This window comes from Shinella sp. WSC3-e, from assembly GCF_945994535.1.
Lineage (GTDB): Bacteria > Pseudomonadota > Alphaproteobacteria > Rhizobiales > Rhizobiaceae > Shinella > Shinella yambaruensis.
In genome coordinates this window covers 1,903,565-1,960,389 of the sequence record NZ_OZ000530.1, presented here as the reverse complement: position 1 = coordinate 1,960,389, position 56,825 = coordinate 1,903,565, and the positions used below count along the sequence as shown (strand labels likewise).

Sequence of the window (56,825 nt, the reverse complement as noted above, 5' to 3'; positions counted from 1 at the left end):
GCTTGAACTTGATCGAGGTGCCGTGCCGTGCCGCGGCCTCTTCCATTACGGGCTGAAGCCGTGCCTGCATCCGGCGGCCGGCCTCGGACTGGTCGAGATGCACCAGCGGATAATGCAGGCTGCCGAAGCCGATGATCACCGCCGGCCCTTCGATGCCGGCCTCGGTCGCTGCGGCGGAGACGATCTCGCGGCTGACCTTCAGGGGGTCGGTGCTGCCGGCAAGCGCGCGGTCGAGGGCCTCGAGCCGGGCGCGCGCTGCATGGCCGCCGCGCGCGGCGGCCCGCTCCAGCAGTTCGGCATAGTCGAGCACGAGCCCTGCCGTCTTCCCGGTGTCGCGCCCGCGATAGCGGGTGGCGTGGTCGTCCTGCGCTCGAAGCGCGGTCTCCAGCGCATTAGAAACGATGGTCTGGAATTCGCCGACGATGTCGCTGGCGCTGCGCCGGTGCGTCAGCCAGTTGAAGGAGAGCCAGACGCGGTCCGGCGTGGTCACGTCGTAGCCATCGCGGATGTCGCGCGCCTCAAGGCAGACGGGCGGCGGAGAATGCTCGCCGAAGGCCGCGTCGCTCAGTTCCGGCACCGTATCCATGGCCCGGACGATCTCGGCGCTGATGCGGTGGGCGCTCGTGCCGTTGAACGGATAGCCGGCATGGGTCGGCCGGCCGATGACGAAGGCGAAGGGCGCGAACTTGCCGATGGAGCCGAGATAGACCGCGCGGCCTTCCGCGCCGTCGCGCTCGCAGCTCGACGCATCGAGGTTGATGCCGCCGACAATGTCGAGGTCGAAGCGCCGGGCGATGTCCGGCAGAGCATTGCGCAGGCTGCGCATGCCGCGCGAACGGTTCTCCTCGTCGGGCGTCGCCACGAAGAGGATATTGCCCTCTTTGGCCTCCAGCCTGGCAAAACGCTCCAGCGCCGCGATGCCGGCGGCAAGGCCGCTCTTCATGTCGAGCAGGCCGCGCCCGGCAATGAAATCGCCGCTTTCGAAATCCTTCAGCGCCTTGGCTTCCGCGGCATTCAGCGGCCGGCTTCTCAGCTCCTTCAGAAGCGCCTCGGTCAGCGGTTCCGGATCGCAGGCGAGCGGCGCGAGCGTGCCGTAATTGGCGATCGAGACGGTGTCGAAATGGCCCGCCAGCACCACCGTGCGCCGCCCGCTGCCGCGCACCAGCGCCGCGACGCTCCGCGTCAGCGGTTCGCCATGGCTGTCCACGGTGAAGAGCTGGTCGGGATGGCGGGTGAAATAGGGCGTTTCGGCAAGATGCGCCCGCAGCTTGTGCGAAAAATGCGCCTCGTCCGGCGAGCCCGTCACGCTCGGCCAGCGGGTCATCAGGAGCGAGAGGTCGCGGGTTCGCGCGGTTGCGATGGCATGTGCGGTGTCGTTCGTCATGGGGCCTGCCGAAAGCGGTTGCATTGAGGGAAGCGCAAGGCTAGCCAAGGACGACGGCAGGCGAAACGGCAATTTTCTGGAAAAATTGCGGGTGCTATTGCCGTTTCGCCAGTAAAGACTGACAATCCGGCAGGTGTGATGGATACGATCGACCGCAAGCTCCTCGCCCTCCTGCGCAAGGACGGCCGCGCCTCGCTCTCGGCTCTCGCGGAGGAGCTGAAGGTCTCGCGCGGCACGGTGCAGAACCGGATCGAGCGCCTGACGCGCGACGGGGTCATCGCCGGCTTTTCCGTGCGCGTGACGCAGGCCGACGATCCGCACGCCGTGCGCGCCATCATGATGATCGAGATCACCGGCCAGAAGACGCTGGCCGCCATCAAGGCGCTGCGCGGCCTTCCGGAAGTGCGCGCCCTGCACACGACGAACGGCGCCTGGGACCTCGTGGCGGAAATCCACGCGGACAATCTCGTGGAATTCGAGCGCGTGCTGCGCGGCATCCGCGCCATGGACGGCGTCTCGAAATCGGAAACCAGCCTGCTGCTGACGACCTTGTAACGGGTCGCAGGCCCTACGGCATCACGATGTCGATTTCCTCGCCGGTCGAGGAATAGGTGATGCGCCCGCCCTTCCAGCCGTCGGCGGCCTCCAGCCGGATTTCGAGCGTCACCTTGCCGTCCGGCGAGGGCACCATGAAGCTGCCGTCCGGCGCCATCAGCTGGCCGACGGAGAAGGTGTAGCGCGTCACCGCCATCTCCGTGCCGACCTGCAGGCGGGTGAAGGTCCGCGCCGTCAGCTCGCCGAGCTTTTCGGCGGAGAAGAAGGCGAGGTCCTCCAGGCGGAAGAGCCGTTCGGGCCGGAATTCCGCATCCCAGGGCATCATCATGCTCGATGCGGTGATGCCGCGGTCGTTGGCGTTGTAGTCGCGCATGGTGCCGGGCGTGTCGGGCACTTCGGCAAGCAGGCTCATCGAATCCTTGCTGACGGTGATCTCGGCGAAGCGGGCGTTCTTGCCGAACTGCTCGCCGATCGTGCCGAGCGTCTGCCAGGTCATGGCGGGGTCGAGCCAGTTGCGCTTCGGCTTGCGGGCATCGGGCAGGTTGGCGGCGCGTACCGTGCCGTCCGTCGTCACCTCCACCGTGCCGCTGGCGGTAAACAGCGTCATTTCTCCCGGCTGGCCGAGATCGGTGAAATGTACCACCCAGCGTAGTTCCGGCTTGCCGGGCCCGTCGGTCGAGAGCTTCAGCATCATGTAGCTCATCGTCGACTTGTCGTTCTGCCAGGCCGCCTTCGCCTTGTCGCGGATCATCGTGAGCCTGGAGAGGTCGACATCGCCGATCGAAAAGCCGGGCAGGGCCGACGTTCCCGGGAACATCGGCGAGGTGATGGGCGAGCGCGTGACGCCGGAAATGTCCCAGGAATAGCCGACCGTGGTTTCCGGCAGGCTGGGATGGTCGGCCTTCACCTGCACGGATTTCGGGTAGATCGTCAGGTCGCGGACGACAGGCTTGTTGCCGATGACGGAGGCGAGGCTTTCCAGCGCGGCCTCCTTCGGCCAGTCCTCGTCCTTGAAGAAATCCATCTGGCGGGCGCGGTTGGTGTTGGAAAGGTCGCCGCCGATGATCGTGCCTCCGGCATCCGCGTAGACGGTGGCGCTTTCGCGCGGCGAGGCGACGTAGACCGCCCAGCGGATATCGCCGTAGGAGGGCGTCGGCAGGAGGTTCACGCGCCGGGAGATCTCGATCGACTGCACCGCGCCGCCGCTCTCGAGCTTCGCATAGCTTATGGCGCGGGTGGCGACCTGGTCGGCCTTGGCAAGGGGAATCGCGTCGAGCGGGAAGAGGCCGCTGGCAAGATCGGCCACCATCGCCGGTGCGGACCGCGCCGAAGGGCCGCCGACGGTCTCGGCTTCGAAGAAGAGAAGGCGGGTCGCCTGCCGCACGCGCCATTCGTCCACGTTGCCCGTTCCGGCCCCCTCTATGACGAGGTTCACCTCCTTTTCGGTGATTCGGATCGTGTGCACCTGCGGCGTCCTGCCAAGCGCTTCGGTGACGCGTCCTGCCGCGCGGGCGGCCTCGCCGGGACCGGTGATGTAGCTTTCCGCGGCGCGGGCGGGCAGGCAGGTGAGAAGCAGCAGCGCGAGCCATGCGGCCAGGAACGCCCGTGCTGTGCTGGATACAGTCCCCATGAGCGATCCTCCGCCCGCAACCGGATGCGCATCATCCGCACTGGGTAACGGCGCGGCAGGCCGGTTTATTCCGGGAAGGACAGGCGCCGGTGCGAAAAGCGGCTTTCCATTGCCGGTCAGCCGGTTACACTTGCCCGGCATTGCCCGAAGGACCCTTGAAAGCCCCCATGTCGCTACGCATCGCCACCTTCAATATCGAAAACCTCATGACCCGTTTCGATTTCACGGGCTTTCGCAACCAGCTTCGCCAGGACCGCGTGCTGCGCCTCTTCGACATCCGCAACGAGGCGGAATACCAGAGGCTGGAGGAGGCGCGCACCATCGCGCACACCGACGATGCCCGCCAGCATTCGGCGCTGGCCATCGCCGATGCGGATGCCGACATCCTCTGCCTGCAGGAAACCGACAACATGGCGGCCCTCCAGGCGTTCGAATACGGCTATCTCTTCCGCATGGTCGGCAACGGCTACCGGCAGAAATACCTGATCGAGGGCAATGACAGCCGCGGCATCGACGTTTCCGTGCTGATGCGCGAGGAGACGCGCGACGGCCAGCGCATCGAGTGCGTCGATATCCGCAGCCATGCCGCGGTCACCTATCGCGATTTCGACCTCCATACGCCGGATCTCGGGCAGGGGCTCAACCCGGACGACAAGATCTTCAAGCGCGATTGCCTGGAGATGGACCTGCGCATCGGCGGCCGGCCGCTGACGCTCTACGTCGTGCATTTCAAGTCGATGGGGCCGGGCAGGGAGGGCATGGACGGGCGCCAGTCGACCATGCCGGTGCGCATGGCCGAGGCGAAGGCGGTGCGCCGGATCATCGAGGACCGCTTCGGCGCCGGCCATACGGCGGGCAAGGCCTTCGCCATCTGCGGCGACATGAACGACTATCAGGAGAAACTGGCGATCGAGGGCGACAAGCGCAACGGCTACCGCTTCATCCCGCGCAAGGAGGCGGTGAGCGCGCTCGATGCTTTCAGCGCGGACGGTTTCGCCGTGAACCCGATGCTGCGCCGGCCGGTGGACGACCGCTGGACGCTCTATCACAGCCGGGGGCCGGAGGAGCGCCATCTCTGCCAGCTCGACTATATCTGGCTCTCGCCCTCGCTTGCCGAGCGCAACGCGCAGCGCGTTCCCGAAATCATCCGCGCCGGCCAGCCCTTCCGTACGCCCTTCCCGCCTGGGCAGGAGGTGGAGCGGTATCCCCGCGTCGGCTGGGACCGGCCGAAGGCCTCCGACCATTGCCCGGTGGTGATGACGCTCGACCTGTGACCCGTTCTCCGGCCTGCCGGCCGCGGAAACGCCCATTGGCGCACGGTGTGGTTTTCCCTTGCCCGCAGGAAGCGCCTCGGGCAATTCTAGCAGGATGCTTTCGGGCAAAAAACGAACAGGGAGAATGCCTTGCCCCGTCGCTACGCCATCTATGACGTCTTCACCGACACGCGGCTCGCCGGCAATCCGCTGGCCGTCGTCTTCGATGCCGATGATCTCGACGACGGCACCATGCAGCGCATTGCCGGCGAGTTCAATCTTTCCGAGACCGTCTTCGTGAGGACGCCGGAGAACCCGGCGCACAGCGCGCGCCTGCGCATCTTCACGCCCGGCCGGGAGCTGCCTTTCGCCGGCCATCCGACGGTCGGCGCGGCGATCGCCATCGCCGAGGCGGGCGAGGGCGGCGAGGCGGGCCCGCGCGATCTCGTCAGCGTTCTGGAGGAAAATGTCGGTCCGGTGCGCTGCGCGGTCAGGCTCGGCGCGCGCAAGGCCGCCTTCGCGGAATTCGACGTGCCGCGCAAGACGGCGCGCCTGGAGGCCGCGTTCGACCGGCAGGCGCTCGCCGATGCCTTCAGCCTGAAGCCCGGCCAGATCGGCTTCGAGAATCACGTTCCCTCGTTGTGGAGCGCCGGCGTCGCCTTCGTGATGATCCCGGTGCACGACCTCGCGGCGGCCGCTGCGGTGGAATTCGACCCCACGCTCTGGGAGCGCTGCGCGCCCTTCGCCGAGGGACGGCTCGCCTCGGCCTATCTCTATTGCCGCGGCGGGGTCAATCACGTCGCCCGCTTCCACAGCCGCATGTTCGCGCCCGACATGGGCATTGCCGAGGACCCGGCGACGGGGGCCGCGGTCGCGGCCATGTCCGGCGCCATCCACTTCTTCGACAAGCTGGTGGACGGCCACCATCCGTTGCTGATCGAGCAGGGCGTCGAAATGGGGCGCCCGTCGCTCATCCACCTCCATCTCGATATCGCGGGCGGGACGATCGCCGGTGCGCGCATCGGCGGCGAGGCGGTCCGCATCGCGTCGGGAACATTGGATTTGTGACGGTTTTTTGCGCTGCGGAAGAAATTTATCCGCGGACGCATCTTTTTTCCGGATGGCTATGGACAAGCTCCACGAAGGCCTTTATACGCCCCGTCAGACCGCTGGAGCGGTCAAGTGGGTGATTAGCTCAGTTGGTAGAGCAGCTGACTCTTAATCAGCGGGTCCACGGTTCGAGCCCGTGATCACCCACCATTATTCCTCCAAGAATAATGGTTTACGCTGATTTCTTCTTGTAAAATCTAGTAGCGGTTTCTACAAATCCCGGCGCTTTTTTACGCCCGAGGCGATTTTTGTTCCCTGCGCGCAACGCGTCAATGATGTTGCTGCCGGCAGGTCGTGCCCATCGCTTCGCACCGGTATTTTTGAATGCCCCAGTGTGACCTCCGGCGGAGTTCGCCTTCAGGTCCGCGGTCAACCGTTTCCTGCGCGTCGTTCTCTTTTCCGCGTTGTTTCGAGTCGTGTGGTTTTCTGCAATTCCACTCTGTCGCGATTGGACGTTAGAATGCATGCAGGAGGTTTACATGAGCAACAAGAATCCAGCCATCACCCTGCGTGACGTCGCGGCGGCGGCGGGCGTGGACGTCTCGACCATCTCCCGTGTGCTGCAGAACAAGGGGCGCGTTTCGGAGGAGACCCGCTCGCGCATCCTCAAGACGGCCGAGCGCCTCGGCTATCACGGCAATCCGGTCGCGCGCGCCCTGAAGACCGCAAAGTCCTCGACCGTGCTCATGGTGGTGCCGCAGATCGAAAACCCGATCTTCGCCTCCGCCATCATCGGGGCGGAGATCGAGGCGCGCAGCAGGGGGTTCGCGCTGCTTGTTTCCTATGACAAGGGGGATGGGCGCGAGATCATATCCGACATCTCCCGCTCCAGCATCATCGAGGGCGTCATCATCGCCAGCTTCGATGACGACAACCGGCTGCGCCAGGTTCTGAGCAGCACGGACCTGCCGCATGTCGTCCTCAACCGGCACCTGTCCGGCGATGCGAACTGCGTTGCCATCGATACCCGGCGCGCCGCGCGAATCGGCGTGGAGCACCTGATCGCGATGGGACATCGCCGGATCGGCCACCTTGCCGGCCGGCTCGGGCGTTTCAACGGCGACATGCGCCGGCGCGGCTGGGAAGAGGCGATGGCCGCGGCGGGGCTCGATCACGGCGACGATCTCATCGTGCAGGCGGGCTACAGTCCCGATGAGGTGCCGGCGGCGGTGGACAAGCTGCTCGCCGTCGGTGTGACGGCGATCCATGCCGCGACGCTGCTGACGGCGGCTGCGGCAATCGCCCGGCTGCACGAACGAAACGTCCGCGTGCCGGAGGAGGTGTCGGTCGTTACCATGCACGACGATCTGCTCGCGCGTGTGGTCTATCCGCAGGTGACGACCGTCGCGCTGCCATCCCAGGAGATGGGGCGTGTCGCCGCGCGCCGGCTGATCGACCTCATCCAGGGCGTTGCGCCGGATGGCGGAAAGCCCGCCGGCTGTCTTCTGCTTCCTCCCGACGAGCTCATCGTCCGGTCCTCTGTCGCCGCTCTTTGAAAAATCCGGCAGCGGGCTTGACATCCCCTGCGAAATAGACTGTTTATGGATTGAGCAAACGTTTGTCCAAGGTGAGATCGAGGGTTTCGCAGGACATAGAGGAGGAAAAGCCGTTGAAAGAACGTGATCTCGTCTCCGAGCTTTCGGAGCTGATCGGCGCGGAAAACGTCCTGGTGGACGAGGCCGCGCGTGCCGGTTACGCCCATGACCGTCTGCCCTATGCGAACTTCCGCGCGCGGGAAGGCGCGCTGGTCGGCACGCTGCCCGGTCTGGTGTTGCGCCCGGCCAGCACCGAGGACGTCTCGGCGATCGTCCGCAAGGCCGGCGAGGTCGACAAGCCGCTCATCCCCTATGGCAGCGGCTCCGGCGTCCTCGGCGGGATCATCCCGCTCGGCGAGGAGCTGATGCTCGACATGCAGCGCATGAACCGCATCCTCAACATCGACCGCGAGAACAATCTCGTGACGGTCGAGGCCGGCATGAACGGCGAGGCCTTCGAGGACGCGCTGAATGCCGAAGGCTACACCTCCGGCCACCTGCCGCAGTCCCTCACCATATCGACGGTCGGCGGCTGGGCCGCCTGCCGCGGCGGCGGCCAGGAATCGAGCCGCTTCGGCAAGATCGAGAACATCGTCGTCGGCCTGAAGGCCGTCATGCCGGACGGGCGCGTGCTGGAAGTCCGCCCGCTGCCCAAGCGCGCCTCCGGCCCCTCCGTGCTCGATGTCATCGTGGGAAGCGAGGGCACGCTCGCCGTCATCACGGAGCTGACCATGCGCATCTGGACGCTGCCCGCGGCCGAGGAGGCGATCGTGCTGGCCCTGCCGGACCGGGCCGCCGCGCTGGGGCTCGCCAAGCGCATCATGCAGGCCGGCCTGCATCCGCGGATCGTCCGTCTCTACGACGAAAAGGAAACCGCGCTGCGCACCGAGGGCATCGAAGCCTACCGGACGCGCCCGGTCATGGCCAACATCGTCGTCTGCGGCGAGCCGGCCATCGTGGCCGCCGAGGCGGCGCTGGTGCGTGGCTTCGCGCAGGAGGTCGGTGCGGTCGAGACCGAAACGCGTCCCTTCGACGAGTGGCGCGCGAAGCGCTACCACTCGATCACCAAGCAATGGCTCGACCGCGGCTACTACAACGACACGATCGAGGTGACGGTGAACTGGAGCAATGCGGCCGCGCTCTACGACACGATCGCCGCGCGCATCGCGGCGGAAGTGTCGCCGGACGCGCATTTCAGCGCCCACTGGTCGCATGTCTATCCGGAAGGCGTCTGCCAGTACATGACCCTGCGCCTGCCGCCCATGGACCAGGCCGTGGCCCTGACGCTGCACCAGAAGATGTGGGAGATCGCGACCGGCGAGACCCTGGCCCACGGCGGTTCCATCGCGCATCATCATGGCAGCGGCCTCTTCCGCGGGCCGTGGATGGATGGCGAGCATGGCGTCGGGATGGATCTCCTGCGCCGCATCAAGGCGTCCGTCGATCCGCAGAACCTGTTCAATCCCGGCAAGCTCGGCTTCCCGCCCCGTGCCGGCGCCGTCGATCCCTACCGCGACAGGGGTGCCAATGTCTGACATCCTCTTGCTCGGGATCGATCTCGGCGCAGGATCGCTCAAGTCGACGGTCATTTCCGCCGGCGGGAAGGTCCTTGCCACCGCCTCCGTTCCCGTCGAAACGCTGGCGCCGAAGCCCGGCTTCAGCGAGCAGGACCCGGAAGGCTGGTGGTCCGCCCTGGTGCAGTCGCTCCGCAAAATCTGGCAGGCCGGCATCGATCCCGGCCGCGTCGCCGCCGTTTCCGTGACGGCGGGCGCCCATACGCATGTCCTGGAGGACGAGGCGGGCCGGACCCTGCGCCCGGCCATCATGTGGAACGACCAGCGTTCCGGCCCGCAGGTCGCGCGGGAAAGGGCTGCCCGCGGCCCGCGCATCCTCGAACTTTCCGGCAACCGGGTCAGCCCGACGTGGACCCTGCCGCAGCTCGTCTGGCTGCGCGAGGAGGAGCCGGAGGTGCATGCCCGCATCCGCCGCCTGCGGCCCGCCAAGGACTGGTTGCGCCGCCGTCTCGACGGCAGCGATGCGACGGACCTCACGGATGCCTGGGGCCTGATGCTGGCCGACGCGCAGCGCGACGGCTGGTCGGCGGAGCTGTGCGCGATCGCCGGGCTGGAGCCCGGCGTGCTGCCGCAGATCGTCGGATCGACGGCGACGACCGGAACCGTGACGGCGGCGGCCGCCGCCGAGACGGGGCTGCGGGCGGGAACGCCCGTCGTCTGCGGCACGTCCGATACCAATGCGGAAACCTATGCGGCCGGCATGACGCGGCCGGGCATCGGCGCGCTGAAGCTGGCGACGGCGGGCACGGTCTCCACGCTCACCGCCGCGCCGGTCTTCTCCGACGACGTCATCCATTACCCGCACCTCGTTCCCGGCCATCACTACGCCATCCTCGGCACCAATTCCTGCGCCTCCGCCCACCGGTGGCTGCGCGACGCGCTGTTTGCGGAAATCGGCTTCGACGGCATGGACCGGAAGGCGCAGGAGGCTCCGGCGGGGTCGGAGGGCCTGCTCTTCCACCCCTATCTCAACGGCGAGCGGAGCCCCTATTGGGATCCGGACCTGCGGGCCTCCTTCGTGGGGCTCGGCTTCCAGCACGGGGCGCCGCACATCTGCCGCGCGCTCTACGAAGGCATCGCCTACACGCTGCGCGATTGCCTGACGGTGCTGAAATCCCGGGGCATGGGCTTCGACACCGCGCGCCTCGTCGGCGGCGGCACGCGCAGCGCCCTGTGGCGCCAGATCATCGCCGACGTCACGGGCCTCACGATCGAGGTGCCGGCGGAGGGCGATGCGTCCTACGGTGCGGCCCTCATCGCCGGCATCGGCATCGGCGTTTTCGCCGACACGGCGGATGCGGCCCGCGCCATCAAGGTGGCCGAGACCCTGGTCCCGGCCGCGGGCGTCGCCGGGGTCTACGATGCGGGCTTTGCCCGCTTCCGGGCGGCCAAGGAGGCGCTGACCCCGGTCAACCACGAGACGGTCCGGGCAATCAGGGAGGCGAAGTGATGGCGGAAGTCAGTCTGCGCAAGCTGCGCAAGACCTATGGCCCGGTGGTTGCGGTGGAAGGCGTCGATCTGGAAATCGCCAAGGGCGAGCTGATCGTGCTGCTCGGTCCCTCGGGCTGCGGCAAGTCGACCACGCTGCGCATGGTCGCGGGCCTGGAGACGATCAGCGACGGCAAGCTGCATATCGGCGGGCGCGACGTCACGGCGCTGGAGCCGAAGGACCGCGACATCGCGATGGTGTTCCAGAACTACGCGCTCTACCCGCACAAGACGATCCGGGGGAACATGTCCTTCGGCCTTAAGATGCGGGGCACCGACGCGGCCGAGATCACCAAGCGGGTCGACGCGGCGGCCGAGATGCTGGACATCACGCATCTGCTGGAGCGCAAGCCCGGCCAGCTCTCGGGCGGCCAGATGCAGCGCGTGGCGCTCGGCCGCGCGCTGGTGCGCGATCCGGCCGTCTTCCTGCTGGACGAGCCGCTGTCCAATCTCGACGCCAAGCTGCGCTCGCGCATGCGCGAGGAGATCGCCCTGCTGCAAAGACGCATCGGCAAGGCGATGCTCTATGTCACGCATGACCAGACCGAGGCGATGACGCTCGCCGACCGCATCGTCATCATGCGGGACGGGCGGGTGCAGCAGATCGGCTCGCCCCTGGAGGTCTACGACCGCCCGGCCAACGCCTTCGTCGCCGGTTTCATCGGCTCGCCCGAGATGAACCTCATCGATGCGGACCTCGCCGACGGGCGGCTGGTGCTCGGCGAGGGCGTTTCGCTTCCTGCCCCGTCGGGCTTGGCGCGCCGGGAGGGGCGCGTGACGGTCGGCATGCGGCCGGAGGCGATCGTGCCGGCGGGGGAGGGCCTGCCCTTCGCCGTCCGCGGCATCGAGCAGCTCGGCTCGCAGACCCTGTTCATCGGCGAGCTTGCGGGTCGCCGCCTGCGCGTCATGACCGGCCGGCGCGACGACGTGGCGCCCGGCAGCGACATGAGGATCGCCGTACCGGAGGCGGCGATCCATCTCTTCGACCGCGAAAGCGGCGAAAGGCTTTCCACCGGCCGATAACGGCCAACGCATTGGGAGCGTCCGCACAAAGGGCGGATCATGGGAGGAGAAGACATGGCATACGAGAAAACGAAGGGTGGCGTCTGGACGAGGCGGCAGGCTCTCAAGGGCGCGGGCGCGCTCGGCATGGGCCTTGCGCTGTCGGGGCTGGCCGCGCCCGCCCTGCGCGCGCAGGAAAAACGCCCCATCCGCTTCCTGAACTGCGAGACGGGCAAGGACACGCTCGCCTTCTTCGCCAAGATGGCCAAGGAGTATCAAGAGAAGGCCGGCGTCGAGGTCATCGTCGATTCCGTGCCGCTCGACGAGGCCTTCACCAAGATCACCAACGGCATCCGTTCCGGCACGCCCTATGACGTCGCCAATGTCGGCTTCATCGGCCAGGTCCTTCTCCTCGCCGAAGAAGGGCAGATCGTGCCGCTGAACGAGCTCACCGACGAGTTCAAATGGGGCAACAACATCCTCTTCCCCATCGACGGCAAGGTCTACTGGTATCCCTTCGACTACAACCTCGCGCTGATCTACTACCGCAAGGACCTCTACGAGACGAAGGGCCTCTCGGTGCCGAAGACCTGGGACGCCTTCGCCGGCAATTGCGAGGCGCTGGTGGAGGGCCGCCAGAAGGGATGCCTGTTCCCCATCGGCTCCAACGGCGCGGCCAACTGGATGTCCTTCGCCTTCCTCTGGGCCGAGGGCGTCAAGCTCTTCGACGACGAATGGAACGTCATCATCGACAATGACGAGATGAAGCCGAAGGCCGCCGCCTATCTCGACTTCATGGCAAGGCTCTACGCCACCATGCCGCCCGGCGCGCTCCAGGCCGGCTATTCGGATGTATTGTCGAACCTCGTCGCCGGCACGGTCGCGCACGGCGCCTATGCGGGCCGGGTCTACGAGGCCGCGGCGCGCGACAATCCCGACATGGGCGGGCGCCTCGGCATCATGCCCTACATGGACAGCGCCGGAAAGCAGACGGCGGTCAGCCACGGCTACGACGGCTGGGTCGTGCTGAAGACCGACAACACGGGCAATGCCATGGAGTTCATGCGCTGGCTGACGACCGACCGCATGGTCGACTTCCTGCACACGGCGCCCGTGCACTTCCAGCCGGCCCGGCTCGACATCTACGACGACCAGCGCTGGCGCGACAATGCGCTGATCAAGCAGTTCGGCGCGGAGATCGACCAGATGCGCAGCCTCGTCACCGACGGATCGGTCGTCCTGACCTCGATCGACACGCAGGGCCCGCGGCCGGACGTCCGGCCGGGCAAGGTGTTCGAATCCTTCGTCATGCCGGAAATGCTGCAGAACAAGATCCTGCGCGAGATGGACTCGGCCGAGGCGGTGTCGCAGGCTGCGGCCAAGATGCGCGACGTCATCAAGTGACGAGACGCCGGGGGAGGGCGCGCTCCTCCCCCGGCTTGTTCCCACAGGAGTTTTCGAATGACCCGCTGGCTGCTGCCCGGCTTTCTCGGCGTCGGGATCCTTGCGACCCTCTTGCTGATCGTCGGCCCCGCGTTGTACGCGGTATCCCTCAGCTTCTACGACATGCCGTCGCTGACGGCCGATCCGGTCTGGGTCGGTCTGGCGAAATACGCCGAGGTCCTGGCGAGCGCCGCGTTCTGGAACGCGCTGTGGAACGGCATCGTCTATGCCGGGCTCGCGATCGTGCTGCAGGTGGTGCTCGGCATCGGCTTCGCGCTGCTTTTGAACCAGAACTTCATCGGCCGGTCGCTGCTGCGCGGGCTCGCCTTCCTGCCCTATCTCCTGCCGACGGTCGTCGCCGTGCTGGTGTTCAAGTGGATGGTGGACGGTTCGCTCGGCATCGTGACGATCCTGATGGACGACTGGGGCCTGCCGCCGATCTACTGGTTCGAAACGGAAACGGCCTCGATGGTCTCCGTCATCCTGATCTCGGTCTGGCTGTGGACGCCCTTCGTCACCACGACGTTCCTCGCCGGCCTGCAGACGGTGCCGAGCCAGCTCTACGAAGCGGCGCGCGTTGATGGCGCCGGGCCGATCCGGCAGTTCTTCCACGTCACGCTGCCGTCGCTGCGGCCGATCCTGACGGTCATCATCCTGCTGCGCGGCGTGTGGATGTTCAACAAGTTCGACGTCGTCTGGCTGGCGACGGGCGGCGGCCCGCTGGGGGCGACGGAGCATCTGCCGGTCCTGTCCTACCGGGAGGCCTTCGCGCTCTACGACATCGGAAGCGGTGCGGCCATCGCGACGCTCTCCTTCTTCGTCCTCATGGTCGCCGTGGCGATCTACTTCCGCGTATTCCCGATGGAGCAAGGCAAATGAGCGGGCAAATCCGACCCCGGCGGATCGCCGGCCGCATGGGGCTCTACTTCGCGGCAATCGTGCTCGCCGTCTACAGCGCCTTCCCGATCTACTGGATGATCGTCTCCTCCCTGCGCCCCACACAGGAAATGCTGATGACCCCCTCGCTGGTGCCGCAGCGCTGGACGCTGGAATACTATACCAGCCTGCTGGCGCAGACCGACTACCCGCGGCAGTTCCTCAACAGCCTGATCGTCGCGGTGACCACGGTGGCGCTGACGATGGTCCTGTCGGTGATGATCGCCTATGGCGTCACGCGCCAGCGCATCCGCGGCAAGCAGATGATCATCGCCGGCATGCTCTATGCCTACATGTTCCCGCCGCTGCTGCTCGCCATCCCGCTCTATGCGATGTTCTCGGTCGTCGGGCTCAACGACACGCTGCTCTCGCTCGTCATCTCGCACCTGACGATCACCATGCCGCTCGGCGTCTGGTTCCTCTGGGGCTTCTTCAAGACCATGCCCTTCGAGCTGGAGGAGGCGGCGATGGTCGACGGCTGCACCCGGCTCGGCGCGTTCCTGCGGGTGGTGCTGCCGCTCTCGGTTCCTGGCCTTGTGACGGTCGCGATCTTCGCCTTCCTGCTGTCGTGGACGGACTATACCTTCGCGCTCGTCATGATCGGCTCGGACGCCAACAAGACCGTGCCGCTCGGCCTTGCCTCGATGATCGGCGCCTTCGACCTGCGCTGGGGCGACGTGATGGCGGGTTCGACGCTGATCGCCCTGCCGCTCTTCGCCGCCTTCCTGGCGCTGTCGCGCTACTTCGTCCAGGGCCTGACGGCCGGCGCCGTGAAAGGGTGATGCCATGACCATGCGTATCCTGGGGGCGCCGCTGCGCTATGTGCAGGGGCCGGGCGCCATCGACCGGCTGGCGGAAGAGGTTGCGATCGTCGGGGGCGGGCCGGTGGCCGTGGTCATCGATCCGGTTGCCCGCAACCTTCTCGGCGAACGCATCCTCCGCCAGCTGCCCGCTGCCCGCCTCATGGCGTTCGGCGGCGAATGCACCGCGGCGGAAATCGCCGCGCGCGCCGCGGAGACGGGCGATGCCCGGCTTCTCATCGGCGTCGGCGGCGGCAAGGCGATCGACACCGCGAAGGGGGCCGCGATCGAGCGCGGCCTGCCGGTCGCCATCGTGCCGACGATCGCCTCCAACGACAGCCCCACCAGCCATATCGCCGTCGTCTACACGCCGGACCACGCCGTCGAGGGCGTGCGCCGCATGAAGACCAATCCCGTGCTGGTGCTGGTCGACACTGCCGTCATCGCCGGGGCGCCGCGCCGGTTCCTGACCGCCGGCATCGGCGATGCGATGTCGAAGCCCTACGAGCTTGCGGGCGCGCTGGCCGGCGGCGGGCTCAACTTCTTCTCGGGCCGGCCGACGGAACTGACGCAAGCGATCGTCTCCCGCGCGCAGGAGATCCTTCTCGCCGACAGCGAGGCCGCCATGGCGGCAACGGCGCCCGACGAGGCTTTCGAGCGCGTCGTCGAGGCGGCAGTGCTCCTGAGTGGCCTCGCCTTTGAAAGCGGCGGCCTTTCCATTGCCCACGCCATGGTGCGCGGACTGTCGGTCATGCCGGCGCTGGGCGGTCTGCTGCATGGCGAAATGGTCGCGCTCGGCACGCTGACGCAGCTCGCCGCCGGGCAGGGCAGCGCGGAGGAGATCCGCGCGCTTGCCGGTTTCTTTCGCCGCATCGGCCTGCCCACCGGCTTCAAGGCATTCGGCATCACGGCAGAGGCCGATTTCCGGCGCATGGCCGAGATCGCGCTCGCCGCGCCCTATGCGCCGAACTACTACCGCAAGCTCGATGCCGGCGATCTCGTGCGCGCGATGCGGGCCCTCGACGAAAGGAACTGACGATGGGAGAGGCAAGGAACGTGGTGGTCACCGGCGGGGGGACAGGTATTGGACTGGCGACGACCCAGGTGCTCGTCGAGCGCGGCTGGCAGGTGACGGCTGCGGGCCTGGAACGGGAGGACGGCTTTCCCGATGCCGCCCGCTTCGTCGAATGCGACGTCACCGATGCGGCCTCGCTTGCCCGCGTCTTCGAGGGGTTGGAAACACTCGGCGGGCTCGTGACCTGCGCGGGAACCATCCAGTACGGCAGGGAATGGGAGGAAGCGGTTTTCGAGAAGGTCATGGCGGTGAACGTCACCGGCGTCCTTTCCTCCTGCACGGCGGCCCGCGACGCGCTCCAGCGCGGCGGCGGCGCGGTCGTCAACATCGCCTCGATGTGGAGCTGGTTCGGCAACCCGGTCGCACCCGCCTACGGCACCAGCAAGGGGGCCGTCGTGGCGCTGACGCGTTCGCTGGCCGTCGCCTGGGGTGCAAGTGGCATCCGCGTCAACGCGGTGGCGCCCGGCTGGGTGGAGACGCGTATTTCGGAAGGAGCGCGGGCCGATGCGGCGCGGCGCGCCCGGATCGACGCACGCATCCCCATCGGCCGCTGGGCCGCCACGGTGGAGATCGCCCGGGTCGTGGCGTTCCTCCTGTCGGAAGACGCCTCCTATATCCACGGCGCCATTGTGCCCGTCGACGGCGGCTATCTGGCGGCCTGATCCCATGCAGCCGTTCCAGTTCGACACCGTTGCGAGCCTTGCCGTCGAATGGGGCGGCGCGGCCCATATCGGCGAGAGGCTGGGTGCCTGGTTTACCGCGCGCAACCTCCTGCTCGTCACGGATGGCGGCCTCAGGGCCTCGGGCGTTCTGGACCCCGCGCTTGCCTCGCTTCAGGCGAGCGGCTTTACCGTCACCGTGTTCGACGCCGTCGTCGCCGACCCGCCCGAAAGCGTGCTTCTCGATTGCGTCGCGCGCGCCAGGGCCGCGCAGGTCGACATCGTGCTCGGCTTCGGCGGCGGCTCGTCCATGGACGTGGCCAAGCTCGCCGCCGTTCTCATCCGGTCCGGGCAAGGCCTTGCCAGCCTCTACGGCATCGGCAAGGTCGAGGGCGGGCGCCTGCCGCTCGTGCAGGTCCCGACCACGGCCGGCACGGGATCGGAGGTGACCAACATCACGATCCTGACAACGGGCGAGACGACGAAGATGGGCGTGGTCGCCGACCAGCTCTATGCCGACCGCGTGCTGCTCGACGGGGCGCTCACCTGCGGCCTGCCGCCGCTCCACACCGCCGCGACCGGCATCGACGCCATGGTGCATGCGATCGAAGCCTATACGTCGCGGCACAGGAAGAACCCCATATCCGATCTTCTCGCCTGCGAGGCGTTGCGGCTTCTCTCCACCCACCTGGTTGCCGCATGCCGCAACGGTAACGACCGCACGGCGCGCGAAGCGATGCTGCTCGGCGCGACGCTGGCCGGGCAGGCCTTCGCGAATGCGCCGGTGGCCGCGGTGCACGCCCTGGCCTATCCGCTCGGCGGCCGCTGCCACATCCCGCACGGCCTCGCCAATGCGCTCATGCTGGGGCCGGTGCTCGACTTCAACCTGAAGGCCGCGGCGCCACTCTACGCCCGGCTGGCCGCGCCGGCCGGGGCGGATCTTGCGGGCGCCGGGAGCGAGGAAGGCCTTGCCCGCCGTTTCCTTGCCCGGATGCTGGAACTGATGGATGCCTCCGGCGCGCCGCGCCGGCTGCGCGATGCCGGTGTGGCGGAAGACATGCTCCCGACGCTCGCGGCGGACGCCATGTTGCAGACCCGGCTCCTCGCAAACAATCCCGTGCCGCTGGAAGAGGCGGACGCGCTGGCCCTCTACCGCGCAGCCTACTAGCAAGCCCGGCGACTTTTCGCGCGGCTCATTGCTGCATCGCAAACTGTGCGACAATTCGGCAGGCGGAGAGCCTTTTCATCGCGCTGCCTGGTTGGTAAGCCTTGGCGCGAGAGGTTTCGATGAACACGCATCTGCAACAGTGCCGGATTGGAATGGTGGCCTTCGCCGTCGCCGTCCTGATGGCGTTGCAGGCGCTCCTCGGCCCCCTTGCCGTTGCAGCCGCCGCCGGCGCTTCGCCGGTCGATGCCTTCGGCAATCCGCTCTGCATCACCCATGCCGAGGAGCAGGAGCCGGCCTCCGCGCCGGGCAAGGAGCGTTCCCTCGCTCCCGATTGCTGCACGCTTGCCTGCGGCATGGCCGCGGCCTTCGTTCCGACCCACCGCTCTGTTCCCATCCTGTTCAATCCGCTTGCCCAGCCATCGCAGCGGATTCTCGATGGGTATGGCGACATCGTCCCCTCGGCGCACGACGCTCTCCCCGGACATCCGCGCGGCCCTCCCGCCATCGCCTGACCGCCGGGCCGGCACCCGCTGGCGACCGTGACGATGCGCCTGCCCGAGCCATATCGGCCAACGGGGCAGGGGGCGCCGCGAGGCTCCCGTTCTCCACGCACGCATGATGCGCACTGCCGTGCCTCCCGGCCTCCGTCCGTCCTGTCGTCGGCGCCCCGCCGGGCGCTTCGCGATCGCACCTTCCAATTTTTCTTCCATCAAACCTTGCCGGCAGGGATGACCGGCTTCATGGAGACTGACTATGCTGAAAAGAATGCTTGCAACCGTTGCCGTCCTTGCCATCGGTTCCGGAGCCGCCCTTGCCCATGTCTCGCTGCAATCGAAGGAGGCGCCGGTCGGTTCGACCTATCGCGCGATCCTCCAGGTGCCGCATGGCTGCGAAGGCAGGCCGACGAATGTGCTCCGCGTGCAGATCCCGGAGGGCGTGATCGCGGTCAAGCCGCAGCCGAAGGCCGGCTGGACGCTTGAAAAGATCAAGGGCGCCTATGCGAAATCCTACGACTACCACGGCACGCCGACCAGCGAAGGCGTGAAGGAAATCATATGGAGCGGCGGCAGCCTCGGCGATGACGAATATGACGAGTTCGTGCTGCGGGTCTATCTGACGAAGGACCTGAAGGCGGGCGAAACGCTGTATTTCCCCGTGGTGCAGGAGTGCCCGGACGGCATGGCCGAGCGCTGGATCGAGATTCCCGCCGAAGGCCAGTCGGCCGATGATCTCGAGCTTCCCGCGCCCGGCGTGAAGCTGGTCGAGGCCGCAAGCGGCCATTAAAGGCTGGTCCAGAAAGGGCATGACGCGGTCTTGCATGCAAGATTGCGGCGAAACAGGAGGCCGGGGTGTCTTTGCGATTTGAAGAACGGCGCAAACGCTCTGGCCCCGTGAAGGCCGGCGCCATCGGGGTGCCGGCCGCATCTGTCGTTCGGAGAGCGTTCGTGCGGGACCATCCTGGCCGAGCCTGTATCCAGGTATTCCTGGCCGGCATCCTCTGGTGCTGCCTCGCCGCGGCGGCGATGGCGCATGCCTCCCTGACGGGGTCGGTGCCGGCGGATGGCGCGGTCGTCGACACGCCGCCGCAAAGCCTCTCGCTGTCCTTCAGCGAGCCGGTTTCGCCGCTCGTGCTGCGGCTCGTCCTGCCGGATGGGCAGGCAAGGACGCTCGGGACTTTCGCGCTCCGCGACCGCGTGCTTGAGATCGTCCCGCCGGACGGCCTCGGCGCTGGCACCCATGTCCTTGTCTGGCGTGTCGTGTCCGAGGACGGGCATCCGGTTGCCGGATCCACGGTCTTTTCGATCGGCGCGCCGAGCAGCGCGCCGCCCGTCGCCGAAACGGCGGCCGACTGGCCGGTCAGGATCGCGCTGTGGCTTGCGCGGGTCGCGCTCTATGTCGGCCTCTTCTTCGGCATCGGCGGCCTCTTCGCTGTCCGCTGGCTGATCCCGGGCGGCGCGGATGGCCTGCGCGTCATAAGGGGGGCAACGCTGCTCGGCCTGGCGGCGGCCGTCCTCTCGCTGGGGTTTCAGGGACTGGATGCGCTCGGCGTCCCGCTGTCCGGCCTGATGGATCGAGCGGTATGGCAAGCCGGTCTCGCCACGCGTTTCGGCCTCACCGTCATCGTGCTTCTGGCGGCCTTCTGCCTGGCGGTGGTTGCCTGCTTGCGCGCGGCATTCGCCGGTCGTGCGGCGTCCCTTGCGTCTCTCCTCGCCGCAGGCGGGGCCCTGGCGTTGAGCGGCCATGCAAGTTCGGCCGCGCCGCAATGGCTGACGCAACCCGCCGTCTTCGTGCATGCGATCACGATCGCCGTCTGGATCGGCGCCCTCCTGCCGCTGGCCTATGCCGTGCGGCGGGGCGGCGATGCCGGCCGGCAGGCGCTTGACCGGTTTTCGCGCCTGATCCCGGCCTGCGTTGCCGCGCTGGCCCTTGCCGGCCTGCTGCTTGCCGTCGTTCAGGTCCAGGCATTCGGCGCGCTCTTTTCGACGGCCTACGGCGCCGTGCTTCTGGTGAAGATGGCGCTGCTTGCGGTCCTGTTTTCGCTCGTGGCTCTCAACCGCTGGGTTTTCACCCGGCCCGCCGCGCGCGGGGATCGCGGCGCGACGCGGCGGCTTGTCCGGTCGATCATCGTGGAGACCATGATCGTCCTTGCGGTTCTTGCCGTCGCCGCGGCCTGGCGGTTCACGCCGCCGCCGCGCGCACTGGCGCTCGCGGCGGCGCGGCCGGCCTCCATCCATATCCATTCGGACAAGGCGATGGCCGAGATCGCCCTCACGCCGGGTCGCGCCGGCCCGGTCCGGCTGTCCGCCGTCATCCTGTCGCCCGACTTCACGCCCCTCAGCCCGAAGGAGGTCACGTTCGTCCTCTCGAACCCGGAAGCGGGCATCGAGCCGATGCGCAGGCGGGCCGCGTTGCAGGGCGACGGAACCTGGCAGGCCGCGGACGTCATCCTTCCCCTGGCCGGGCGGTGGCGCGTGAGGATCGACATTCTCGTCAGCGATTTCGAGCTCGTGCGATTGCAGGAAACGGTTGAAATCGCGCCATAGATCGCGCTGGCGCTGCTTGAGCGCGCCTTGCGTAGCGCCGTCCTGCAATAACATGTGTGGAATACTCAAGTTTTGACTCTTGTTTGCGCCAGCGCAAAGAGCGGCGTTTCCCGGATGTGCAATTCCCATGGCAGGGCAATTGGCGAGCGGGGATATCATGGCGCGCATCGGTGGACTTGGTTTCGTGACGGCGGTTCTTCTGGCCGGGACGGCGACGGGGGCTTTGGCACAGTCGGCGACACCCGGCTCGACCACGGTTCTGGACGCCGTCGTGGTCGATGGCACAAGGTGGAGCGACACGGTCCAGAGGGCGCGCGAGCGCCTGGCGGCCATTCCCGGCGGGGTGGCGGCCATCGGCGGGGAGGAGCCGGCGGCACGGGCCGTGCCGACACTTTCCGAAGCGCTCGCCCTCGTTCCGGGCGTCGTCGTGCAGCGCTTCTTCGGCGGCAACGATCAGCCGCGGGTGCAGATCCGCGGCTCAGGCCTGCAGCAGAACCCGGTCGAGCGCGGCATCCTCGTCCTGCGGGACGGCCTGCCGATCAACCGCGCGGACGGCTCCTACATCGTCGGCCTCGCAAATCCCGGCCAGGCGAGCCTGATCGAGGTCTATCGCGGTTATACCGCCAACCGGCTCGGCGCGAGCGTGCTCGGCGGGGCGATCAACTTCGCCTCGCCGGTGGAGGCCGGAACGAGCGTTTCGGCGGGAGGCGGAAGTTTCGGCGCGGCAGAGGTTTCCGCCCGCACGGGCTTCGACAGCGACCGCTTCGCCGGCAGCTTCTCCATCGACAGCAGCCGCCGCGACGGCTTCCGCCGGCACAACGGCTCCCGCCGGACGAGCGTCGGCGGCACGATCGAGGCGGAGATTTCCGACAGCGTCACGACGCGCGCCTTCATCGGCTATACCGACCTCGGCTTCGACGTTTCCGGTCCCCTGACGCTGAGCGCGCTGAACGCCGACCCGACGCAGATCTCGCTCGGCCCGCCGACCAGCCTCGGCCCAAATGTCGAGCGCGACAGGCCGCGCCGCGAGGCCACCCAGTTCCTCATCGGCTCGCGCACCTCCATCGTGCTGGACGACCACCTGTTCGATATCGGGCTCGGCTACACCCATACCGAGGACATGTTCCGCTTCCCCGTGTCGAGCGGCGTGCGCCGCACGGAGGGCGGCGACGTGACCGGCCTCCTGCGCTATGCCTACCAGCCGGATGCGGATGCTGTCCTACCGCTCTTCGAAACGACGGCGCAGTATTCCATCGGCTCGGCCGAGCGGACCTACAACATCAATCGCGCCGGCGCCGACGGGCCGGCCTTCTCCCGGAACGATCTCGACGCCAAGACCCTGTCGCTCACGGCCGGCCTCAATGTGCCGGTCGGCGATGCGGTGACGCTGTCGCCCTCGCTGTCCTACACCTATGCGACGCGCGGAAACGACGATCTCTGGGGCACGGCGACCCGCCCGTGGCTGGGCTTCACGCCCGGCGGGCCGGTCCTGTCGAGAATTCCGGCGGTCGATACGAGCTATGACCGCAGCTATAGCGGCTGGTCGCCGGCGCTGGCCGCAAGCTGGCGGCCCGACGAAAGCAACCTGCTGTTCGCCGCGATCAGCCGCAGTTTCGAGCCGCCGACCCATGACGACCTGCTCGGCACCATGGGCGGCACGCCCAACAGCTCGGCGACCGGCTTCTCCACGCCGAACCTCGACGCCCAGACCGCGACCACCGTCGAGATCGGCTGGCGGGGCAGCTACGAGACGTGGAACGTCGATGCTGTCGCCTACTATTCCTGGGTGGACGACGAGCTTCTCAGCCTGCGCGACAGCAGCGGTTCGCTGCTGGCCGCCGTCAATGCCGACCGGACGATCCATGCGGGACTGGAGCTCGGCGTCTCCGGCGAGATCGTGCAGGCGCTCACGGGCCGGCTTGCCTATACGTTCCAGGACTTCCGCTTCGACGACGATCCGGTGCGCGGCGACAATCGCCTCGCCGGCGCGCCCCGCCATGTCGTCCACCTCGCGCTGCAATATGCGGTGACGGAGGACTGGGATATCGGCGCGGCCCTGCAATGGGTCCCGGCAAAGACGCCCGTCGACAACATGAACACGCTCTACGCCGATCCCTATGCGGTCGTCGACCTCAAGACCGAATACCGCATCAGCGAGGCCTTCAGCCTTTACGGCGCCGTCACCAACCTCTTCGACAAGACCTATGCCTCCTCCACCCTGGTCCTCGACCAGGCGGGCCCCGGGCAGGCGGTCTACCTGCCGGGCGATGGCCGCGGCTTCTACGCCGGTATCAAGGCGCGTTTCTGACGAAAGGACGATGGACATGACCCTTCCCACCCGCCGTGACGTTCTTGCCGGCCTCTCCGCGCTCGCGGTCACGACGCTGGCGGCGCCCGCGATCCTCAGGGCCGCTGCGCCGCTGACGCTCTACGGTCCGCCGGCCGCGCCCTCCGCCGTCCTTGCCCATGCGGTCAAGGGCGGCTTCCTGAAGGACGTCGCGCCCTTGGCGGTCTTCCGCGCCTGGAAGACGCCGGACGAGATGCGCGCCGCCGTCGCCTCCGGCTCCATGGGCGCCGTGGTGATGCCGAGCTATGCCGCCGCCAACCTGCACAACCGGGGCCTCGGCATCGGGCTCCTCGATGTGCTGACCACCGGCCTCCTCTACGTGGTCTCGAAGGACGAGAGCCTGAAGACGGTCGCCGGGCTCAAGGGCAGGACGCTCGCCCTGCCGTTCAAGAACGACATGCCGGATTTCGTGATGGCGCGGCTTCTGGCGCAGGCGGGGCTGGGAGAGGGCGACGTGACGCTCGAATATACCGCCTCGTCGCCCGAGGCGGTGCAACTGCTCCTGACCGGCCGCGTCGATGCCGCTCTCCTCAGCGAACCAGCGGCGACCGGCGTCATCATCAAGGCGAAATCGCTCTTCATGACCGTCTACCGCGCCATCGACGTCCAGGCGGAATGGCAGGCCGTCGCGGGCACGTCGGAGATCCCGCAGGCCGGGCTCGCGCTGACGACCGAGGTGCAGCAGGCGCTCGGAAAGGAAGGCGCCCGCGCCCTGCAGGCGGCGATCGAGGCCGCGCTCGCCGATGCGCTGGCCGATCCCGAGGCCGCGGCGAATGCCGTCGCGGACGCGCTCGGCTTCCCGCCGGAGATCATCGCTGCGTCCTTCCCGACCAGCCACCTGAGCGCGATCCCCGCGAGCGCGGCGAGGAAGACCCTCGAAAGCTTCTACGGCGTGCTGGCCAAGGCCAATCCGGCGATCATCGGCGGCAAGCTGCCGGGCGACGGGTTCTATCTGGTGTGATGCGATGAGCCATGTTCTCGCCGGCCTCGGCTGGACGGGGCGCTATCTGTGGGCCGGATGGGCGGGCCTTGCCGGCATCTTCTGTTTCCTCGCCGTCTGGCAGGCCGGGCATGAGATCTACGGCTCCTTCATCCTGCCGTCGCCGGCGGAAACGGCCGCAGCCATCGGCGCGCTCGCCACGCGGCCGGATTTCTGGACGATCCTGTCGCAGAGCGCCGGCCGGGCGCTTTCGGGCTTCGCGCTCGCCGCCGTGACCGGCACGGCGGCCGGCCTCGTCGCCGGCTATTCCTTCGCCGCCATGCGGCTGATGAAGCCGGTGGTCACGGTCATGCTGGGCGTGCCGCCGATCGGCTGGATCGTGCTGGCACTGATCTGGTTCGGCTCGTCCGGCGGCACGGCCGTCATGACGGTGGTCATCGCCTCCGCGCCACTCTCCTTCGCGGGCGCGCTCGAAGGCGTCGCCAAGCGCGACCGGCAGCTCGACATCATGGCCCAGTCCTTCGGCGCCTCATGGGCCTACCGGCTGCACACGATCACCCTGCCGCACGTGCTCTCCTATCTCTTCCCTGCCTGGACGACGACGGCCGGCAGCGCCTGGAAGGTCACGGTGATGGCGGAACTCCTCTCCAATTCCGGCGGCATCGGCGGCGAGCTGGCGACGGCACGCGCGCTTTTCGACATCCCGCTCGTCACGGCCTGGCTGGCGATCACCGTCATCCTCGCGCTCGCCACCGACTATGGCGTGCTGCATGTGGTGCGCGAGGCCGCGGAGCGCTGGCGCAGCGCCGGCCTTCCCTGGGGCGTGAAGCGATGAGGCAAAGCCCCGCGCTCACCTTCTCCCGCGTCGGGCACGCCTTTCTCGGGCGCAGCCTCTTCGAGGATTTCGACCTTTGCATCGGCAAGGGCGAGGCCGTGGCGCTGCTCGGCCCGTCCGGCAGCGGCAAGACGACCCTCCTGCAGATCGCCGCCGGCATCGTCGAGCCGGTCAAGGGGCGGGTCGTGCGCGGATACCGCCGCCAGGCGGTGGTGTTCCAGGAGCCGCGCCTGCTGCCGTGGATGACGCTGACGGACAATATCGCCTACGGCCTTGCCGCAAGGGGCGAGGGGAAGGCGGCGCGCCGCAGGACGGCGGAGCGCCTCGCGCTCTCCGTCGGCCTGGAAGAGGCGGACTTCACAAAATACCCCGCGGAGCTTTCCGGCGGCATGCGGCAGCGGGCGAACGTGGCGCGGGCGCTCGCCGTCGATCCCGACATGCTGTTCCTCGACGAACCGTTCAGCGCGACGGATGTCGGCCTGCGCCGCCATCTTCAGGACCTCCTGATCGCCGCCGCCCGCAGCCGTGGCTTCTCCGTGCTGCTGGTGACGCACGATCTTGCCGAAGCGGTCCGCGTGGCCGATCGCATCGCGGTTCTCTCGGGCCGGGACGGACGCATCGCCGCGAGCCGCGCGCTTGCCGGCCGGCCGGGCGAACGCTCCGAACGGGCGATCTTCGAGCAGGTGGAGGCATGGTCGCGCGACCCCGTCTTCGGTGAGCTCTTCTCGGCGACGGAGCGGGCGCGATGAGGGAGCGGCCGATCCTTGCCGAAGCGCTGCGGCTGTTCTTTCCCCTGGCCGCCGCCCATGGCGCGCTGCTGCCGTTCCTCTGGGTGGTCTTGGGCGGCTACGAGCTGCCCTTTTCCTCCGACATCCCGTCCTCGCAGTGGCATGCGCATGAAATGATCTTCGGCACCTACGGCATGGCGCTCGCCGGCTTCCTCGGCTCGGCCGTGCCGGAATGGACCGATACAGGCCCGCCACGGGGCAGGGCGTTGCTTTGCCTTGCCGCCCTCTGGCTGCCGGCGCGCCTGGTCGGCGCGGTGGGGGCGGATGCGCTGAGCCCCGTGGCCGCCGTCTTCGACCTTGCCTTCCTGGTCGCGCTTTCCGCCCTGATCGGCCGGGCGATGCTGGAGCGCCGCACGACGAAGCATCTCGCCTTCCTGTTCTGGCTGCTTTCCTTCGCCGCGGTGGCGGCGGGCGTGCACTATGGCTGGTTCGTCGGCGATGTCGCGCTCTCCGCCCGCCTGCTGGAAACGGCGCTCTGCATCTTCATCGTGCTGTTTTCGCTGTCCGCCTCGCGCATCAATGTCGTGGTGATCAACCTTGCGCTGGATCCGACCGGCGAGACGACGCCCTACAGGCCGCATCCCGGGCGGCGCCATGCGGCCGCGGCGATGACGGTGCTCTACATGGCCTCGGCCCTGATCTTTCCGGAAAGCGGCGTTTCGGCCTGGCTGGCGCTGGCGGCGGGCGCCGCGTTCCTCGACCGGCTGGCGGAATGGTTCATCGGCCGCCCCGCCTTCAGGACCGAGGTGGTCATGCTCGCCCTCGGCAATGCCTTTGCCGGCGCCGGTTTCCTGGCGCTCGGCGCAACGCGGCTCGGCCTCGACCTTCCCCCTGCCGCCGGCCTGCACATGCTGTCGGTCGGGGCACTCGGCTGCGCGGTGATGGCCGTGCTGGTCATCGCCGGCCTGCGGCATACCGGCCGCGATCTCCTGCACCTGCCATGGCAGGCCCACGGGGCGGCCTTGCTGATGGTCGCCGCCGCGTTCGTCCGCGTCCTTCCCGAATTCGCCTTCGCCGCCGGCCTTGCGCCCCTGCACCATGCCATCAGCGCGCTGCTGTGGGCGGCCAGCTTCGGCGTCTGGCTTCACGGTTTCTTGCCGATGCTGGCCGCGCCGGGCGTCGGCCAGGACGGCGCCTGCAACGGTGCGTGACGGGTTTTGGCCGGAATGGCGATCCGTTGCGCCCATGGCCGCGGAGCGCACCGACGGCCAGCTCAGCCCTGGTTCGATTCGATACGACTACTGGTGGCCATCAACCCAGCTCATGGCGCACGGGAAGCCGCCTGTCCGTCGTCAGACCTCGTGCAGCACATGGGCGGCCTTCACCGCCGCCGAGGCGCGGTTTTCCACGCCGAGCTTCACGTAGATCTGTTCGAGGTGCTTGGTCACCGTGCGGGCGCTGAGGCCGAGGATCTCGCCGATATCCCGGTTCGACTTGCCCTTGGCGATCCACAGCAGCACCTCGGATTCGCGGTGCGTCAGCGCAAAATGCTGGCGCAGCACCTCATCCTCGGAAAGCCGGTTTTCCGCGGTGAGGCGGAAGAGATATTCGTCCGCGCCGATCGCGCCGAGAAAGGCGAGCTGCAGGCTTGCCTGGCCCGCCTGGCGGATCGCGAAACTGTTTTCGCGCGCGGTGCCGCGGGTCTTCATCCAGGCGTTGATATGGGTCGAGACCGCGTCGAGGCCGTCGTCGCTGCCCGTCGCGGCGTTGACGAGGCGCGTCGCCTGCGGTGTCGACCAGCGGATCTTTCCCTCGCCGCTGACGGCCAGCAGATGCCGGCCCGCCGCATCGAGCGCCACCCGCGCGCTCTGGGCGGAGCGGGCGTTGGAGAGATGCACCCGGATGCGGGCGCGCAGTTCGTCGATGTTGATCGGCTTGGTGAGGTAATCGACGCCGCCGGCCTCCAGCGCCCGCACCACGTGCTCCGTCTCGGTGAGGCCGGTCATGAAGACGACGGGCACGGGGCTGACGGCCGGGTTGGCCTTCAGCTTCAGGCAGGTCTCGAACCCGTCCATGCCGGGCATGACGGCGTCGAGCAGGATGATGTCGGGCGTGATGCGGTCGACGATGTTGAGCGCCGCCGTGCCGGATGTGGCGATGAGCACGGAAAAGCCGGATTGCTCCAGCGCCTCCGTCAGGAAGCCGAGCGCTTCGGGGGAATCGTCGACGAGCAGGACGATGTCGCGCGGGGTGGCCGGTTCCGTCACGGGCGGCGTCCTTTCTCCGGGTCCATGGTTTTCAGGAAGGCGTCGTAGCCGGCAAGATCGAACACCTGCACGTAGGCGCGCACCGCCTCCGTGAAGGGCTGGTGTTTCGGCGTGCGGGCGATTTCGGCCAGTTTCGCCTCTATGCCCCGCACATAGCCGATCTCGCCGAGCCGGATCAACTCCTCCACGTCGTCCCGTTCCGGGATGACGATGTGGGTGCGCGCCGGTTCCTCCGCCCGTGCCTCGCCATGGTAGGTCCATTCGAGCCCCATGTGGAGCGCGAGCTTGTCGGTAAGCTGGCGCAGGTCGAAGGGCTTGGCCAGCGTGTCGTTGTGCCCGGTCTCGGCGGCGGCGGCCGAGCCGTCGCCGATATTGGCCGAGAGCATGACGACCGGGCCGGGCTGGCCGAGGGCGCGCAGCCGCTCCACCAGTTCCCAGCCGTTCATGCCCGGCATGGAGATGTCGATGAGGAAGAGGTCCGGCCTCAGCCCCTCGACGAGGGCAAGGCATTCCGCGCCGCCCTTCGCCGTCAGCACGGTGAAATCGAGCGGCCGCAGCACCTCCTCCATCAGGTTTCGGTGGTCGGCATTGTCGTCGACGACGAGGATGGTGCGCCGCCGCCCCGTATAGCCCTTGATGTGGCGCACCTTCGGCGCCGTCGGGCGGTCGACGGCCGAGAGCATCAGCCGCACGCGGAATTCCGTGCCCCTGCCGCGCTCGCTCGTCACGGCGATCTCGCCGCCGAGCGTCTGGGTGAGCAGGCGCGTGATGGTGAGGCCGAGGCCGAGGCCCGGCATGCGGCCGTGTTCGGCATCGCCGCGCTGGAAGGGCTCGAAGATGCGGGAAAGGTCCTTTTCGAGGATGCCGCGGCCGCTGTCGGCCACCGTGAAGGTGGCGACCTGGCTGCGATAGGAGACGTCGAGGCGGATCGTGCCGCTGTCGGTGAATTTCAGCGCATTGGAGATGAGGTTCACAAGGATCTGGCGCAGGCGCTTTTCATCGGTGCGCACATAGGCCGGCAGGTTTTTCGCGCGCTCATGGGTGAAGGCGACGCCCTTGGCCTGCGCCTGCGGGCGGAACATCTCGATGATCTGGTCGAGGAAATCATGGATGTTGATCTCGTTCGAATAGACCTGAAGCTTTCCCGCCTCGATCTTGGAAATGTCGAGCAGGCCGTCGATGAGGCCGGAAAGGTGGTCTGCGCTGCGCTTGATGACGCGGATCGCGCCCTGGCGCTGCGGCGGGATGCTCTCGTCGCGCTCCAGCACCTGCGCATAGCCGAGCACGGCATTGAGCGGCGTGCGCAATTCATGGCTGAGGCCGACGACGTAGCGGCTCTTGGCGCGGTTCGCCGCTTCCGCCGTCTCCTTCGCCTGCTGAAGCGCGGCGTCCGTTTTCTTGTGCGCGGCGATTTCCTTCAGGAGAAGCGTCGTCTGGCGCGAGGATTCTTCTTCCGCGACGACGCGGCTGTCATGCGCCAGCACATAGAACCAGCACACGACGCCGGCCACCACGGCGAAGACGAAGAAGACCACGGCGATCGTGCGCTCCACCACCGCCGCCGTCTCCGGCGAGCCGGTGCCGACCTGGTGGGCGATCATCGCGAGGATGACGCCCATGCCGGTGATCGACAGGGCCGTCGCGATGCCGTAGCGGCCGAGGCGGGTGGCGAGCGCCGTCGTCACCGGCTCGGGCAGGATGGTTTTGGCGACGCCCGCGACCTGCGCGTTGAAGCGCGCCTTCGGCTTGCAGAGGTCGTGGCAGCGGCTGTCGAGCGAACAGCACAGCGAGCAGATCGGCGCGGCATAGGCCGGGCACCAGGCCATGTCCTCCGGCTCGAACGGGTGTTCGCAGATCGAGCAGGTGATGGTGTCGCGTTGCGCCCAGCTCCGGCGCGGTTTTCGCGCGAGGTAGTATTTGCCGCGCGTCCCCCAGGCGATCAGCGGCGAGGCGAGGAAGGCGGCGACGGCGGCGATATAGGGGGCGAGCGAGGCGGAGATTTCGCCGAATGCACCGAAATGCGCGACGAGGGCGACGACGGCGGAAAAGCTCATCGCGCCGAGGCCGACCGGGTTGATGTCGTAGAGATGCGCCCGCTTGAACTCGATGCCGGGCGGCGAAAGCCCGAGCGGCTTGTTGACGAAGAGGTCGGCCGAGATGGTGCAGAGCCAGGCCATGGCGACGATGGAGAAGACGCCGAGCGTTTCTTCCAGCAGCCGGTAGATGCCGAGCTCCATCAAAAGCAGCGCGATCGCCACGTTGAAGACCAGCCAGACGACACGGCCGGGATGGCTGTGCGTCAGGCGCGAGAAGAAATTCGACCAGGCGAGTGAGCCCGCATAGGCGTTCATTACGTTGATCTTCAGCTGCGAGACCACCACGAAGGCGACCATCAGCAGCAGCGCTGCGCTATCCCACGGCAGCATGTAGCCGAAGGCGGTGTAATACATCTGCGCCGGATCGGCCGCGCGCGTCGAGGGCACGCCTGTCGAGAGCGCCAGCACGACGAGGAAGGAACCGGCGATCAGCTTCGGCGCGCCGACGACGACCCAGCCGGAGCCGGCGAGGAAGACGGCGATGCGGTGGTGCAGCTTCCTCTGCCCGTCTGGCGGCAGGAAGCGCAAAAAGTCGACCTGCTCGCCGATCTGCGCCATCAGCGCGAAGATGACCGCCGAGGCCGCGCCGAACTCAACGAGGGTGAAGGGCGCATAGGTGCCGGGCGGGCCGGAGGGATGATTGAGGCCCGAATAGGCGAGCCACGCGCCGACCTTTTCCCAGTCCGCGAAGGCGATGAAGACGAAGGGCAGGATGTTCAGCACGATCCAGAACGGCTGGGTGACGAGCTGGAAGCGCGAGATGAGCTGCACGCCGTGCGTGACCAGCGGGATCACCACCACGGAGGAGATGATGTAGCCGATCCAGAGCGGTATGCCGAGCGCCAGCTCCAGCGCGCCGGACATGATCGACGCCTCGATGGCGAAGAGGATGAAGGTGAAGCTCGCATAGATCAGCGAGGTCAGCGTGGAGCCGATATAGCCGAAGCTCGCGCCGCGGGTGAGAAGGTCGATGTCGACGCCGTGGCGGATGGCGTAGCGGCTGATCGGCAGGCCGACGAGGAGGATCATCAGGCTGGCGACGAGGATGGCGGCAAGCGCGTTGGTCGTGCCGTAGGACATGGTGATCGCGCCGCCGATGGCCTCCAGCGCGAGGAAGGAGATCGCCCCGATGGCCGTCTGCGAGATGCGGTCCGACGAGAAGCGCCGCGCGCTCTTGGCGGTGAAGCGCAGCGCATAGTCCTCCAGCGTCTGGTTGGCGACCCAGCGATTGTATTCGCGGCGGATCGGGATGATGCGCTGGCGTGCGGCCATGTGTTGCTGTCGTTCCCCTCGGTTGTCTGGTGGGCCGTGTTCACCCGGCCCTCCTTGGGTGCGTTGTGGCGCGCCATGTCCCCACTCTCCGTCATCCTCGGGCTTGACCCGAGGATCCACTCGGCACCCGCGGCTTTGGATCCTCGGGTCAAGCCCGAGGATGACGGAGGAGAGGGCGGTGCCCGCCCAACACACTGACCTTTCGTAGCACACATGTACCGCCCCCGAAATTCCTGCTGCGCCGCAAAAACTTCCCGCTTCTCCCTCCCATCTACGCAATATGACGTATGTGCAGCGCAGCATGCCCGGCCGATAGTCCCCTCCAGCAACGGCTAAAAAACCAATCCGCCCCGTTGCGGTCAAAAGAACAGAGGGGTTCAGACCATGTCCATCAAGGCGCGCGCCACCGGCGCACTGCTCGCAGCCATTCTCTCGACGACGGCCTTCCATGGCGCGTTCGCGGCCGACGACACGATCAAGGTCGGCATCCTGCATTCGCTTTCCGGCACCATGGCGATTTCCGAGACGACCCTCAAGGACGCCATGCTGATGCTCATCGAGGAGCAGAACAAGAAGGGCGGCCTGCTCGGCAAGAAGCTCGAAGCCGTCGTCGTCGATCCGGCGTCCGACTGGCCGCTCTTCGCCGAAAAGGCCCGCGAGCTGGTCTCGGTCAACAAGGTCTCGGCCGTCTTCGGCTGCTGGACGTCAGTGTCGCGCAAGTCCGTCCTGCCGGTCTTCGAGGAGCTGAACTCGATCCTCTTCTACCCCGTGCAATACGAGGGCGAGGAGAGCCAGCGCAACGTCTTCTACACGGGTGCGGCGCCGAACCAGCAGGCGATCCCCGCCGTCGACTACCTGATGGAGAACGAGGAAGTCGAGCGCTGGGTGCTTGCGGGTACGGACTACGTCTATCCGCGCACCACCAACAAGATCCTCGAAGCCTACCTGATCTCCAAGGGCGTGAAGCCCGAGGACATCATGATCAACTACACGCCGTTCGGCCATTCCGACTGGCAGACCATCGTCTCCGACATCAAGAAATTCGGCTCGGCCGGTAAGAAGACCGCCGTCGTCTCGACCATCAACGGCGACGCCAACGTTCCCTTCTACAAGGAGCTCGGCAATCAGGGCGTCAAGGCCGAGGACATCCCGGTCGTCGCCTTCTCGGTCGGCGAGGAAGAGCTTGCCGGTCTCGACACCGGCCCGCTGGTCGGGCATCTCGCCGCCTGGAACTACTTCCAGTCCGTCGACAACCCGGCCAACGCCGAGTTCATCAAGACGTGGAAGGCGTTCACCAAGAACGACAAGCGCGTCACCAACGACCCGATGGAAGCCCATTACATCGGCTTCAACATGTGGCTGAAGGCCGTGGAAAAGGCCGGTACCACCGATACGGACGCCGTGCTCGACGCGATGATCGGCGTCTCCGTGCCGAACCTGTCCGGCGGCTATTCCACCATGATGCCGAACCACCACATCACCAAGCCGGTGCTGATCGGCGAGATCCAGGCCGACGGCCAGTTCGAGACCGTGTGGCAGACCTCCGGCCTCGTCGTCGGCGACGAATGGTCGGATTTCCTGCCGGACTCCAAGGACCTGATCGCCGATTGGCGCAAGCCCATGGAATGCGGCAACTTCAACGTCGCCACCGGCAAGTGCGGTGGCAAGGGGTCGTGATCTGAGGGGTTGAGAGGGAAGGACGGAAAACCCTTCTCCTCAAGCTGAAAGTGCAAGTTTCCCTGGTTCTCTCCCTCAAGGGCAGGGCAATCGCTTATGGAATGTAACCGTCGCCACGATTCTCCTTCTCCCCTGGGGGGAGAAGGTGCCGGCAGGCGGATGAGGGGGAGGTCGCAGGCGCGAAAGATCAAAATGATCCACTCGTCTCACCCCCTCATCCGACCCTTCGGGCCACCTTCTCCCCCCGGGGGAGAAGGGGATGCGGCATCGTCCTGCCACATGCCATTGCCCGGCAGGCAGAGAGGGTCTTCCCGACGAACCGCCATCCCGACGCTCGGGATGGCCACATCACCCAACGCTTCGAGGCCATGAGATGCAAGCGCGGCTCATCCATCGTTTTCTGCAATGCCTCATCGTCGCTTTCTGCCTGATGGCGACCGACCTCCGGGCCGCGGACGACCTGCGTGCCATGATGAACGCGCTCGGCGGCGGCAGTTTCCAGCAGAACCAGAAGCAGGTCGAGGCACTGGCGAAGACGGGCGACCCCAAGATCGTGCCGGCGCTCGAAGCGCTTGCCGAGGGCGATCTCTACCAGCGCAAGGCCGATGGCACCGTGTTCATCGTCAAGCCGGCCGGCGCCAATTTCAAGCTGATCGACGCGCTGACCGGCGACGAGGTTGGCGAGGAGGCCAAGGCCGCGCTGGAAAAGGTCAAGGTCAACAACGGCTTGCGCCGGGTCATCCGTGGTGCGCTCGGCGGGCTGACGCTGATGAGCCCCGATACTTCCGTGCGTCTTCAAGCCGCCGGCACGATTCTGCGCACGCCGACCGCCGATGCGCTCGATGGCCTGGACACGGCGCTTGCCGCGGAAACCGATGGTGCGGTGAAGGCCGTGCTTGAAAAGGCCCGTGCCGCCGCCATCCTGGTGTCCGACCGCCCCGTGGCGGAGAAGAAGGCGGCCGTCGCCACGGTGGTTCAGACCGGCGGGCGGGATTCGCTTTCGCTGCTGTCCGCCGCGCTCGCCTCCGCCGACGAAAGCCTGCGTCCCGATATCGAGATCGGCATCCAGCAGATCGAGGACCAGCTTGCGCTGTGGGCGGCCGGCCAGAACATCTGGTACGGCCTGTCGCTCGGCTCGGTGCTCTTGCTCGCCGCCATCGGCCTTGCCATCACCTTCGGCGTGATGGGCATCATCAACATGGCGCATGGCGAGATGGTCATGCTCGGGGCCTACACGACCTTCGTCGTGCAGCAGGTCATCCGCACCTCCTTTCCCGGCCTCTTTGACTGGTCGCTGGCCATCGCCCTGCCGCTCGCCTTCCTCGTCACCGGCGCGGTCGGCCTCGTCATGGAGCGCGGCATCATCCGCTTCCTCTATGGACGGCCGCTCGAAACGCTGCTCGCCACCTGGGGCGTCTCGCTGATCCTCCAGCAGGCCGTGCGCTCGATCTTCGGCCCGACCAACCAGGAGGTCGGCAACCCGTCCTGGATGTCCGGCGCCTTCGAGCTCGGCGGCCTCACGGTCACCTGGAACCGCATGTGGATCATCCTCTTCTCGCTCGCCGTCTTCGCCTTCCTGCTCTTCCTCCTGAAGAAGACGCCGATGGGCCTGCAGATGCGCGCCGTCACCCAGAACCGCCGCATGGCCTCCTCCATGGGCATCAGGACGCCGTGGGTCGACGCGCTCACCTTCGCGCTCGGCTCGGGCATCGCGGGCATCGCCGGCGTCGCGCTCTCGCAGATCGACAACGTTTCGCCCAACCTCGGCCAGGGCTACATCATCGACAGCTTCATGGTCGTGGTCTTCGGCGGGGTCGGCAATCTCTGGGGCACGCTGGTCGGCGCCTTCTCGCTCGGCATCCTCAACAAGGTGCTGGAGCCCTATGCCGGCGCGGTGCTCGGAAAGATCCTCGTGCTCGTGCTCATCATCCTCTTCATCCAGAAGCGGCCGCGCGGGCTCTTCGCACTCAAGGGCAGGGCGGTGGAAGCATGATCACCTCGTTTCTCGCAAAAGCCCTCGGGCGCAACATCGTCGTCACGGTCGCGATCCTGCTCACGCTCGCCGCCCTCGTGCCCGCGCTGAATCTTCTGACGGCGCCCGATCACCCGCTGCACGTGCCGACCTATATCGTCTCGCTGTTCGGCAAGTACCTCACCTATGCGCTGCTGGCGCTGGCGCTCGATCTCGTCTGGGGCTTCTGCGGCATCCTCTCTCTGGGACACGCCGCCTTCTTCGCGCTCGGCGGCTATGCCATGGGCATGTACCTGATGCGCCAGATCGGCGCGCGGGGCTCCTACGGAAATCCGCTGCTGCCGGATTTCATGGTCTTCCTCAACTGGAAGGAACTGCCCTGGTTCTGGCAGGGCTTCGACATGTTCTGGTTCGCCGCGCTGATGGCGATCCTTGCGCCGGGCCTGCTCGCCTTCGTCTTCGGCTGGTTCGCCTTCCGCTCGCGCGTCAACGGCGTCTACCTCTCGATCATCACCCAGGCGATGACCTTCGCCCTGCTGCTCGCCTTCTTCCGCAACGACATGGGTTTCGGCGGCAACAACGGCCTCACCGACTTCAAGGATATTTTAGGCTTCAACATCCAGTCGCAGGGCACGCGCTCCGCGCTCTTCGCTGCCTCCGCCGTCGCGCTCGCCCTCTCGCTGGTGATCACCTCCGGCATCGTGCGCTCGAAATACGGAAAGATCCTCGTCGGCGTGCGCGATGCGGAAAGCCGCACGCGCTTCCTCGGCTACCGGGTCGAACATGTGAAACTCTTCGCCTTCGTGGTTTCGGCCATGATGGCGGGCGTTGCCGGCGCGCTCTATGTGCCGCAGGTCGGCATCATCAATCCCGGCGAGTTCGATCCGGCGAACTCCATCGAGGTCGTCATCTGGACGGCGGTCGGCGGGCGCGGCACGCTGATCGGCCCCATCGTCGGGGCGATCCTCGTCAACGGGGGAAAAAGCGTCTTCACCGCCGCCTTCCCGGAATTCTGGCTCTTCGCGCTCGGCGGCCTCTTCATCCTCGTCACGCTGTTCCTGCCGAAGGGCATCGTCGGCACCGTGCGCCAGTTCGTCGAGCGGCGCCGGGAATATCGCAAGGCGAAGGCGGCGGAAGAAGCGCGCGCCTTCGCGGCGGCAGAACCCCAGGCGGCGGAGTGACCGGCATGAACACGCTCGCAAGCAATGCAAAACCCACCAGCATCCTCTATCTCGACGGCGTCTCGGTCTCCTTCGACGGCTTCAAGGCGCTGAACTCGCTCTCCTTCGTCATCGAGCCCGGCGAGCTGCGCGCCATCATCGGCCCGAACGGCGCGGGCAAGACGACGATGATGGACATCATCACCGGCAAGACCCGGCCGGATGCCGGCGAGGTCTTCTTCAAGGGCACGGTCGATCTCACCCAGAAGGACGAGGCGGAGATCGCCCAGCTCGGCATCGGCCGCAAGTTCCAGAAGCCGACGGTCTTCGAGAGCCACACCGTGTGGGACAATCTGGAACTGGCGCTCAACCGCGACCGCGGCGTCTTCTCGACGCTGTTCTATCGCCTGACCGCGGAGGACAAGGCCCGCATCGAGGAAATCCTCTCGACCGTGCGCCTGACTAACCGCAAGGACGACCTCGCCGCCAACCTCAGCCACGGCCAGAAACAATGGCTGGAGATCGGCATGCTCTTGGCGCAGGAGCCGGAACTGCTGCTGGTCGACGAACCCGTCGCCGGCATGACGGACGCCGAGACGGCGGAGACGGCGATCCTTTTGAAGGAGATCGCCAAGACCCGCTCGGTGGTGGTGGTCGAGCACGACATGGGCTTCATCCGCGACCTCGGCGTCAAGGTGACGTGCCTTGCGGAAGGTTCGGTTCTGGCGGAGGGCTCGATCGATTTCGTCAGTGCCGACCAGAAGGTCATCGAGAACTATCTGGGGAGGTGAGGGTGTATTCGGTGTTCCTGTCGCTGGAATTCGCTGCGGCGCTACCCCCCTCTGCCCTGCCGGGCATCTCCCCCACAAGTGGGGAGATCGGCAAGTGGCAGAAGCTTTGCTCCCACGCGACGTTCGTAATGGGCGAGGCCTCGCCCCATCCAGTCTCCCCCCTTGTGGGGGAGATGCCCGGCAGGGCAGAGGGGGGTGCCAAGGCCTCCGACACCAGGGGAGCCCCCGCATGCTGACCGTCGAAAACGCCAACCTCCACTACGGCGCCGCCCAGGCGCTGCGCGGCATCTCGCTCACGGCCGAGACGGGCAGGATCACCTGCGTGCTCGGTCGCAACGGCGTCGGAAAATCGAGCCTCTTGCGCGCCATCACCGGCCAGCACCCGCTCTCCTCGGGTTCGGTGGCCTTCAACGGCGTGAAGCTCGACGGCATGGCGCCCTATGGTCGCGCCAGGGAGGGCATCGGCTATGTGCCGCAGGGGCGCGAAATCTTCCCGCTGCTCACCGTCCGGGAGAACCTCGAATCCGGCTACGCGCCGCTGAAGCGTTCGGAGCGCTTCATCCCGAACGAGATCTTCAGCCTCTTCCCGGTGCTGCACACCATGCTCGGCCGGCGCGGCGGCGATCTTTCGGGCGGCCAGCAGCAGCAGCTCGCCATCGGCCGCGCGCTGGTGACGCGTCCGAAAATCCTCGTGCTCGACGAGCCGACCGAAGGCATCCAGCCGTCGATCATCAAGGACATCGGCCGGGCGATCCGGTACCTGCGCGATTCCACCGGCATGGCCATCCTGCTCGTCGAGCAGTATCTCGACTTCTGCCGCGAGCTTGCCGATCACGTCTATATCATGGACCGGGGCTCGATCGTACACGAAGGCGCCGCCGCGACGCTCGACGAACCGGAGGCGCGTCAACATCTGACGGTCTGAAACGCCGGCAGGACGGAAGATCGGCCGGCCCGCGGCTTTCAGCCGGCCAATGAGCCTGCGCGACATGACAGCAGCGGGGCGCCCCGCGCGGCAGGGGCAGCCGTGACGGCGAACGTCGCCGTTCATGGCGTTCGCGAAAACGGATTGCCCGGTTGCGATCGACAGCCGCGCCGCCTAGCCTGCGCGCAAAGTGCAGGAGGTTTTCATGACGCGACGGTTGATTCTCTCATTTTCCCTGGTCGGCTGGCTTGCCGGCCTTGCCGTATCCGCCAATGCGGTGGAGCTGGAGAAGATCGCGGGCCGCACGATCGAGATCAAGGAGCGGGACTTCGAGAAAGTGCTCACCGTCGATGGCCGGGAGCTGCACACGAATGCGATCATCTTCCTGGACGACATCTATGCCTTCGACGGAACGGTCGTGGTGGTCGGCACGAGCTCGGTCGGAGGCAATGCCTGCGAGGGGTCTCCCTTCGTGCTGTCGTTTCCCGAGAAAGGCGCGCCGAGGATAGACGGTCCCCTGGACAGTTGCACGCCCGTGTCGCACGCGGTGGAGGGCTCGACGCTGCTGTTTTCGACGGCGAGCGTTCCCGGGCGGGATACGGAGCGATGGCAGTGGAGCGTCGATCGCGGCATGACGCCGCTTGCCCCCGTGGCCTTCCAGCCGGACGAGGCGCGCGGCTGGAGCAACCTGCGGGAGCGCACCTTCACGCACCCGTCCGACGCCTTCAACAACGCCGAAATCGCAGCAAGCTTCAAGATGGTGCTCGGCTCGGATTTCACGCAGTTCCAGCAATTGATGGCCGGCGTCGGAAGCGGCCAGTTCAAGGGGGACGATTTCGTCGGCACCGCGTGCCGTCCGCATGCATGCCTTGACGAGGCGGGTCTGATCTACCTGTCCTCGAGCGATCGCCGCGCCTATGCGGCCTGGAAGCCGCATGGCGAACGGATCGCGGTGTTTCCCGCCCCGGTGACGGAATGGCCGGAAAAGGCGAGGGCGGAGTTGAAGGAGTGGGCAAAGCAATGGCCGTGAAGGTTTCCAAAGACGGCCGGCAGGTTTCAGCGGGGAGGCGAAGATGCCGCATGTGATCCTCAAGATGATCGAGGGGCGTAGCGAGGAGCAGAAGAGGGCGCTTGCCGAAGCGCTCACCCAGGCCGTAACGGCATCGCTGGGGTGCGGCGAAGACCTCGTGTCGGTGGCGATCGAGGACGTCAAGGACGAGGAATGGATGGCGAGGGTCTTCGTGCCGGACATTCAGCAACGGTCCGATACGATCTACAGGATGCCGGGCTACGGCCCCGAGGACTAGAACCAGTCGCCAGCCGGTCCATGCCGGCCGGCCGATGGCCCTTTTCTGCGCTTACCGGCGCTGAAGCGTGATCCAGCTTGTCGTCACCATCTTGCCCGAAGAGGGGTCGCGGTCCGTCGTCGTGAGCGTCAGGCCGTCATTTCCGGCCTTCGCCACGGAGAGATTGGCGCGGCGATCGCCGTTCACCTTCTTTGCCCAGCCGATGGTGAGATTGAGCGCCTCGCCCTTGCGCCGGCCGGAAAGCGACGCCGGCCCGGAACCGGCTCCGATGTAGGATCCGCGGTAGGTTCCGCCGGAAACCTTGAGATCGACGCCGACGGCCCTCGACACGACGACCAGGCCGCGGCACCGCCCTTTCAGCGACAATGAATCGCCCGACGTGGTCGAGGCGAATGTGCAACTGACGGTGATCGGCTTTCTGTTCGTGCGCAGGCGGACCTGGCCCTGTCCGGCATAGTCGCCCGCGAGGCTGTCCAGAAACCGCTCCTCGCTGGCGCTCGTCCCCGTGGGAAACAGCATCGGGACACAGCAGGCCAGAACGGCCGGAACAATACGATTCATGACATCTCTCCCGCAAACGGAATCAGCTTTCGAAGGTAACCGCAAAGCGACCTGCGAAGTTCCGTCCGGATCGCGGTGCCGCGCGGTTCGCGGTCGGCGATGCCCTGTCGTCGCCATGCGCCTTGGTTATGGATTTTAAAGAAGAAAGCATTTCAGTTTATGGCTGAGATGGCGCAAGGATCAGGTGGAACATAATCTGGGAGGAGATGAAATGTCCGGACGGCGGCGTAAGCCTGCCATGGGCGGGAGACTGCCCGGAACGCGCGGCGACGGGATCGCCCGAGCGCGGCAGGGGTATCTGACGACATGGCGTTGACATTCTGGCGGCGGTCCAGCGTCTTCGCGAAGACCACCACGCTTCCCTTTCTCGTCCTGATCGTCGGGATCGGCGGCTATTCCTGGGCACAGGTCGTTCTCATGGCTTTCTCCCATTTGCGCATCGAGGCGGGGGAGTTCGTCTGGCAGCCGGCCGGGTTCGACAATTTTCGCGAGATCCTCGCCAACGAGCTGGCCATGTACTCGCTGGCGGTCACGGCTCTCTTCGTGGTCGCGACCGTCGTCCTGTCGGTCGTCCTCGGCCTGGTGCTGGCGCTGCTCGTCCAGCGCAGCAGGCGGCTCAACCGCATCTCGCAGGTCGTCCTATTGTGGCCGGCAATCGTGGCGCCCGTCGTGGTGAGCCTCATCTGGCTCCTGATCCTCAGCCCGAACATCGGCGTGCTCAACAAGCTGCTCGATACCGTGCGGCTGCCGACCCAGGACTGGCTCGGCACGGAGGCCGGCGCGATCGTCGCCATCATCATCGTCGACGTCTGGCACTGGACGCCGGTCGCCTTCCTCATGCTCTACACGGCGCTCTGCGCGGTCGACGAGGAGGCCATCGAGGCGGCGCGCTGCGACGGTGCCAACGAGTGGCAGGTGATCCGCTACATCAAGATCCCCATGCTGATGCCGGCGATCATCGGAACGGTCTTCATCCGGGCGATCATGGGCGTGAAGGCGTTCGACGAGATGTACCTCCTGACGGCAGGCGGCCCGAACGGCGCCACGACGCTGGTCTCGCTGCATATCCGTGACGTCTTCTTCGACCAGTTGAACTACGGCTATGGCTCCGCCTTCAGCGTTCTGCTCGTCGCGCTGATGTCGCTCGCCATCGGTGCGGGCATGCTCGTCAGGCACCTGCGCGCCATCCGGCTCTTTTCTGCAACGCGTGAGGTGGAAGCATGACCGCCGGCAGCCATGCCATCAAGACAGGGACCCTTGCCGACGCGCGGCTGCGCCGGCGCAAGGATCTCGCCGACCTCACCTGCGATGCCGTTCTGGCGCTGCTGCTGCTGCTCTTCATCGCTCCCATCGCGTGGATGATCGTGCTTTCCTTCCAGTCGGACCGGGCCATCATCTCCATGTTCTGGGAGCTGGACCTGACGCTGGACAACGTGACCGCCATCCTGGCGGACGACCAGCCCTTCCGCGCGCAGCTCGCCAACAGCCTCGTCATCGTGGCGGGAACGGTCGTCCTGTGCGGTATCGCCTCGACGCTTGCGGCCTACGGCCTTTCCAAGCTGCGGCTGCCGTGGTGGCTGACCGCCACGGTCGGCGCCTCCTGCGCCGTGGTCCCGATGCTGCCGCCGATGGCGCTCGTGCCGGGTTTCTACGTGACGCTGATCCAGACGGGGCTCCTCGGATCGCTCGCCGGCCTCATCATCCTCAACACGATCCTCAACCTGCCGTTCGCCACGCTGCTCATGAAGATCGGCTTCGACGAGATCCCGCCCGCCCTGCAGGAGGCGGCCTCCATCGACGGCGCGAGCGAGGCGCGATCCTTCTGGACGATCATGCTGCCGCTCGTCACGCCGAGCCTGATCACCAGCTCGCTCTTCACGGCCATCATGACGTGGAACGAGTTTCTCATGGGGCTGACGATGACGTCCGGCGGCACGACCTCGCCGCTCTCCGTGGGCATCGCATCGCTGGTGCAGCCCTACGAGGTCCGCTGGGGCCAGCTCTCGGCCGTCGGCAGCCTTGCCGTGGTGCCGATCATGATTGCGAGCGTGCTCGCCAGCAAGCGCATCATCGCCGGCATGACGCGCGGCTCCGTCAAGTAAATGCACCGATTGATCTCAGGGAGGAACAGATGATCAAGCAAACCGAAACCGTGCGCCTGGCCCTATCCCGGCGCCAGGTTCTCAAGGGGATCGCCGCCGCGGGCGCGGCGGGCGTGGCAGGCCTTCCGGCATGGGGGGCGGCCGCCGCCGAGGTCAGGGAGCTGATCGTGCTGACCGGCACGACGCCCTGGCTGCCGGCCTATCAGAAGGCGGCCGCGGCCTATGAGGCGGAAAAGGGCGTGAAGATCACCTTCCGGCCGTTCCCCTATGGCGGCATGCGCACCCAGATGACCAACGCGATCCAGAGCAAGAACGCCGCCTTCGACATCTTCCAGCTCGACGAGCCGTGGACCGGCCAGTTCTACGACAACGGCTGGATCAAGCCGATCGACGAGATCATCGAAGGCTATGCGCTCGATCCGAACATCCTGACCTACGACAACCTGCCGCTGTGGGACAGGCAGCAAAGGCTGGGCGTGGCCGGCGGGCAGGTGATGGGCCTGCCGATCAACGGCAATGTCGATCTCTTCGTCTACCGCAAGGACATCTACGACAAGCTGGGCCTGCAGGTGCCGCGCACCTGGGACGAGGCGATCGAGAACGGGAAGAAGGCGGTGGAGGCCGGCGAGGTCCGGTACGGCTATGTCACGCGCGGCCAGCCGACGACGGGCGGCCAGTCGGTCAGCTACGAGTTCATGCATGTGCTCTACGGCTTCGGCGCCGACTGGTTCACCGTCGACGGCGGCTCGCTCGTGCCGGCGATAAACAGCGAGGCGGCAAAGGCCGCGGCGACGACCTTCCGCCGCCTTCTGGAGCTGGGGCCGTCCCGGCCGCAGACGGTCGGGCAGGCGGATTGCATTGCGCTCATGCAGAGCGGCCAGGCCCTGCAGGGACATTTCGTGGCGGCCGGCATGCCGCAGCTCGAAGACGAGTCCCGCTCCTCCGTCGTCGGAAAATGCGGCTATGCGGTCGTGCCGGCGGGATCGCTCGACCAGCCGGTTCCGGCAAGCGGCGTGTGGTCCCTCTGCGTGCCGGCAGGCCAGGCGCCGGAGCGCCAGCGCGCGGCCGCCGAGTTCATCGTCTGGATGCTGGAAAAGAAGCAGCAGGAGGTCTTTGCCGGCGCGGGCGGCATTCCGACGCGCAAGGACATCGACGTCTCGGGCGCCGGCGCGCTCCGGCCGATCATGGAAGCGGCGCGCGATTCCGCGCCCCTGGCCCGCGGCTCGATCCGATACGTCTTTGCCGCCCAGATGCTCGAGGCCGTCGAACCGGTCATCGGCCAGATCGGCTCGGGCGAGGTGGAGGTCGCCGCGGCGCTCGACGGCCTGCAGGCAAAGCTCGCGGACATCGCCAAGGCAAGCGGTTTTGCGAAGTAGCGAGGGCTGATCCCGTCACGCAGCCCGCCGTGGTGCGGCGGGCCGCGTGAACAGGACGGCTCCGGAACGGAGATTTCGAACACCTGCGACTGCCGGCCCCCGGGGCCGGCGGAACGATCCTGTCGTGCCTGGAGCATTTCCAGCCGAAGCGAAGCCGCTTCGGCGGCGCAACCAACTGAGAGAGCATCGATGACTAAGCGTCCCAATATCGTCCTTGTCCTTGCCGATGACATGGGTTTTTCCGATCTCGGCTGCTATGGCGGAGAAATATCCACGCCGCATCTGGATGGCCTTGCGCGCAACGGCGCTCGTTTTTCGCAGTTCTACAACACCGCGCGCTGCAGCCCCTCGCGCGCCTCGCTGATGACCGGCCTTCACCCGCACCAGACGGGGATCGGCGTCCTCACGAACAATGACCTGCCGCGCGGATATCCCGGCAACCTCAACGGCCGTTGCGCGACGCTTGCGGAAATGCTGAAAGCGGCCGGTTATGCGACATGCCTGTCGGGCAAGTGGCATCTGGCAACCGACATGCACACGCCGAACGACACCTGGCCGACACGCCGCGGCTTCGACAGCTTCTTCGGCACGCTGACCGGCTGCGGCAGCTTCTACGCCCCCGGCACGCTGACGCGCGGGGAGAGCGACGCCTCGGCGGAAGCGCGGGATCCCGGCTTCTTCTACACGGACGCCATCGCCGCCCATGGTGCCGATTTCATCGCGGAGCAGGCGGCCGCCGGCAATCCCTTCTTCCTCTACGCCGCCTTCACCGCGCCGCATTGGCCGCTGCATGCGCCTGAGGAGGACATCGCCCGCTACGAGGGCCGCTTCGACGAGGGCTGGGATGCGCTGCGCGAAAAGCGCATGGAGCGCCTCGTTGCGGAAGGCATCCTGCCGGCCGACACCGCCCTCAGCGCGCGCGATCCGACGCAGCCGGCCTGGGCGGCCACGGAACACAAGGCGTGGCAGGCCAAGCGCATGCAGGCCTATGCGGCCCAGATCGAAGGCATGGATCGCGGTATCGGCCGGATCGTCGAGGCGCTCAAGGCGAGCGGCACGTTCGAGAACACGCTGTTCGTCTTCCTTTCCGACAACGGCGCCTCGCCGGAGGACCTGCCCCAGTTCGATGTCGAGACCTTCATGCAGCGGGCCGACATCCTGCCGCGGGCGACGCGCGACGGCAGGCCGATGCGCGTGGGCAACACGCCGGACATCGTTCCGGGCGCCGAAGACACCTATTCGAGCTATGGCCGCGCCTGGGCGAACCTCTCCAACACGCCGTTCCGCTTCTACAAGCGCTGGGTGCACGAAGGCGGGATCGCGACGCCGCTGATCGTGCACTGGCCGGCCGGCGGGTTTGCGGACGGGGCGATCCTCGATGCGCCGGCGCAGCTCGTCGACATCGCGCCGACGATCCTGGACGTGACCGGCGCCAGCTATCCGCCGCCGGCGCTCGGCCGCGCGGTCGCGCCGCTGGAGGGGCGGAGCCTGCTGCCGCTCCTGCGCGGCGGGTCGCTGCTCGAAGCACCGCTTTACTGGGAGCATACGGGCAATGCCGCGATCCGGGTCGGGCGCTGGAAGCTCGTGCGCGAAGAGCCGAACGGCTGGGAGCTCTACGACCTTGCGGCCGACCGCACGGAGCTCGTCGACCTTGCGGCGGACAATCCCGATATCGTCGCCGACCTTGCGGCCCGGTGGCAGGCCTGGGCTGCCCGGGTGGGCGTCATCCCGTGGGACGTGACGGTCGGCATCTATGTCGAGCGCGGGCAGCACCCGAGCCTTGCCGCCGGCTGATCTGCGGGCCGGTCCCCGGTTGGGACCGGCTCCCCTTTCATATTGTCAAGGAGAGTCACGACGATGGCCTCGGTCGAAATTCACAACGTCCAGAAGTCCTACGGCACGCTCAAGGCCCTGCACGGCGTTTCCATCCAGATCGACGACGGGGAGTTCGTCACGCTTGTCGGTCCGTCGGGCTGCGGCAAGTCGACCCTCCTGCGCATGCTTGCAGGCCTTGAGGAGATCAGCGGCGGCACGATACGGATCGCCGAGACCGTCGTGAACGAGCTGCCCCCCAAGGACCGCGACATCGCGATGGTCTTCCAGAACTACGCGCTCTATCCCCACATGACCGTGGCGGAGAACATGGGCTTCGCGCTGAAGCTCAAGAACACGGACAAGCGCGAGATCCAGGGCAAGGTGGAGCGGGCGGCGCGCATCCTGAATCTCGACAAGCTTCTGCAGCGCTATCCGCGCCAGCTTTCCGGCGGCCAGCGCCAGCGCGTCGCGATGGGGCGGGCGATCGTTCGCGACCCCAAGGTGTTCCTGTTCGACGAGCCGCTTTCCAATCTCGACGCGAAGCTGCGCGTTTCCATGCGGGCGGAAATCAAGAGTCTTCACCAGCGCCTCGGAACGACCACCGTCTACGTGACGCATGATCAGGTGGAGGCGATGACGATGGCCGACAAGATCGTCGTCATGCGCGATGGCGTCGTCGAGCAGGTCGGTGCGCCGCTGGCGCTTTACGACAGTCCCGTCAACATGTTCGTCGCCGGCTTCATCGGTTCGCCGGCAATGAATTTTCTGACGGGAGAGATCCGCGACGACGGGTTCCTCGCCGGCGACGTCCGGCTGCCGCTTGCCGCGCCGGCTCCGGAACTGGTCGGCCGGCGGGCGGTCTACGGCGTCCGGCCCGAACATATCGGCATTGGCGAAGACGGCGTTGCCGCGGAGGTCTGCGTGGTGGAGCCGACGGGGGCCGAAACCTATCTCGTCGTAAGGCTCGCGGGGCAGGAGGTCACCTGCGTCGCGCGCGACCGCCTGGATGTGCGGGTCGGGCACACGGTGCGGCTGTCGCCCGATCCGGGCCGCATCCACCTTTTCGATCCGCAAAGCGGGCGGCGTCTCTAGGGCAGGGGATTTCGCGTCCGTTCGCGGATCCGCGCCGCATGGCCGGCACGCGGGATTCCGGGCCGGCCCTGATGTCCATTTCTCCGTTTTCACCAGGCAAGGAGCGGATCATGAACCCTGGCCACGAACCTCCCCGGACCTGGCGCGAGCTGCATGCCCTCGTCATGGCGAGCGGTTCCGCCTTTCCGCGGCAACTGGCCCTGCTTGTGGACTTCGCCCTGCAGCATCCGGATATCATGGCCTTCGGGACATGTTCGTCGATCGCGCGGCGGGCCGGCGTGTCGGCGACGACCGTCTCCCGCCTCGCGGGCGTTCTCGGCTATCGCTCGTTCCGCGACCTGCGGACGCTGTTCCGGGACGATCTGGTACGCAGAGGAGGCGTGCGCTCCCTGAAGGCACAGGGAAAGGCCGTCAGGCAGCGAACGAGCCCCGGGCGTCCTGCGCAGGAATGTCAGGGCCGGTCATAGGCGAGGCGGAAGCCGATATGGCCCGTCGACGTGTCGGCGCTGTGCCCCATGCGGGCGGCGATGCGATAGCGGTAGCAGTAGCTGATGTGGCAGAGATAGGAGCCCCCCTTGAGAAGGCGCTCGGCATTCCGGCCTGCGAGCGCGTTGCGCGCCTTCGCGACCTGCGTGAGCGGCTGGACGTGAAACGCGTCGGCACACCATTCCCAGACATTGCCGCACATGTTGAAGAGGCCCGCGGGGTTCGGTTCGAACGCGTCCACCGGCGCCGTGCCGCCATAGCCGTCGGCAAGGGAATTGATGTGCGGGAAACGACCCTGCCAGATGTTGCAGTGGATGGCCCGGTCGCCGGGCTCGTCGTCCCCCCATGGATACCGCATCTCCGCCCGGCCGGCCTTTGCGGCGTGCTCCCACTCGGCTTCGGAGGGCAGCCGGCCGCCAGCCCAGCGGGCAAAGGCCTGTGCATCGTTCCAGGAGACGTGGACGACCGGGTGCCGGTCATCCGCACGGAGCGGACCGCCGGGGCCGCCCGGCAGGCGCCATGTCGCGCCGTCGACCCGATGCCACCAGGGCAGGCCGACCGGCTGGCTGGTCACGGTTCCCGGTGCGACGAAGTCCTTGAAGACGAAGCTCCAGCCGAAACGCTCCGCATCCGTGACATGGCCGGTGTCCGCCACGAAGCGGGCGAAGCGCGCATTCGTGACGGCATGCCTGTCCAGGCCATACGCCCGCACCGCCACCTGGCGCGCCGGACCCTCTCCGTCCGCGTCGATGACGGGCCTGTCGGTGCCGACGGTCGCGATGCCCGCGTCGAACCAGGCGACGTCCGCCGGCGTCGGTGCCGTCGCCGGCAGGGCCTCGCCGTTTCGCGCCGGCGCATTGCCGGCGCCTTCGCGGCGCGGCAGGCTGCAGCAGCTTCGTTTCGCTTCCGGGTTCTCCGCCATGTCGCCCCGCATCGCCTTGCCTCGTGTGGCACACACTAGTGAAGCTTTGCCATGCCGTATAATACTTAAATGCTCGAAAGCCATACGGAGGAGTTATGGACCTGCTGCGCAATATCGGCTTGCTGCGATCGTTCCTGACCGTTGCGAGGGAGGGCAATGTGACGGCCGCTGCCGAGAAGATGGGGCTTAGCCAGCCGGCCTTGACGCGGAACATCCGGCGGCTCGAGGAGGAGTGCGGGATAACGCTGTTCGACAGGCATACGCGCGGCGTCACCCTCACCATCTATGGGCAGACGCTGCTGCGTTATGCGCAGATGATCGATACGGAATGCCGCTTTGCCTCGTCCGAGCTGGAAGCGATGCGCAGCGGGCACCGGGGGCACCTCAGGATCGGCGGGGGGCCGTTCTGGGGCGGTACGCTGCTGCCCAAGGCGCTGACGCGGCTGCACCAGCGCTTCCCCGATGTCCGCACGACCCTCGATGTCGGAGTCAACACCGTCATTCACCCCAAGCTCTTCGCCGGCGAGCTCGACCTCGTGGTCTCGGCCAGCCCGCATGACCTGTCGGCGCTTCCGGACCATATCGGCTTTCGGCCGCTCATCACCATCCAGAGCGGGATCTTCGCGCGGGATGCCCATCCGATCTTCGAGCGCTCGCCCCTCGACCTCAACAATCTGTCCCGGTTCCAATGGGTCCTCTACCAGGCCGATACGGACGCCATCGAGCGCCTGAGCGCCTTCCTGAAGTCGCTGGGAATAGGCCCGCCGCGGATCGCGGTCGAATCGAGTTCCCTCATGGCGGTCGTCGAGCTGGTGCGCAGCGGCGACTTTCTCGCCTGCCTTGCCGCGCCGCTGTTCGGGAGCTTCCGCGATATCGGCATTCGCCAGGTGGAGACGACGCGCGAAATCTGGAGCTTCGATGCGGGGATCCTGTATCACAAGGCCATCGAAACCACCGCGCCCTACGAGATGCTGCGGCGGACGCTCACGGAGCTTATCGCGGCCGCCGGCCTCAAGGCGAAGGACGGCCGCTGAGCCGGCTTGCGATGTGCCCGCGGGACGCCGCCGTGCGTTCCGCGCGTTTCACATGAAGATCAGCCCCATGCCGATGACAACGAGGGCCGCGCCGGCCCAGGCGCCGCCGGCAGGCCGCTCGCCGGTCCTCAGCCAGAGCATGGGCAGGATCATCACCGGCGAGGTGGCGGAGAGCGTCGAGACGATGCCGACCTTTCCGCCGGAAAGAGCGAACAGCAGCAGCGTCATGCCGATGGCCAGCGCGAGGATGCCGGTCAGCGCGGTCATCGCCGCGACCTTCAGCGTCAGCGGCCCCCTCGGCTTCACGGAGGGGATCGGCAGCTGGAGCAGGATGCTGAGGCAGAAGGCGGCGGTGCCGACGCGCAGCAGCGAGGCGAGGAAGGGATCGATGCCGGTCGCCATGACCGGCCTGGCGAGGATGGAGCCGATGGCCTGGCCCGTCGCCGCGCCGATGCCCAGCAGCACGCCGACCGAAAGCGGCCCCTTGATCGCCTCCCATTGGTGCATCTGCGCCCGGCGCTTGCCGAAGACAATGGCCAGCAGCACGCCGAAGGCCGTCAGCAGGATGCCTGCCACCGCGAGGCTCGACAGGGTCTCGCCCAGCACCAGCCACCCGAGCAGGGCGGCAATCGGCGCGTTCAGGGCGAAGAGGATGCCGGAGCGGCGCGGGCCGAGACGGTTGAGCGTTTCGAAGAGCAGCGTGTCGCCGAGGAAGATGCCGATCAGCCCGGACAGGAGCAGCGGCCCGGCGCTCGCCATGTCCAGCTCCCGCCAGACGCCGGTGAACAGCACGTAGAGCGCCAGCAGACCGGTGACGAAGACCTGGCGTGCCCGGTTGAAGGCCGGTGCGCCGAGATGGCCCGCGGGGCCGGCCGAGATCAATCCGGTCAGGGCCCAGCAGGTCGCGGCGCCGAGCGCCGCAAGTTCATGGATTGGCATCGTTTTCCGATCGGTGCGTTACGGTCCGGGAGAAAATTTCGCGTCACGCCGTTAAAGCGGGATCGAATGGCTTTCGTCCAGAGCTGCCGGCGTCAGTCAACAGGGGACTTTCGGTTCGATGCGGGTTTCACGACCGGCACCCGATCGCGGCGCGGGCCTGGCGGGGCACTGCAAAGGCTGTCACATGGGTGTCAAGCGACGGGCGTAGGGAGCGATGACGTTCCCGGAAGGATGCTCCCATGAAAACCCTTGTCTCCGCCGCCGCTCTCCTCGCCGCCAGCTTCGTTGTCCTGCCGGCTTCTGCCGCAAATCTCGTGCTCTATACCAGCCAGCCGAACGAGGACGCGCAGGCGACCGTCGACGGCTTCATGGCCGCCCATCCCGACATCAAGGTGGACTGGGTGCGCGACGGCACGCCGAAGATCATGGCCAAGCTCCAGGCAGAGATCGCGGCCGGCAATCCGGTTGCCGACGTGCTGCTGATCGCCGACACCGTCACGCTCGAGCGCCTGAAGCAGGACGGCAAGCTGCTCGCCTATCTCTCGCCGGAAGCCGGCAACTACGATGCCAGCCTCTACGACAAGGACGGCCACTACTATTCGACCAAGCTGATCACCACCGGCATCGTCTATAATACCGCGGCGGCGATGAAGCCGGCGCGCTGGCAGGACCTCGCAAAGCCGGAGGCCAAGGGCCTTGCCACCATGCCGAGCCCGCTGACCTCGGGCGCCGCCCTCATCCACGCCCAGACGCTGGCCTCCGTCGACGGCCTCGGCTGGGACTACTACAAGGCGCTCGCCGAAAACGGCGCCACGGCGGCGGGCGGCAACGGCGCGGTGCTGAAGGCCGTCGCCTCGGGCGAGAAGGCCTATGGGATGGTCGTCGACTACATGCCGATCCGCGAAAAGGCGAAGGGCGCGCCGGTCGCGTTCGTCTTCCCGGCCGAAGGCGTTTCCGCCGTCACCGAGCCTGTCGGTATCCTTGCATCCTCAAAGAATGCCGAGGCGGCCAAGAAATTCGTCGACTACGTTCTTTCGGTCGAGGGCCAGGAAGGCTTCGTCAAGCTCGGCTACATCCCGGCCCGCAACGGCATCGCCATGCCGGACGGTTTCCCGGCGCGCGAGACGATCCGCGTGCTGCCGCTCGATGCGGCTGAGGCGCTGAAGAACACCGACGCGGACCTGAAGACGTTCTCCGGCTATTTCGGCTCGAACTGAGGCACACCGCCACCTTCATGTACGGATATGTTCGCCCGGGAAGCAGCCAGCCCATCTGGCTGTTTCCGCTTATCGCAAGCGTGGTCGTCCTTCTCAGCGTGCTGCCCCTCATGCGGCTGGCGGCGACCGGCATCGCCGCGTTTGCCGATGGCGGCGCTTTCGCGGTGCTCACCGATCGCGCGCTCTGGTCGGCGACCTATTTCACGCTCGTCACCGCCATCGTCGGCACCCTCATCTCGCTGGCGATCGGTTCGCTCTTCGCCTTCCTGCTGACCTTGACCGACATGCCGGGCCGGGGGACGCTGGGCTTTCTCTTCGTGCTGCCGATGATGATCCCGCCGCAGGTGACGGCACTCGCCTGGGTACAGATGTCCGGGCCATCGAGCCCGCTCCTGAAGGCGCTGCACATCGCGCCGCCCCTCGGCTCGCCGCAGCCGCTCTATTCGGTCGGGGGGATCGCGCTGCTCTACGGCGTGCAGCATGCGCCGCTCGTCTATCTCGCCCTCAGGGCGGGGCTGATGAACGTGCCCCGCGACGGGATGGAGGCGGCGCGCCTTTCCGGCGCCTCGGCCCTGCGCACGTTCCGGGACATCGTCCTGCCGCTCGCCCTGCCGGGCATGATCGCGGGCGCCACCATCGCCTTCGTCTCCTGCATCGGCAATTTCGGCATCCCGGCGATCCTCGGCATTCCGGCGTCGATCTACACCCTTTCGACCCTCGTCTTCACCAAGTTCGCGGCCTTCACGGATCGCACCTTCGGCGAGGTCGCGCTGCTTTCCGGCGTCATCGCGCTGATCTCGGTGGCGGGGCTTGCCGTGCAGGAGCGCGCGCTCGGCGGCCGGGACTACCGCATTCTCGGCCAGTCCGGCGCGGCGGCATGCCTTCCCGTCGGCCGGTGGCGGTTCGTCTTCCTGCCCGTGCTGGTGATCCTGCTCTTCTTCATGCTGGTCGCGCCCTTCCTCGCGCTGCTCGCGGGCGCGCTGGTGCCGGCCTATGGCGTGCCGCTGACAGTTAAGACCCTGTCCTTCCACGCCTTCGAGGAGGTGCTGCTGCGGCAGGCGATCACCCGGACCGCCTTCGCCAACTCCCTGTTCCTCGCCGCCGTCACCGCCATCGGCCTGCTCGTCCTGTCGGTGCTTGCGGGCTATATGCTGACGCGCCGGCGGGATGCGGCCGCGCGCATCGTGGCGAGCCTCATCGAGATCCCCTATGCGCTCCCCGGCATCGTCGTCGCCGTGGCGTTCATCCTCGTCTTCGCGGCCCCGCTGCCGGTCTTCAACGTGACGCTCTATGGCACGATCTGGATCATCCTCGTCGCCTATTTCGCGAGCTTCTTCGCGGTCAGCCTGAAGCCCGTCGTCAGCGCCTACCGCCAGCTCGACCCGGCGCTGGAGGAGGCGGCGCGCCTTGCCGGCGCCGGCTTCTTCACGCGCCTCAAGGATATCCTGGTACCCCTCGTCGCGCCCGCCGCGGGCGCTTCCGTCATCCTCGTGTTCCTCATCGCCTGCAACGAGCTGACAGTTTCGGCGCTGCTCTGGTCCGCGGGCACGCAGACGCTCGGCGTCGTGATCTACAATCTCGACGACAGTGGCGGCTCCGATCTTGCCTCCGCGCTTTCCGTGCTCGTGGTCCTCATGGTCGTCGTCATGATGCTGCTGCTCGAAGCGATGGCGAAGCACCTGCCGAAGGGGGCGGTGCCGTGGCGAAGCTGATCCTCAACAATGTCAGCAAGGACTTCGGCACCGGCCAGCCGGCGGTGAAGCGTGTCTCGCTCGACGTGCGGGAGGGCGGCTTCCTTGCGCTGCTCGGTCCGTCCGGCTGCGGCAAGACGACCGTGCTGCGGATGATCGCCGGCTTCGAGGCGCCGAGCGACGGCGCGATCTTCCTCGGCGAGCGGCTCCTGGCCGATCCCGCCCAGTCGCTGCCGCCCGAACGGCGCAACATGGCGATGGTGTTCCAGTCCTATGCGCTGTGGCCGCATATGAGCGTGGCCGACAATGTCGGCTATCCGCTGAAGGTGCGCGGCGTTTCGAAGGAGGTCTATCGCCGCCGGATTGTCGAGGCACTCGATACGGTGCGCCTTGCCGATCTCGCCGACCGTCGCCCCGCGGAGCTTTCCGGCGGCCAGCGCCAGCGTGTCGCGCTCGCGCGCTGCCTCGTTACCCAGCCGGATGTCGTGCTGCTCGACGAACCGCTCGCCAATCTCGACCGGCATCTGCGCCAGGAGATGGAGGAGACCTTCCGCGAGTTCCATATCCGCTCCGGCGCGACGATGGTTTATGTCACGCATGACCAGAGCGAGGCCATGGCGCTCGCCACCGACATCGCGGTCATGTCCCGGGGCGAGCTGCTGCAGGTCGCGCCGCCGCAGGAGATCTATGCGCGCCCCGAGGGGCGGCTTGTCGGTAGCCTGATCGGCCGCGGCGCCATCCTTTCGCTCGCCGTGCCCGCCGCAATGCCGCGAAAACTCGACTGGGATGCGATTTGCGTGCTGCTGGGCGCATTCGCGCCTGACGGCGGGGTTCTGGCCGACGTCCTGGTCCGGCCGGAGGATGTCAGGCTGGGCGGCGAAGGGGTCGCTGCGCGTGTGCGCTCATCGCTCTATGAGGGGGAGCGCTACAGCGTGACGCTGGACCTGGCCGACGGCCAGACCCTCCGGGCCTTCAGCCGCGAAAGGCCGATGCCGGGTGACACCATGTCCGTGACGATCACGTCCGCCTGGCGACTCTAGCGAAGAAACTCAGGGAACCAGCGTCCGGCAGAATCGTTCGTCTCTCATCTTTCAATGGAGAACAGGCTGCCATGGACAAGAAGTCTCAGGTTTCGAAGTCGAAGGAAGACAAGCGCCGGGACGAGAAGAAGCCCGGCGTGATCGTTGCCGGCCCCGAGGCGCATGCGCGCGAGCGCGCCGGAAAGGCACCGGAGGGCCGCAAGCCGAAGTCGGGAGACGCGCAGCCGAAGAGTCCGGCAAATCCGTCGTAGGGCGTTTCGGCTTTTTCGCCTTTTTTGCCGGAACTGCTCAGGCCTTGCGGCCTTGCATTCCTGCTGAAGCCTTCCCCCGCCCAGGCGGGGGAAGTGTGCGTGTGGCATCCCGGCCGACGGGATGGCCTGCCGGTCAGGCAGCCAGATCGAAACGGTCGGCGTTCATGACCTTGACCCAGGCGGCGACGAAGTCCTTGACGAACTTTTCCTTGCTGTCGTCCTGGGCATAGACCTCCGCATAGGCGCGCAGGATCGAGTTCGAGCCGAAGACGAGGTCGACGCGCGTCGCCGTGTACTTGGCGGCACCCGTCTTGCGGTCGCGGATCTCGTAGAGGTTGTTGCCCGTCGGGATCCACGAATAGGCCATGTCCGTGAGCGTGACGAAGAAGTCGGTCGTCAGCGCGCCGACGCGGTCGGTGAAGACGCCATGGGCGGTGCCGGCATGGTTCGTGCCGATCACGCGCAGGCCGCCGACGAGCGCCGTCATTTCCGGTGCCGTCAGGCCCATGAGCTGGGCGCGGTCGAGCAGCAGCTCTTCCGGGCTCACCACATAGTCCTTCTTCTGCCAGTTGCGGAAACCGTCGGCCAGCGGTTCCAGCGGGGCGAAGCCGTCCACATCGGTCTGCTCGGCCGTCGCATCGCCGCGGCCCGGTGCGAAGGGGACCATGACGTCGAAGCCCGCGGCCTTCGCCGCCTGCTCGACACCCCAGTTGCCGGCGAGCACGATGACGTCGGCAAGGCTTGCGCCCGAGGCGGCCGCGATCGGCTCCAGGGCGGCAAGCACCCGGCCGAGACGCGCCGGCTCGTTGCCTTCCCAGTCCTTCTGCGGGGCAAGGCGGATGCGCGCGCCGTTCGCGCCGCCACGGAAGTCGGAACCGCGGAAGGTGCGGGCGCTGTCCCAGGCGGTGGCGACGAGGTCCGCGGCCGACAGGCCGGAGGCGGCGATCTTCGCCTTGACGGCGGCGACGTCATAGTCCGTGCGGCCGGCCGGGATCGGATCCTGCCAGACGAGGTCTTCCGCCGGAACGTCCGGGCCGAAGTAACGCGACTTCGGGCCCATGTCGCGATGGGTCAGCTTGAACCAGGCGCGGGCGAAGGCATCGGAGAACGCGGCGAAGTCGTTCTTGAAGCGCAGCGAGATCTCGCGGTAGATCGGGTCCACCTTGAGCGCCATGTCCGCGTCGGTCATCATCGGGATGGTGCGGATCGAGGGATCCTCCACGTCGACCGGCTTGTCTTCCTCGGCAATGACGATCGGCGCCCACTGGGATGCGCCGGCCGGGCTGTGGGTCAGCGTCCATTCATGCTTGAACAGCATCTCGAAGAAGCCGTTGTCCCACTTCGTCGGCTCGGAGGTCCACGCGCCTTCGATGCCCGAGACGACCGTGTTGCGGCCGATGCCGCGGCCCTTCGTGTTCATCCAGCCAAGACCCTGGAATTCCGGGCCGGCGGCTTCCGGATCCGGGCTGAGATCGCCCGCGCTGCCATTGCCGTGCGACTTGCCGATCGTGTGGCCGCCGGCCGTCAGCGCGACGGTTTCCTCGTCGTCCATGCCCATGCGGGCGAAGGTCTCGCGCATCTGCGCGGCCGTCGCCAGCGGGTCGGACTTGCCGTTGACGCCTTCCGGATTGACGTAGATGAGGCCCATCTGCACGGCGGCGAGCGGGTTTTCCAGCGTTTCCGGCTTGGAGACGTCGCCATAGCGGCCGTCGCTCGGGGCGAGCCACTGCTTTTCGTCACCCCAGTAGACGTCCTTTTCCGGCGCCCAGATGTCTTCGCGGCCGAAGGCGAAGCCGAAGGTCTTCAGGCCCGCGACGTCATAGGCGATGGTGCCGGCGAGCGCGATCAGGTCGGCCCAGGAGATCTTGTTGCCGTATTTCTTCTTGATCGGCCAGAGCAGGCGGCGGCCCTTGTCGGTGTTGACGTTGTCCGGCCAGGAATTGAGCGGGGCAAAACGCTGGTTGCCCGTATTGGCGCCGCCGCGGCCATCCGCGGCGCGATAGGAGCCGGCGGCATGCCAGGTGACGCGTGCCATCATGCCGACATAGCTGCCCCAGTCGGCCGGCCACCAGTCCTGGCTGTCCGTCATCAGGGCGCGCAGGTCGGCCTTCAGCGCCTCCACGTCCAGTGTCTTGAGTTCTTCGCGGTAGTTGAAGCCCTTGTCCAGCGGATTGGTCTTCGTGTCGTGCTGGTGCAGGATGTCGAGGTTGAGCGCGTTGGGCCACCATTCCATGACGGAATTGTTGAGGGCGGTGGCGCCGCCGTGCATGACCGGACACTTGCCGGTCGTCGTCGTCTTCGTATCCATTTGGTCCTCCAACGGATTTTCTTGATTCGACAGGACACCGGAAGGGAACTTGCAGGCGCGCCTCTTGGGTCGGCGCCGCGGTGAAGCGTCTTCCGGGTTGCCAAGGCGTAGCAAAGGCCAGTCATAAACTCCAATTGTAAAAACTAAAGGCTCCGATATGCTCAGGTTATGAATGGCCTGACCATGAAACATCTGCGCTATTTCGAGGCGCTTGCCCGCATCGGCCATTTCGGCCGGGCGGCGGAGAGCTGCGCGATTTCCCAGCCGGCGCTCTCCGTGCAGATCCGCGAGCTGGAGGACCTGGTGGGCGTGCCGCTCGTCGAGCGGGGCGGGCGGCGCATCCGGCTGACGGGGCTTGGCGAGGAATTCGCCGAGCGGACGCGGGCGATCCTGCGCTCGGTCGACGAGCTGGAGGATCTCGGGCGGGCGGCGCACGGGCCGATCGCCGGCCGCCTCCGCCTCGGCGTCATCCCGACGGTCGCGCCCTATCTCCTGCCGGACATCATCAAGGCGCTGGCGCGCTTCTATCCCGGCATCGATCCGCGGCCGCGCGAGGCGATCACGCAGCGGCTGATCGAGGACCTGACGGAGGCAAAGCTCGACGCCGCCATCGTCGCGCTGCCGATTTCGGAGCCGGCCCTCAAGGAGATCGCGCTCTTCGACGAGGAATTCGTGCTGGTGCGGCCTCTGGAGGACGCCGGAAAGCCGGTGCCGAGTTCCGACAGGCTGCATGAAATGCGCCTGCTGCTGCTGGAGGAGGGCCACTGCTTCCGCGACCAGGCCCTCTCGGTCTGCAATATCGGGGCCGCGTCGGTGCGCGACCTGATGGAGGGAAGCTCGCTCTCGACGCTGGTGCAGATGGTCGGGGCGGGCATCGGCGTGACGCTCATTCCGCAGATGGCGGTGGATACGGAAACCCGGTCCGCTTCGGTCTGCATATCGGCGCTGGCCGAACCCCGGCCGACGCGGACGATCGGCATGGTCTGGCGCAAGAGCAACCCGCTTTCCGCACAGTTCG

General features: G+C 67.1%; 48 protein-coding genes and 1 tRNA gene (2 of these 49 running past the window's edge). 41 read left to right on the top strand and 8 right to left on the bottom strand.

Features of this window, described 5'->3' with window-relative positions; all coding sequences use genetic code 11:
• A protein-coding gene (locus AABF56_RS09805) for a M20/M25/M40 family metallo-hydrolase (RefSeq protein WP_272805780.1) crosses the window boundary here: on the bottom strand, window positions 1-1,384 show its 5' portion. The gene continues 260 nt to the left of window position 1, outside the view; only the first 1,384 of its 1,644 coding nucleotides appear in the window; the start codon lies at window positions 1,382-1,384; its stop codon lies off the left edge, out of view.
• A 138-nt stretch (window positions 1,385-1,522) separates the two neighbouring features.
• Here AABF56_RS09805 and AABF56_RS09800 point away from each other — a divergent pair, with 138 nt between their 5' ends.
• A complete protein-coding gene (locus AABF56_RS09800) occupies window positions 1,523-1,939 on the top strand; it encodes an Lrp/AsnC family transcriptional regulator (protein ID WP_272805779.1) in 417 nt (138 codons plus the stop codon).
• A 13-nt stretch (window positions 1,940-1,952) separates the two neighbouring features.
• Here the strand turns inward: AABF56_RS09800 and AABF56_RS09795 are convergent, their stop codons facing one another.
• Complete coding sequence (locus AABF56_RS09795; RefSeq protein ID WP_272805778.1) at window positions 1,953-3,569, bottom strand: hypothetical protein; 1,617 nt, start codon at window positions 3,567-3,569, stop codon at window positions 1,953-1,955.
• A gap of 167 nt (window positions 3,570-3,736) precedes the next feature.
• Here AABF56_RS09795 and AABF56_RS09790 point away from each other — a divergent pair, with 167 nt between their 5' ends.
• The 21 genes from AABF56_RS09790 (at window position 3,737) to AABF56_RS09690 (ending at window position 26,717) form a co-directional block, all read left to right on the top strand.
• Window positions 3,737-4,843 (top strand): endonuclease/exonuclease/phosphatase family protein, encoded by a 1,107-nt coding sequence (locus tag AABF56_RS09790; protein WP_244766686.1) that lies wholly within the window; start codon window positions 3,737-3,739, stop codon window positions 4,841-4,843.
• A gap of 129 nt (window positions 4,844-4,972) precedes the next feature.
• Entirely contained in the window at window positions 4,973-5,890 is a 918-nt protein-coding gene (locus AABF56_RS09785; protein ID WP_272805777.1) for a PhzF family phenazine biosynthesis protein, read from the top strand.
• A 116-nt stretch (window positions 5,891-6,006) separates the two neighbouring features.
• Window positions 6,007-6,082, top strand: a tRNA-Lys gene (locus AABF56_RS09780).
• Window positions 6,083-6,411: 329 nt separating this feature from the next.
• Window positions 6,412-7,428 (top strand): LacI family DNA-binding transcriptional regulator, encoded by a 1,017-nt coding sequence (locus tag AABF56_RS09775; protein WP_272805776.1) that lies wholly within the window; start codon window positions 6,412-6,414, stop codon window positions 7,426-7,428.
• Window positions 7,429-7,541: 113 nt separating this feature from the next.
• Complete coding sequence (locus AABF56_RS09770) at window positions 7,542-9,002, top strand: FAD-binding oxidoreductase (RefSeq protein ID WP_272805775.1); 1,461 nt, start codon at window positions 7,542-7,544, stop codon at window positions 9,000-9,002.
• Window positions 8,995-10,491, top strand: coding sequence for a xylulokinase (locus tag AABF56_RS09765; protein ID WP_272805774.1), 1,497 nt, complete (start codon window positions 8,995-8,997; stop codon window positions 10,489-10,491). Before AABF56_RS09770 ends, AABF56_RS09765 begins: the two co-directional genes overlap by 8 nt.
• Window positions 10,491-11,552 (top strand): ABC transporter ATP-binding protein, encoded by a 1,062-nt coding sequence (locus tag AABF56_RS09760; protein WP_272805773.1) that lies wholly within the window; start codon window positions 10,491-10,493, stop codon window positions 11,550-11,552. The genes AABF56_RS09765 and AABF56_RS09760 overlap by 1 nt, the downstream gene beginning before the upstream one ends.
• Window positions 11,553-11,606: 54 nt before the next feature.
• On the top strand, window positions 11,607-12,935 hold the full coding sequence (locus tag AABF56_RS09755) for an ABC transporter substrate-binding protein (protein ID WP_272805772.1): 1,329 nt from the start codon (window positions 11,607-11,609) through the stop codon (window positions 12,933-12,935).
• A 57-nt stretch (window positions 12,936-12,992) separates the two neighbouring features.
• Complete coding sequence (locus AABF56_RS09750; protein WP_272805771.1) at window positions 12,993-13,853, top strand: carbohydrate ABC transporter permease; 861 nt, start codon at window positions 12,993-12,995, stop codon at window positions 13,851-13,853.
• Window positions 13,850-14,692 (top strand): carbohydrate ABC transporter permease, encoded by an 843-nt coding sequence (locus tag AABF56_RS09745; protein WP_272805770.1) that lies wholly within the window; start codon window positions 13,850-13,852, stop codon window positions 14,690-14,692. The genes AABF56_RS09750 and AABF56_RS09745 overlap by 4 nt, the downstream gene beginning before the upstream one ends.
• Window positions 14,693-14,696: 4 nt before the next feature.
• On the top strand, window positions 14,697-15,746 hold the full coding sequence (locus AABF56_RS09740; protein WP_272805769.1) for a glycerol dehydrogenase: 1,050 nt from the start codon (window positions 14,697-14,699) through the stop codon (window positions 15,744-15,746).
• 2 nt (window positions 15,747-15,748) lie between these two features.
• Window positions 15,749-16,447, top strand: a complete 699-nt coding sequence (locus tag AABF56_RS09735; RefSeq protein ID WP_272805768.1) for an SDR family NAD(P)-dependent oxidoreductase — start codon at window positions 15,749-15,751, stop codon at window positions 16,445-16,447.
• A 4-nt stretch (window positions 16,448-16,451) separates the two neighbouring features.
• Window positions 16,452-17,612 (top strand): iron-containing alcohol dehydrogenase, encoded by a 1,161-nt coding sequence (locus AABF56_RS09730; RefSeq protein WP_272805767.1) that lies wholly within the window; start codon window positions 16,452-16,454, stop codon window positions 17,610-17,612.
• Window positions 17,613-17,731: 119 nt separating this feature from the next.
• On the top strand, window positions 17,732-18,124 hold the full coding sequence (locus tag AABF56_RS09725; RefSeq protein WP_272805766.1) for a hypothetical protein: 393 nt from the start codon (window positions 17,732-17,734) through the stop codon (window positions 18,122-18,124).
• Between the two features lie 241 nt (window positions 18,125-18,365).
• Window positions 18,366-18,896, top strand: coding sequence for a YcnI family copper-binding membrane protein (locus AABF56_RS09720; RefSeq protein WP_272805765.1), 531 nt, complete (start codon window positions 18,366-18,368; stop codon window positions 18,894-18,896).
• Between the two features lie 161 nt (window positions 18,897-19,057).
• On the top strand, window positions 19,058-20,656 hold the full coding sequence (locus tag AABF56_RS09715) for a copper resistance CopC/CopD family protein (protein ID WP_272805764.1): 1,599 nt from the start codon (window positions 19,058-19,060) through the stop codon (window positions 20,654-20,656).
• Between the two features lie 157 nt (window positions 20,657-20,813).
• On the top strand, window positions 20,814-22,964 hold the full coding sequence (locus AABF56_RS09710; RefSeq protein WP_272805763.1) for a TonB-dependent receptor family protein: 2,151 nt from the start codon (window positions 20,814-20,816) through the stop codon (window positions 22,962-22,964).
• 16 nt (window positions 22,965-22,980) lie between these two features.
• Window positions 22,981-23,964 carry an ABC transporter substrate-binding protein gene (locus AABF56_RS09705; RefSeq protein WP_272805762.1) on the top strand — a complete coding sequence of 328 codons (984 nt, stop codon included), beginning with the start codon at window positions 22,981-22,983 and terminating at the stop codon, window positions 23,962-23,964.
• 4 nt (window positions 23,965-23,968) lie between these two features.
• The gene (locus AABF56_RS09700) at window positions 23,969-24,778 is read left to right on the top strand and encodes an ABC transporter permease (protein ID WP_272805761.1); all 810 of its coding nucleotides are present in this window, start codon (window positions 23,969-23,971) and stop codon (window positions 24,776-24,778) included.
• The gene (locus AABF56_RS09695; protein WP_272805760.1) at window positions 24,775-25,527 is read left to right on the top strand and encodes an ABC transporter ATP-binding protein; all 753 of its coding nucleotides are present in this window, start codon (window positions 24,775-24,777) and stop codon (window positions 25,525-25,527) included. Before AABF56_RS09700 ends, AABF56_RS09695 begins: the two co-directional genes overlap by 4 nt.
• Window positions 25,524-26,717, top strand: a complete 1,194-nt coding sequence (locus AABF56_RS09690; protein WP_272805759.1) for an NnrS family protein — start codon at window positions 25,524-25,526, stop codon at window positions 26,715-26,717. Before AABF56_RS09695 ends, AABF56_RS09690 begins: the two co-directional genes overlap by 4 nt.
• A 141-nt stretch (window positions 26,718-26,858) precedes the next feature.
• Here AABF56_RS09690 and AABF56_RS09685 read toward each other — a convergent pair whose 3' ends face one another.
• Both AABF56_RS09685 and AABF56_RS09680 read right to left on the bottom strand, forming a co-directional pair.
• On the bottom strand, window positions 26,859-27,773 hold the full coding sequence (locus AABF56_RS09685) for a response regulator transcription factor (RefSeq protein ID WP_272805758.1): 915 nt from the start codon (window positions 27,771-27,773) through the stop codon (window positions 26,859-26,861).
• A complete protein-coding gene (locus AABF56_RS09680) occupies window positions 27,770-31,141 on the bottom strand; it encodes a hybrid sensor histidine kinase/response regulator (protein WP_272805757.1) in 3,372 nt (1,123 codons plus the stop codon). The genes AABF56_RS09685 and AABF56_RS09680 overlap by 4 nt, the downstream gene beginning before the upstream one ends.
• Before the next feature lie 384 nt (window positions 31,142-31,525).
• On the opposite strand from AABF56_RS09680, the gene urtA reads away from it, so the two are divergent.
• The 7 genes from urtA to AABF56_RS09645 all read left to right on the top strand — a co-directional run bounded on the left by urtA (window position 31,526) and on the right by AABF56_RS09645 (window position 38,973).
• Window positions 31,526-32,818, top strand: coding sequence for an urea ABC transporter substrate-binding protein (urtA, locus tag AABF56_RS09675; protein ID WP_244769466.1), 1,293 nt, complete (start codon window positions 31,526-31,528; stop codon window positions 32,816-32,818).
• Between the two features lie 373 nt (window positions 32,819-33,191).
• The gene (gene urtB / locus AABF56_RS09670) at window positions 33,192-34,811 is read left to right on the top strand and encodes an urea ABC transporter permease subunit UrtB (RefSeq protein ID WP_272805756.1); all 1,620 of its coding nucleotides are present in this window, start codon (window positions 33,192-33,194) and stop codon (window positions 34,809-34,811) included.
• Entirely contained in the window at window positions 34,808-35,971 is a 1,164-nt protein-coding gene (gene urtC / locus AABF56_RS09665; RefSeq protein WP_272805755.1) for an urea ABC transporter permease subunit UrtC, read from the top strand. Before urtB ends, urtC begins: the two co-directional genes overlap by 4 nt.
• Before the next feature lie 5 nt (window positions 35,972-35,976).
• The gene (urtD, locus tag AABF56_RS09660) at window positions 35,977-36,741 is read left to right on the top strand and encodes an urea ABC transporter ATP-binding protein UrtD (protein ID WP_272805754.1); all 765 of its coding nucleotides are present in this window, start codon (window positions 35,977-35,979) and stop codon (window positions 36,739-36,741) included.
• Window positions 36,742-36,970: 229 nt separating this feature from the next.
• Window positions 36,971-37,666, top strand: a complete 696-nt coding sequence (urtE, locus tag AABF56_RS09655; protein WP_244769469.1) for an urea ABC transporter ATP-binding subunit UrtE — start codon at window positions 36,971-36,973, stop codon at window positions 37,664-37,666.
• A 205-nt stretch (window positions 37,667-37,871) separates the two neighbouring features.
• On the top strand, window positions 37,872-38,696 hold the full coding sequence (locus tag AABF56_RS09650; RefSeq protein ID WP_272805753.1) for a hypothetical protein: 825 nt from the start codon (window positions 37,872-37,874) through the stop codon (window positions 38,694-38,696).
• Window positions 38,697-38,739: 43 nt separating this feature from the next.
• Window positions 38,740-38,973 (top strand): tautomerase family protein, encoded by a 234-nt coding sequence (locus AABF56_RS09645; protein ID WP_244769471.1) that lies wholly within the window; start codon window positions 38,740-38,742, stop codon window positions 38,971-38,973.
• A 51-nt stretch (window positions 38,974-39,024) separates the two neighbouring features.
• On the opposite strand, the gene AABF56_RS09640 is transcribed toward AABF56_RS09645, so the two are convergent.
• Window positions 39,025-39,534, bottom strand: a complete 510-nt coding sequence (locus tag AABF56_RS09640) for a hypothetical protein (RefSeq protein ID WP_272805752.1) — start codon at window positions 39,532-39,534, stop codon at window positions 39,025-39,027.
• A gap of 306 nt (window positions 39,535-39,840) precedes the next feature.
• Here AABF56_RS09640 and AABF56_RS09635 point away from each other — a divergent pair, with 306 nt between their 5' ends.
• The 6 genes from AABF56_RS09635 (at window position 39,841) to AABF56_RS09610 (ending at window position 46,386) form a co-directional block, all read left to right on the top strand.
• Window positions 39,841-40,758, top strand: a complete 918-nt coding sequence (locus tag AABF56_RS09635; protein WP_272805751.1) for a carbohydrate ABC transporter permease — start codon at window positions 39,841-39,843, stop codon at window positions 40,756-40,758.
• Window positions 40,755-41,636, top strand: coding sequence for a carbohydrate ABC transporter permease (locus tag AABF56_RS09630; RefSeq protein ID WP_272805750.1), 882 nt, complete (start codon window positions 40,755-40,757; stop codon window positions 41,634-41,636). The genes AABF56_RS09635 and AABF56_RS09630 overlap by 4 nt, the downstream gene beginning before the upstream one ends.
• 29 nt (window positions 41,637-41,665) lie before the next feature.
• A complete protein-coding gene (locus AABF56_RS09625; protein ID WP_272805749.1) occupies window positions 41,666-43,012 on the top strand; it encodes an ABC transporter substrate-binding protein in 1,347 nt (448 codons plus the stop codon).
• A 189-nt stretch (window positions 43,013-43,201) separates the two neighbouring features.
• Complete coding sequence (locus AABF56_RS09620) at window positions 43,202-44,806, top strand: arylsulfatase (protein WP_272805748.1); 1,605 nt, start codon at window positions 43,202-43,204, stop codon at window positions 44,804-44,806.
• Between the two features lie 63 nt (window positions 44,807-44,869).
• On the top strand, window positions 44,870-45,919 hold the full coding sequence (locus tag AABF56_RS09615; RefSeq protein ID WP_272805747.1) for an ABC transporter ATP-binding protein: 1,050 nt from the start codon (window positions 44,870-44,872) through the stop codon (window positions 45,917-45,919).
• A 38-nt stretch (window positions 45,920-45,957) separates the two neighbouring features.
• Window positions 45,958-46,386 carry a MurR/RpiR family transcriptional regulator gene (locus tag AABF56_RS09610; RefSeq protein ID WP_272805746.1) on the top strand — a complete coding sequence of 143 codons (429 nt, stop codon included), beginning with the start codon at window positions 45,958-45,960 and terminating at the stop codon, window positions 46,384-46,386.
• Here the strand turns inward: AABF56_RS09610 and AABF56_RS09605 are convergent.
• Window positions 46,371-47,339 carry a formylglycine-generating enzyme family protein gene (locus AABF56_RS09605; protein WP_272805745.1) on the bottom strand — a complete coding sequence of 323 codons (969 nt, stop codon included), beginning with the start codon at window positions 47,337-47,339 and terminating at the stop codon, window positions 46,371-46,373. The two genes, AABF56_RS09610 and AABF56_RS09605, sit on opposite strands and share 16 nt — an antisense overlap.
• A gap of 83 nt (window positions 47,340-47,422) precedes the next feature.
• Between AABF56_RS09605 and AABF56_RS09600 the strand changes: the two genes are divergently transcribed.
• Entirely contained in the window at window positions 47,423-48,361 is a 939-nt protein-coding gene (locus AABF56_RS09600; protein WP_244769480.1) for a LysR family transcriptional regulator, read from the top strand.
• Between the two features lie 48 nt (window positions 48,362-48,409).
• Here the strand turns inward: AABF56_RS09600 and AABF56_RS09595 are convergent, their stop codons facing one another.
• Window positions 48,410-49,300, bottom strand: a complete 891-nt coding sequence (locus AABF56_RS09595; protein WP_272805744.1) for a DMT family transporter — start codon at window positions 49,298-49,300, stop codon at window positions 48,410-48,412.
• A gap of 239 nt (window positions 49,301-49,539) precedes the next feature.
• Here AABF56_RS09595 and AABF56_RS09590 point away from each other — a divergent pair, with 239 nt between their 5' ends.
• From AABF56_RS09590 to AABF56_RS09575, 4 genes are all read left to right on the top strand, one after another.
• Complete coding sequence (locus AABF56_RS09590) at window positions 49,540-50,517, top strand: ABC transporter substrate-binding protein (protein ID WP_272805743.1); 978 nt, start codon at window positions 49,540-49,542, stop codon at window positions 50,515-50,517.
• Window positions 50,518-50,534: 17 nt separating this feature from the next.
• Complete coding sequence (locus tag AABF56_RS09585) at window positions 50,535-52,229, top strand: ABC transporter permease (RefSeq protein WP_272805742.1); 1,695 nt, start codon at window positions 50,535-50,537, stop codon at window positions 52,227-52,229.
• Window positions 52,217-53,248, top strand: coding sequence for an ABC transporter ATP-binding protein (locus tag AABF56_RS09580; protein WP_272805741.1), 1,032 nt, complete (start codon window positions 52,217-52,219; stop codon window positions 53,246-53,248). The genes AABF56_RS09585 and AABF56_RS09580 overlap by 13 nt, the downstream gene beginning before the upstream one ends.
• A gap of 71 nt (window positions 53,249-53,319) precedes the next feature.
• Window positions 53,320-53,499 (top strand): hypothetical protein, encoded by a 180-nt coding sequence (locus tag AABF56_RS09575; RefSeq protein ID WP_272805740.1) that lies wholly within the window; start codon window positions 53,320-53,322, stop codon window positions 53,497-53,499.
• Between the two features lie 133 nt (window positions 53,500-53,632).
• On the opposite strand, the gene katG is transcribed toward AABF56_RS09575, so the two are convergent.
• Window positions 53,633-55,807 carry a catalase/peroxidase HPI gene (gene katG / locus AABF56_RS09570; RefSeq protein WP_272805739.1) on the bottom strand — a complete coding sequence of 725 codons (2,175 nt, stop codon included), beginning with the start codon at window positions 55,805-55,807 and terminating at the stop codon, window positions 53,633-53,635.
• A 168-nt stretch (window positions 55,808-55,975) separates the two neighbouring features.
• On the opposite strand from katG, the gene AABF56_RS09565 reads away from it, so the two are divergent.
• Window positions 55,976-56,825, top strand: the 5' portion of a protein-coding gene (locus AABF56_RS09565) for a hydrogen peroxide-inducible genes activator (protein WP_244769486.1). It continues 50 nt past the right edge of the window; 850 of the gene's 900 nt are visible here — the first part of the coding sequence; the start codon lies at window positions 55,976-55,978; its stop codon lies beyond the right edge, outside the window.

What these genes read in the sequence shown, in the direction of transcription:
- AABF56_RS09595 (WP_272805744.1), bottom strand. Translation starts at nt 49,300, where the DNA reads ATGCCAATCCATGAACTTGCGGCGCTCGGCGCCGCGACCTGCTGGGCC.
- urtB (WP_272805756.1), top strand. Translation starts at nt 33,192, where the DNA reads ATGCAAGCGCGGCTCATCCATCGTTTTCTGCAATGCCTCATCGTCGCT.
- AABF56_RS09760 (WP_272805773.1), top strand. Translation starts at nt 10,491, where the DNA reads ATGGCGGAAGTCAGTCTGCGCAAGCTGCGCAAGACCTATGGCCCGGTG.
- AABF56_RS09750 (WP_272805771.1), top strand. Translation starts at nt 12,993, where the DNA reads ATGACCCGCTGGCTGCTGCCCGGCTTTCTCGGCGTCGGGATCCTTGCG.
- AABF56_RS09620 (WP_272805748.1), top strand. Translation starts at nt 43,202, where the DNA reads ATGACTAAGCGTCCCAATATCGTCCTTGTCCTTGCCGATGACATGGGT.
- katG (WP_272805739.1), bottom strand. Translation starts at nt 55,807, where the DNA reads ATGGATACGAAGACGACGACGACCGGCAAGTGTCCGGTCATGCACGGC.
- AABF56_RS09700 (WP_272805761.1), top strand. Translation starts at nt 23,969, where the DNA reads ATGAGCCATGTTCTCGCCGGCCTCGGCTGGACGGGGCGCTATCTGTGG.
- AABF56_RS09575 (WP_272805740.1), top strand. Translation starts at nt 53,320, where the DNA reads ATGGACAAGAAGTCTCAGGTTTCGAAGTCGAAGGAAGACAAGCGCCGG.
- urtD (WP_272805754.1), top strand. Translation starts at nt 35,977, where the DNA reads ATGAACACGCTCGCAAGCAATGCAAAACCCACCAGCATCCTCTATCTC.
- AABF56_RS09755 (WP_272805772.1), top strand. Translation starts at nt 11,607, where the DNA reads ATGGCATACGAGAAAACGAAGGGTGGCGTCTGGACGAGGCGGCAGGCT.
- AABF56_RS09640 (WP_272805752.1), bottom strand. Translation starts at nt 39,534, where the DNA reads ATGAATCGTATTGTTCCGGCCGTTCTGGCCTGCTGTGTCCCGATGCTG.
- AABF56_RS09585 (WP_272805742.1), top strand. Translation starts at nt 50,535, where the DNA reads ATGTACGGATATGTTCGCCCGGGAAGCAGCCAGCCCATCTGGCTGTTT.
- AABF56_RS09615 (WP_272805747.1), top strand. Translation starts at nt 44,870, where the DNA reads ATGGCCTCGGTCGAAATTCACAACGTCCAGAAGTCCTACGGCACGCTC.
- AABF56_RS09765 (WP_272805774.1), top strand. Translation starts at nt 8,995, where the DNA reads ATGTCTGACATCCTCTTGCTCGGGATCGATCTCGGCGCAGGATCGCTC.
- AABF56_RS09650 (WP_272805753.1), top strand. Translation starts at nt 37,872, where the DNA reads ATGACGCGACGGTTGATTCTCTCATTTTCCCTGGTCGGCTGGCTTGCC.
- AABF56_RS09745 (WP_272805770.1), top strand. Translation starts at nt 13,850, where the DNA reads ATGAGCGGGCAAATCCGACCCCGGCGGATCGCCGGCCGCATGGGGCTC.
- AABF56_RS09795 (WP_272805778.1), bottom strand. Translation starts at nt 3,569, where the DNA reads ATGGGGACTGTATCCAGCACAGCACGGGCGTTCCTGGCCGCATGGCTC.
- urtC (WP_272805755.1), top strand. Translation starts at nt 34,808, where the DNA reads ATGATCACCTCGTTTCTCGCAAAAGCCCTCGGGCGCAACATCGTCGTC.
- AABF56_RS09635 (WP_272805751.1), top strand. Translation starts at nt 39,841, where the DNA reads ATGGCGTTGACATTCTGGCGGCGGTCCAGCGTCTTCGCGAAGACCACC.
- AABF56_RS09605 (WP_272805745.1), bottom strand. Translation starts at nt 47,339, where the DNA reads ATGCGGGGCGACATGGCGGAGAACCCGGAAGCGAAACGAAGCTGCTGC.
- AABF56_RS09645 (WP_244769471.1), top strand. Translation starts at nt 38,740, where the DNA reads ATGCCGCATGTGATCCTCAAGATGATCGAGGGGCGTAGCGAGGAGCAG.
- AABF56_RS09740 (WP_272805769.1), top strand. Translation starts at nt 14,697, where the DNA reads ATGACCATGCGTATCCTGGGGGCGCCGCTGCGCTATGTGCAGGGGCCG.
- AABF56_RS09705 (WP_272805762.1), top strand. Translation starts at nt 22,981, where the DNA reads ATGACCCTTCCCACCCGCCGTGACGTTCTTGCCGGCCTCTCCGCGCTC.
- AABF56_RS09695 (WP_272805760.1), top strand. Translation starts at nt 24,775, where the DNA reads ATGAGGCAAAGCCCCGCGCTCACCTTCTCCCGCGTCGGGCACGCCTTT.
- AABF56_RS09610 (WP_272805746.1), top strand. Translation starts at nt 45,958, where the DNA reads ATGGCCGGCACGCGGGATTCCGGGCCGGCCCTGATGTCCATTTCTCCG.
- AABF56_RS09625 (WP_272805749.1), top strand. Translation starts at nt 41,666, where the DNA reads ATGATCAAGCAAACCGAAACCGTGCGCCTGGCCCTATCCCGGCGCCAG.
- AABF56_RS09630 (WP_272805750.1), top strand. Translation starts at nt 40,755, where the DNA reads ATGACCGCCGGCAGCCATGCCATCAAGACAGGGACCCTTGCCGACGCG.
- AABF56_RS09590 (WP_272805743.1), top strand. Translation starts at nt 49,540, where the DNA reads ATGAAAACCCTTGTCTCCGCCGCCGCTCTCCTCGCCGCCAGCTTCGTT.
- urtA (WP_244769466.1), top strand. Translation starts at nt 31,526, where the DNA reads ATGTCCATCAAGGCGCGCGCCACCGGCGCACTGCTCGCAGCCATTCTC.
- AABF56_RS09725 (WP_272805766.1), top strand. Translation starts at nt 17,732, where the DNA reads ATGAACACGCATCTGCAACAGTGCCGGATTGGAATGGTGGCCTTCGCC.
- AABF56_RS09800 (WP_272805779.1), top strand. Translation starts at nt 1,523, where the DNA reads ATGGATACGATCGACCGCAAGCTCCTCGCCCTCCTGCGCAAGGACGGC.
- AABF56_RS09735 (WP_272805768.1), top strand. Translation starts at nt 15,749, where the DNA reads ATGGGAGAGGCAAGGAACGTGGTGGTCACCGGCGGGGGGACAGGTATT.
- AABF56_RS09775 (WP_272805776.1), top strand. Translation starts at nt 6,412, where the DNA reads ATGAGCAACAAGAATCCAGCCATCACCCTGCGTGACGTCGCGGCGGCG.
- AABF56_RS09790 (WP_244766686.1), top strand. Translation starts at nt 3,737, where the DNA reads ATGTCGCTACGCATCGCCACCTTCAATATCGAAAACCTCATGACCCGT.
- AABF56_RS09600 (WP_244769480.1), top strand. Translation starts at nt 47,423, where the DNA reads ATGGACCTGCTGCGCAATATCGGCTTGCTGCGATCGTTCCTGACCGTT.
- AABF56_RS09720 (WP_272805765.1), top strand. Translation starts at nt 18,366, where the DNA reads ATGCTGAAAAGAATGCTTGCAACCGTTGCCGTCCTTGCCATCGGTTCC.
- AABF56_RS09680 (WP_272805757.1), bottom strand. Translation starts at nt 31,141, where the DNA reads ATGGCCGCACGCCAGCGCATCATCCCGATCCGCCGCGAATACAATCGC.
- AABF56_RS09710 (WP_272805763.1), top strand. Translation starts at nt 20,814, where the DNA reads ATGGCGCGCATCGGTGGACTTGGTTTCGTGACGGCGGTTCTTCTGGCC.
- AABF56_RS09690 (WP_272805759.1), top strand. Translation starts at nt 25,524, where the DNA reads ATGAGGGAGCGGCCGATCCTTGCCGAAGCGCTGCGGCTGTTCTTTCCC.
- urtE (WP_244769469.1), top strand. Translation starts at nt 36,971, where the DNA reads ATGCTGACCGTCGAAAACGCCAACCTCCACTACGGCGCCGCCCAGGCG.
- AABF56_RS09730 (WP_272805767.1), top strand. Translation starts at nt 16,452, where the DNA reads ATGCAGCCGTTCCAGTTCGACACCGTTGCGAGCCTTGCCGTCGAATGG.